A 57,671-nucleotide genomic window follows, 5' to 3' on the forward strand; every position below is an offset into this window, starting at 1 on the left:
AACAGCCGCCTAAAAACGGCTAATATGAGCAAGGAAATTTATCCTTATCCCTCATAACTTTTGGTCCAACTATATGGGACCAGGTTAGTCGAAAACAAGAACTTTTGCCCCTGTTCCTGTTATGCCCTTAAGATGAGCCCATTCTATTGCACCTGAAAATTCACCAGCAGAGGCTTCCTGCCTTGCATGTTGTATAGGTAGAGAGGGTTTTATACCGAATCTTGACAAAAGACCTGGTTTTTTTGACTTTTCTTGCTCACGATATGTTCTATAAAGCCTTTGAATCTTGGCCAAAAGAGTTTGTCTTTCATTAAATAACTGATATCTAGAATCTTTTGATAAAGTCTTATCTTGGAGTGTTGTATTTACCTCAGTCAACTGATCCTGGAGGTTTTTAAACTCCTTTGAATCTTCAACTTTTTTCCTAAAATCATCGTGGAAAATTGAAGCTTTATCCTGATCTGATAAAGAAGCACTTACAGCCACATTATGCGGAAAATAAGAAACAAAACTTAAGAGAAGTAACCCATAAACTAACGTCATAAATCAGCCCTTCCTGTTTTCTTCTCAGTTTACAGGAATACAACCTCCTTTCAAATCAAAATTAATCATCCAAAAACTTTTTCATTTTCTTGAAAAAGTTAAAGGAGTCTGGCTGATTCTTTTCTTCCTTAGACGTTTTGTTAAACTGTTCCAAAATTTCTTTCTGATCCTTAGAAAGATTGCGGGGGATTTCCACCCGAACTTCCACATACATGTCTCCCCGAGAGGAACGCCGATAGATAGTCATTCCTTTATCTTTTAACCGGAATTTATCGCCCGGTTGCGTACCCGCAGGGATCTTCACAGAAACGCGCGTGCCTTCAATAGTGGGCACATCCAACGAGCCACCGGTCGCTGCCATCACCATGGAAATCGGGACTCGGCATAATAAATCTGCGCCGTCTCTTTGAAATAAATCATTGGGTTTAATATGAACAAAGACGTATAAATCCCCCGCGGGAGCACCTTGCGTCCCGGCATTGCCTTCTCCCGTTAATCGAATCTGCACGCCATCTTCTATGCCAGAGGGAATGGTGATTTGCAGTTTCTTAGTTCCCTTTACATGCCCTCGTCCGTGGCATTCTTTACAAGGATCCTTGATGATTTTTCCCGCTCCTCCACAGGTGCTACACGTCCGCTCCATCATGAAAAAGCCTTGCTGTGTCCGCACGCGCCCGCTGCCGCCGCAGGTGGAACACGTTTCAGGTTTTTTCCCTGCCGCAGCGCCTGAGCCATGGCACCCGCCACAAGAGAGCAATTTTGTAATAGAAATATCTCGTTTACTGCCCTCATAAGCCTCGGAAAGGGTAATGTCTAAATCATATCGGAGATCATCCCCCCGGAAAGACCGCTCAGACTGCTGACGACCCCCTGCTGCGAAGTCACCAAAAACACTCTCGAAAATGTCCGAGAATCCTCCCCCACCGAACCCTTGTTGATCGAAGCCAAATCCTCCTGCACCACCGCCAGCTCCCCCGCCGCCGCCTTGTTGGAACGCGGCATGCCCGTACTGATCGTACGCCGCCCGCTTTTGGGTATCACTGAGGACTTCATAGGCTTCATTCGCTTCTTTAAATTTTTCTTCTGCCACCTTATCATTGGGGTTTTTATCCGGGTGATACTGCATCGCTTTCTTCCGATAAGCAGATTTCAACTCTTGAGCGGAAGCGCCTTTAGAAACCCCTAATATGTCATAATAATCTTTACGTGCCATGAATATCCTCTTAAAGACAAGAAGTGCTGCTTTTCAAGAGCAGCACTTTCCTTCATCCCCTGACCCATTCAAGGGTTATTTCTTTCCAGAATCATCGTCCGGTTTATCTTCTTTTACTTCTTCAAAATCAGCATCCACAATGTTTGAGTCTTTCTCTGCTGAATTAGCCTCAGGCGAGTCTTGGGATTGCTTTTCTTGGGCTGCTTTATAAATCGCTTCCCCCATCTTCATGGAGACTTCAACGAGGGTTTGAGTCTTTGCCTGAATGGCTTCCAGATCCTCGCCCCCTAACGCTTCTTTCAAAGCATCCCGCGCCGATTCAATGGCTGTTTTTTCGGCCTCAGAAATTTTCTCTCCATGCTCTTTTAGTTGCTTTTCAGTGTTATCAATCAACCCATCTGCATGGTTTTTAGCCTCTATAAGCTCGCGCTTCTTTTTATCCGATGCAGCGTTTGCTTCTGCCTCTTTGATCATTTTCTCCACGTCAGCATCTGACAAACCTCCGGATGCCTGGATCTGAATTTGCTGTTCTTTGCCCGTTGCTTTGTCTTTCGCTGATACATTCACAATACCATTGGCATCGATATCAAAGGTCACCTCAATCTGGGGCATCCCTCGGGGAGCCGCCGGAAGATTCTCTAGGTTAAATTGACCGAGCATCTTGTTATCATTGGCCATTTCCCGCTCTCCTTGGAACACCCGAATGGTCACCGCGGTTTGATTATCTTCGGCAGTGGAAAAGATCTGGCTTTTTTTCGTTGGAATGGTGGTATTTCGCTCGATCAATCGTGTGAACACACCTCCCAACGTTTCGATCCCTAAAGAGAGAGGTGTCACGTCCAGCAAGAGGACATCCTTTACATCTCCCTGCAACACACCGCCCTGAATGGCAGCACCCATGGCCACTACTTCATCAGGATTTACCCCACGGTGAGGTTCTTTTCCAAAGAAACTTTTCACAGCCTCAATGATTTTAGGCATACGGGTCATTCCCCCCACCATCACCACTTCCTTAATATCAGAAGTTGTCATGTTGGCATCTTTTAATGCCTTGCGGCAAGGCCCAAGAGTCCGCTCAATTAAATCATCCACCAAAGATTCTAACTTGGCCCGTGTAAGGGTCAGATTTAAATGCTTTGGCCCTGTGGCATCCGCCGTAATAAAGGGCAGATTCACCTCTGTTTGAGCCGCACTCGAAAGCTCAATCTTCGCTTTTTCAGCCGCTTCCTTTAACCGCTGCAAGGCCATGCTGTCTTTCTTTAGATCAATTCCATGTTCTTTCTTGAAAGTGTCGGCTAAGAAATCAATAATACGATTGTCAAAGTCTTCCCCTCCGAGGAACGTATCACCATTGGTGGATTTCACTTCAAACACACCATCTCCGATTTCAAGAACAGAAACGTCAAAGGTGCCTCCTCCAAGATCGTACACAACGATATTACCTGTTTTATTTTTATCCAATCCATAGGCCAATGCCGCTGCCGTTGGTTCATTTATAATACGGAGCACTTCTAAGCCTGCAATCTTACCTGCATCTTTTGTAGCTTGGCGTTGGGCATCATTAAAGTAGGCGGGGACCGTAATAACAGCCTTGGAAACAGAGGCTCCTAAGTACTTTTCTGCGGTTTCTTTCATCTTTTGCAAGATGAAGGCACTGATCTGGCTAGGGCTATATTTCTCGCCGTTGGCCTCTACCCAAGCGTCCCCGTTTGGCCCTTCAACAATCTTATAGGGAACTGAATCCATATCTTTTTTTGTGATGGGATCATCAAATCGACGGCCAATCAATCTCTTAATGGCAAAAAAAGTATTCATGTGGTTTGTAACCGCTTGACGCTTTGCAGCCTGTCCCACTAAACGCTCTCCCTCCTTTGTAAAGGCCACCATCGACGGGGTCGTGCGCATGCCCTCAGCGTTTTCGATCACCTTAGCGGTTTGTCCATCCATTACCGCAACACAAGAGTTGGTTGTTCCGAGGTCAATTCCAATAACTTTGCTCATAATGTCTCACTTTCGCTTTTAATAAAAAATCTAATACCCTATATATAATTCATAATTTAGCACTCTTCAAGCCCAAGTGCTAATTTTCTAAAGGAAATTTTCTCTCTTCTCTTCTATGGCTTTTTTAGATGAACGAAGTAAGCAGGCCGCCCTTCTTCTATACCTTTCTGCTGAAATCGTGTCTCTACCCATTCAGGGGGGACCTCAAATCCCTGCCTATTGATTTGGAAATCTGCCGAGCGCTTAAAAACGTCTAAAGCCCACTCTCGGTATTCCTCATGGTCAGTGGCAAATAAAAATTCTGCCCCTTTTTCTAAGGTGCTCGCAAGCAAAGAAAGATTCTCTGAAGTCACAAAACGACGCTTGTGATGCCTCTTCTTGGGCCACGGATCGGGAAATAAAAGAAAAACTTTAGAAAAAGTCTCTGGAGGCAACAAGGTCAATAAAGACTGGGCGGCTTCTGTAAAGAGACGGACGTTGGTCAGTTGCTTTCCTTCAATGGTGGAGAGAAACGTCCCCACCCCGTTCAGGAAAGGCTCACATCCAATCATTAAAACATGAGGGTACTTTTCTGCCAAATAGGCTAGATGATCGCCATTCCCAAACCCAATCTCGAGCCATAGTTCTTTGTATCCCTCTAAAGACGCCGGGCAAACGATTTGGTCATTTTCAATCGTTAACCGAATCCTCGGCAGAAGATTGTCCAACAAAACTTTTTTGCCTGTCTTTAAGGCGCGCCCCTGACGGCGCCCATATAACATCAGTATTTCCTCGAAGAAAAGGGATCAAATCGATCAAACCACGCCATTATCGAAAAGAATAGGCGACAGAGCGGAGGCGTGGGAAGAGCTTTTGGCAAACGAACATCTTCCACAGCGAGAGTCCCTAAGGTTGTTTCCTTTATAATGCGGCCATACGGATCAATAACCCCAGAAATACCTGAATTGGCCACCCTCACCACGGGTATACCTTCCTCAATAGCACGCATCCGAGCGATTTGAAAGTGTTGATAGGGCCCAAAGCTCGTCCCAAACCAAATATCATTGGTCAGGTGCAGCAGCCACTCTGGGCGATCATGCGGAGAGGTGACTTGGCCCGGGAAAATAGCCTCATAACAGATGGCGGGAGCAAAACTGGGGATCCCTGACACATGCAACGTTTGGGGTCCAGCTCCTTCGGAAAAGTCTAACATGCCAGATGTCACTTTTCGTATGGTGTTTTTGGGAAAAAAGACTTCAAGCCCTCTTCGAAAAGGGACGTATTCCCCAAAGGGAACGAGGTGATGTTTATCATAAGTCGCCTCTATTTGTCCTTGATGATTTAAAACATAAAGACTGTTCCAAATTTTTTTGTTTTCTTTGTCTCTTTTTACAACCCCGAAAATAAGGTGGGAACCCTCTGGGACGGCGCGTCCTAATCTCTCCTTTAAGGCATCCCCCTCCAAATAAAACCCAAGAGCCGTTTCTGGCCAAATCACAATATCTGCAAGTCTCGAGCCTACCTGACTAAGTCGCAGCAGAAGATTCAGATTAAGACGCTGTTCTTCAAGTTCCCAAAACGGAGACTGGGAAATACTCGGCTGTACCAAACGAACCACCTTGTTTGTGTACTCCGTTGGGTTTGATAGCCGAACCCCTCCAAAGAGAAGAACACCTATCCCCACTGCCACGCCCGTCTTTACATACAAAGACGTAAACCGCGACGGAACGACAGAACAATATAAATAAGGAATGCCTGCCAAACAAAGGGTCAGAAAACTAAGAGTGTAAACACTCCCAATAGACGCTGTCTGCGCCACGATGAGCACTGGCGACCAAGTATACCCAATCAGAGACCAGGGAAGTCCGGTCAAAAAATATGTCAAAAAATACTCGCCTGACACCCACCAAAAGGCTGCCATAATCAACCGAGACACGGACTTCGAATGAACATATCCAAATTGCAGAAAAAGAAATTGCAAGATTTTAGAGGGAACCGTATAGGCCCATCCCAAAAACCAAAAAGAGATAAAAGCCATAAACAGAGCTAAGAAAGCAGGGAGTCCCATAAAACAAAGAGGGATCATCCACCAAAAGACATTAAACTCTATAAATAAAGCCTGACAAATCCAATAGAGGCTAATACAAAAAAACCCAAACCCAAAGGCCCATACTCTGGTCAAGAAGTGGGTCCAATGAACGGGTACATCTAACAAACAAAGAAGACGAGAAACGGTAAAAAGTAAAACAACTTGGATGCCCGGCAAGGGAAATAAAATGAGGCCCGTTAAGGTACCAAGACATAAAAATTCGACGAGAGGTGGAAAGCGACGAAAAAAATTCAGATAAGCTTCCCGAGAGGATAAACCCAGTCTTATCCAAGAACTCACTGTATCCTCTAAGCTTTCCGCGGTGCTAAAATCATAATCATTAAGTTGCGTTCGCTCTTAGGTTCCGTCTCTGCCATACCGATATCTTCCACTTCATTTTTCAAACGGTCCAAGAGACGAATCCCGACTTCTTTATGAGCCATCTCTCGCCCTCGGAAACGCATGGTGATTTTGACTTTATTTTCTTCTTCAAGGAAGCGCCGAACTTGTTTCATTTTAATGAGATAGTCATGTTCTCCGATCACAGGGCGCAACTTGATTTCTTTGATCTCAACAATTTTCTGATTCTTTTTCGCTTCATTCTTTTTCTTTTGAAGCTCGTACTTGTACTTTCCGTAATCTAAGATTTTACAAACTGGAGGTTCCGCATTCGGGGACACTTCTATAAGGTCTAAGCCCGCCTCTTGAGCTCGCTCGATCCCTTCTCTGACAGAGACAACCCCCACCATGTTACCCTCTTCATCGATGAGTCGAATGCTCTCCACTCGGATTTCTTCATTTATTCTAGGACCATCTGAAGGCCGAGGCGTCGTCATAAATTTACTTATTTTTAGGTCTCCTTAAAAAATTAAACGGGCATCGCCCCTGCTGTTTTAAGCCGCTTGGTTATATCGGGCAGAGACACAATTTCTTGAGTATCCCCCCCGAGAGTCCGAACTGCCACCGCACGATTGTCAGCCTCCTTCTGCCCAACAACCAAAACGTACGGGATCTTTTGCAAACTATGTTCACGAACTTTATAACTAATCTTTTCATTCCGCAAATCAATTTCTGCACGAATACCTTCTTTTCTGAGATGCTCATAGACTTCCTGAGCATAGTCATTAACACCTGTCGTAATACTCGCCACCACCACTTGAACCGGCGCGAGCCAGAGCGGGAACTTGCCTGCATAATGTTCGATTAAAATACCGATGAAGCGTTCAAAAGCTCCCAAAATGGCTCGGTGGAGCATCACGGGACGATGGCTCTGACCATCTTCTCCTATATAGGACGCACCCAGTCTCTCTGGCAGCACAAAATCTAGTTGAAACGTTCCACATTGCCAATCCCGCCCTACAGCATCTTTTAAGACAAACTCTAGTTTGGGACCATAAAACGCTCCCTCCCCTGGGTTCAGCGTATACGGAATACCCACCACATCGAGCGCTTCCTTCAATCTAGATTCTGCTTCATCCCATATAGTGTCTGTACCCGCTCTTTTTGTAGGTCGATCAGAAAATTTGATGTGAAAATTATCAAACCCCAGATCCTTATAAACAGATGACAACAGATAACAAAAAGCCTTCGTCTCTGACACAATCTGATCTGTTGTACAAAATATATGAGCATCATCTTGCACAAAGCTACGCACCCGCATGATACCATGGAGCGCCCCTGACGGTTCATTGCGATGGCAGTGCCCAAATTCGGCAATTCTTAAAGGGAGATCTCGATAGCTTTTTATTCCTTGCTTGAAAATCTCCACATGGCAAGGACAGTTCATGGGCTTTACCGCCAGAATACGATCATCGTCATCTTTAACGATAAACATGTTTTCGCGAAATTTTTCCCAGTGCCCCGATTTTTCCCATAAAGATTTATCCACCAAAAGGGGGGTGTTTACCTCCACATATCCAGCTTTTTCCATACGCTTACGCATATAGTTTTTAAGGAGATTATAAAGCTTCCATCCCTTCGGATGCCAAAACACACTTCCCACAGCTTCTTCTTGTAAATGGAAAAGCTCTAGCTGTTTCCCCAGTTTCCGATGATCACGCTTCTCAGCTTCTTCTATGCGGGTTAAGTAGTCTTGTAACTCTTTTTCCGTGGCCCACGCTGTACCATAAATCCGTTGCAACATGGGATTATTAGAATCCCCTCGCCAGTAAGCTCCCGCCAATTTGGTGAGCTTGAAGGCTTTACCAATTCTTCTCGTGGACGGCGCATGGGGTCCTCGGCACAGATCGATAAATTCTCCTTGACGATAGAGGGTAATGCGCTCTCCTGCGGGGATGCTGCCGATAATTTCTGCCTTATAATTCTCTCCCATATTTTTGAAAAAGGCGATGGCTTCGTCTCGATCCCATTCCTCCCGCACGATGGGCTCATCCCGATCGACGATCTCTTTCATCTTCTGTTCAAGAGTCTCAAGATCCTCTCGGGTAAAGGGTTTGTCACGCGCAAAATCATAATAAAATCCATTTTCAATGGCCGGCCCAATAGTGACTTGGACATCTTTCCCATAAAGTTCTTTCGCGGCCTCGGCTAAGAGGTGAGCCGTATCATGGCGAATAACCTCGAGGGATTCAGGGGCCTCACGGGTTAAAATTTCAACAGAAGCATCCTCAGGGAGAGGATAGGATAAATCTACCAGCTGACCATTGACTTTGGCCACAAAAGCCGCTTTTTGCAAACTCGAACTGATCGCCCCTGCTATAACCGCAGGCGTGGTGTTCAGGGGGAATTTTTTGATTGTTCCGTCTTTAAAAGTAACTCTAATCATTCTTCCTCGGCACTTTAGCTGAATAGTTAAAAATGTCAAGAATTTAAAGCAGCTATTGTTTTTAAAAGCATTCTATATTATGGTTCGCACATAAAAAGGGAGAGGTGGCCGAGTGGTTGAAGGCGCACGCCTGGAAAGTGTGTATACGTTAATCGCGTATCGAGGGTTCGAATCCCTCTCTCTCCGCCATTACCACTAGGACTTTTCTAGATTAAAAAACAGCTAGGAGGAACAGTGCATGAAAATTGTCGGCATTGGAAAAATCGTCTCGAATCAGCGCCCCGAAGAGATCATGTCTTTTTGGGATGACTTTTTTACACAGAATATCAGCGATCAAATCCCGAACCAAATCTCTCCCTCTCTTTTTTGCCTTTACACGGATTATGAAGGGGACTACCGCGATCCGTATAAAATGATTATCGGCCATGAGGTGGCAAGCTTTGATAACCTCTCCGCTGGTATGGAAAAAAGAGAATTTGACTTTGAGGAGTACACCCACTATACGATCACAGGTGAAATGCCAAAGGTCGTGATGAACCAATGGCAGGAAATTTGGAACAACCAACTTCCGCGCGCCTACACTCTCGACTTCCAACGTCACAATCCCGACGGGAGTGTGGATATATTTGTGGAATATACAAAATGAGCCAGCCAAAAACTCACCTCCAAACCCCCTCCATCCACTGCCTCAGTCGTGGCGTTATTATTGAACAAAACCATCTGTTGGTCTCCCGCAACCCTCGCGCTACCCATCCCTATGTCTACTTGCCCGGAGGCCACATTGAAGAGGGGGAATCTGCCGAACAGACCCTTGTGCGCGAGATGATCGAGGAAACATCCCTTCTCTTTAAAGTAGACCGATTTATTGGCGTCTTAGAATACTCTTTTGTTCCCAATAACAGCTTACAGATCTGTCATACACACGAGTATAATTTTTGCTTTCTAGCCTCCTGCCCTGCCCTAAAAAATCTTCAATTGCCTCCTGAACCTGAAAAAGACAAGGTCCGCTTTCAATGGGTTCCTCTGCCTGATCTTTCTCGATCAAATTTATTACCTGCCCCTCTCATCAATCTCTTGCCCATTTGGTTAAAAACAGCCAGCTCTCCCTCTGTTTTTTCCAGCGAGATGATCTAATCTTTCGGTTTTTTTAATTCTGTGGTTTACTTAAAAGTAAGGAAAACTTTGCATGACTATCAAATCGATTGCCGTCTACTGCAGCGCTTCAGATAGGGTCGCCCCCAAATACAAAGAAGCGGCAAAACAAGTGGGACATCTGTTGGCTAAAGAATCCATTCGGCTTGTGTATGGAGGAGGAGATACGGGCCTTATGAAAATTGTCTCTGACGCTTGTATGGAAGCAAAGGGGCAGGTTCTCGGGGTTATGACAGAATACTTGGAAGATTTCGAAGATTTAAATCTCAATATCACAGAACTAAGAATTGAAAAATGTATGCACTCTCGTAAGAAAAAAATGTTTCTGGAGGCCGATGGGTTTCTTGTTTTACCAGGAGGACTAGGTACTTTAGATGAGATTTTTGAGGTGCTCACTTGGAAACAGATTGACCTTCATACAAAACCCATTGTGTTCTTAAATCAAGACGGGTTTTGGGACCCTCTTATCCCTCTTATGGACACCATGATCCAGGAAAAAACCGCTCCCGTCTGGACTAAAGATTTATACTCGATAGTCTCCGACGTGGGAGATATTCTAAAAGGATTTAGAAACTCAATTCAGGCTTCACACAACTCTCACAATAAATGGTAGCCGATTTAAAAAACCATTTTTTTTCTTTTTTTTTCTGTTACACTTAATCTAGTAGTTTAGGGAGGATTACATGTTTCGGTTTTCATTTTATATCGGTCTTATCTGTTTTGCTTTTTCTTTCGAAGGGCTAACTATAAGGATTATAAATCCCTTTAAGCCCGGGAGCTCCCTCGTCAATATTAATGGCAAGGTTAAAACCTTAACACGCAGCACAAGCTGTAATGCCCGTCGTTGGGATAATAACCAAGAGAGTGCGTGCATGTGTTGTATCGTTAAGCAAGGGATTAGACCAAAAGGCCAATTTAAATATAGCGGAAACTTTGTGGAACACTGCTTACAGAAAAAGCATTGCACGGAAGACTCCCTTAACGCGATCGCTGCCTCTTTGGGAACCCGATACAACCCTGACGCCCCAGAACTCATTGTGCCCGTCATTATTGATGCCGCACGGGTTATCTCTACCGCTGGCACACTTGGAAAAGAGGATCATGGCACCTCAAGCCTGAGTCCGGATGGGGTGATTAAGGCTCTTGGCATTTTAGCAGCCCAAAACAAAATTCCAGGTACATCCAAAGAGATTAAAGAGTGCTATACGGCCGTCTCTAAAACAGACAAAGGAAGCCAAACTATTCAGACATATTTGGTCTCTAGAAATACCTATTGCGACGACCCCAAAGACAGAGAGAGAGGATTCAAAATCTTTGATGGCCTTTACTATGTGAAAGAATTGGGCAAAGGGGAAAAGGAAATAAAAAACACGACTCGAGTTAAAGAAAGCGTTTTGGGGCAATACAATCTCGCCAACCCCAATCGCCCGAAGGGATTCCCTGCCATCGCTTTAGATGAAGTCTCGTTCTTTTACAAAGATCATCGCGGAAAAACCCATTATTTGGCCGTTCTCACGCTCTCCCCAGGCCAATCTATCTTTCATATTCTCAAGAATTTTTCCGAGACTTACAAAGCAAATCAAGACGGAACACTGACAGATCCCCAAGCATATGGCAAAGCACTCACCATTGCTCGGCATGCTATGGCTTCTTTAGGGGGACAAGTGGGTCGACTTCATGCCACATATATGACGCGGGATAAAAAAGGACGCCTCACCGGAATGTCTAAGGCCGTCCATGGAGATATGCATTCTAATAATATTTTTGAAAATGAGCAGTTGGATGTTGTCTTCATCGATGCTGAAACGTTTGCCATCGCCCTAAAGGCTCCCCGCAGTGTGGGTAAAGATCTATTGCGCATGTATCTGTTCTCAACTATTAGAACCGCTTCTCACCAAAATGTGCGCAAAGGAAATGTGGGGCAAACCTACTGGCACGAACAGATTATTAAGCCATTCTTAATGGAATACATCTTGTCATATACATTCTTAGATGGCCGCTATAGCGAAGAAAACTTTAAAGATGTTATGCGCATATTGCGTCGTACATTCTCTTTGTCTGGTGCCGGAGGAGATCCTGAGGCTGTCTTCTTCAGAGCCGGGCTCATTAGTTCTGTACACGCTTATAAAAAATATATTTCCCCTCTTCTTAAGGAGATTGAGGAGACAATTAAAAATCATCCCAACCCCATTGAATTAAGTTTACAAGGATCTCATCTTACCCCGAAAAGAATGTCAAGGCCCTGGCAGGATCCTAGAAACAGAATGTTTGGATAGACGCTTTTATACCTTTAAAATCCTCTCATAAAAGCGTATCTTGGGATACTTTGTCTAAGTTACTTTTCGATTAAAACCATATGATTAAACACGCTCTTGTTCTATTTTTTACGTTTCTAATTGCTCTAACATCTGATGCTACAACAGGATGTGGTCAGGTTATATATGGAAACCGAAGAGCTCCCCTAAAAATGACTGAGTATGCCTCCCCTACTTGTGTCATTTGCTCTCAATTTTCAGAAACAATTTTTCCAGAACTCCATCGCGACTATATTAAAACTGGAAAAGCCATGTTGACCGTCATAAACTTACCCTTTAATGCCATTGATCTTAAAGCTTGCGTCCTCGTAAGCCACAGCCCTAACCCACAGAAATTCAATACGTTTGTCTATCAACATCAGAAAGAATGGCTATTCTCAAAAGACCCCCTTAAACAACTGGGAGTCCTCTTAGAAAAACAAGGCATGTCACACAAACAAATAAAAAAAGCGTTAAAAAATAGAGAAATTGAAGATAGAATCATTAAGCAACGTCTTATTGAGGAACAGAAACAAAACATCCAGGCCATTCCCCTCATAATCATTGGACAAAAAAGAATTGTGGGGCTTATGCCTTGGGATAAATTAAAGCTTGTTATAGAAGAGGCTTTGCAGCATATAAAGAGGGGAAACCCTCTTGAAACCTTTGGACAAAACGATGAAAATAAAAAAGATACAAGAACAACATCGGCGCCTAAAAAAAGAGATCGCGCCTAAAACTGAGACCTCTTCCCACTCTCCCTCTTTTAAAAGTATGGCTTGGAAAGCAAGCAGCGATATGGTGGGAGCCATTATTGTAGGTACCGGTGGAGGCTTGTTGTTTGACCGTTTCTTCCACACCCCACATTGGGGATTGATCATTGGATTTTTTTTAGGATCTGCCGCAGGCCTCTTGAATGTCTACCGAGGGCTCTGTAGGGTGGGGTATGGCCTTGGGAAGAAATGAGGAATTTTAAGTGGAAAGTCCGTTACATCAATTTGAAGTAAAAACATTACTTCCTATTCATTTAGGAAATATTGATCTTTCTTTCACCAATTCTGCTTTATTTATGGTGTTAGCGGTTTTTTCTATTTTAACACTCGTCTTTTTAGCTCTGCGTGCCCCAAAGGCCATTCCGGGAAGATTCCAGTCTCTCGTCGAACTTTCCTACGAATTCGTTGCAACCCTTTTAGAAGAAAGTACCGGCACAAGGGGTAAAAAATATCTTCCATTTGTCTTTTCTATTTTTTTATTTGTCTTATTTGGAAACTTGTTGGGGCTAATTCCCTATGGCTTTACGTTCACCAGCCAGCTTATTTTAACCTTTGGATTGGCGTCCCTTGTTTTTCTTGTCATCATTTTTGTGGGAATTGCCACCCACGGGGCTAAGTTTTTAAAACTATTTTTCCCGGAAGGAGCACCCCTGATCATGGCGCCTCTTTTAGTACCTATTGAGCTCATTTCTTTCTTGTCGCGCCCCGTCAGCCTCTCTGTCCGTCTCTTTGCTAATATGATGGCAGGCCATACAATGCTTAAAGTTTTTGCTCTCTTTACCATTAGCTTAGGATTGTTTGGAGTTTCCACCATTATCCTGAATGCCATCCTCATTGGGTTTGAATTTTTAGTCGCGTTTTTGCAGGCCTATGTATTTACCGTCTTAACGTGTCTTTATTTAAATGATGCCATTCATTTGCATTCGTGATAAATTCGTCTTCAAAGGAGAGAAAAATGGAAGTAGAAGCAGCAAAAATGATCGGAGCCGCTATCGCCGTATTGCCTTTATTTGGCGTAGGCTTGGGCATTGGTAAAATTTTCGCAACCCTTATTGAATCTGTTGCTCGGAATCCAGAAGCACGGAAAGATGTTTTTTCTATTGGAATTCTTGGGTTTGCACTCACGGAAGCGGTGGCTCTTTTTGCCCTTTTAGTCGCTTTTCTAATTCTTTTTAAATAGTTTTATTTCTTTTCCGGAATCGAACGTGCCCCAGCTTGACATCAGTGTTTACCCTTCTCAGCTTTTTTGGCTTATTGTTTCCTTTGGCCTGCTCTATGTCTGCATCCATTGGCTTGTTGTCCCTCGGATTAGCAGGATCTATCAAAAAAGACGGGGCCTTCTAGAAGAAAAGCTAGAAGAAATTGAGCAATTTAGAAAAAAAATTGAGCAATTAGAGACGGAGATTGAACTTTTATCTACCAAAAGTCAGAGAGAATCTTCTGAGTTGCTCGCCCAGACTCAAAAGGAGTGTAGCCAAGTATTGGAAGAAGAGGAACTTAAATTAGAAAAAAAAGCTTCAGAATCATTAGAAGATTTTATGAAGAAAATAGAAGCCCACATGCAAGAAGTGGAAAAAGAACTGTCTAAAAAACAAAAAGACTTAACAAATTTGATTGTTCACAAAGTTTTAGAAACACCGATTCTCCCTTCACACGAAGAGGAAAAACACTGATGGCTTTTCTCTTTTTACAAGACCCTTCTTTTTGGATCCTCATTTCCTTTCTTTTGCTGGTGGGAACCTTCTCCACCCGCATTTTAAAAAAGCTTAATCAACAACTGAAAACGCGCCAAGAGGCAATTGCCCGACAAATATCAGAAGTAGGTGCTCTTTACGAAGAAGCCAATATGTTGTTTTTAGAAGAGAAAAACAATCTCGCAAAAAAAGAGCAGGAAGTTTCTCTCCTCACAACAGAAACTTTAAAAGAGATCGACAGAAAAAAACAAATCCTCAGGGGCAATATTAAAAATTTACACCAAAAATGCGAAGACACACTCCATCATAAAATGGAAGCAATCAAAGAAAAGTATATAACGAAAATAGAAAAAAAAATGTTGGAGGATTGTTGTGCTCGCGCAGAAAATGATCTAAAAAAAACGCTGGGTCGCAAGACGGATACCACGTTGATTGAAACCAAAATTGAAAAAATGAGTTTATAGAAATCCCATGAAAATTTGCATTATAGGCCTTGGATATGTGGGACTTCCCCTCGCTATTAAACTTTCTCAACACTATCCGACCACAGGGTTTGATATCGACACGGCAAGAATAAATGAATTAAGAACCGGACATGATCGCACTTTAGAAATATCCTCTGCTGATCTTCAGCATTCCACAATCGACTTTACTTCTAAGGTCTCTTCTATCAACCAACATGATGTTTATATCGTCACCGTACCAACTCCGGTAACTAAAAAAAATACACCTGACCTAGGCTTACTGAAAAAAGCTTCTCAAATGCTGGGCCGTGTTATCTCTAAAAATGCCATCATTGTCTATGAAAGCACAGTATATCCTGGTGTCACGGAAGATTTTTGTGGAAAAATTATTGAAAAAACTTCTGGTTTAGTCTGTGGAAAAGACTTCTTTCTTGGCTATTCTCCTGAACGCATTAACCCAGGAGACAAATTCCATACAATTGATAAAATTACAAAAGTTGTTGCCGGTCAAACGCCTGCCGTGGAAGATGTTTTAAAAGAAATTTACGGAAAAATTACCAAGGTTTTCGTTGCTCGAAATATCAAAACTGCAGAAGCGGCTAAGGTCATTGAAAACACTCAACGGGACATTAACATTGCTTTTATGAATGAACTCACACAGATTTTCCATGCAGACCAGATTTCCATTTATGATGTTTTAAAAGCTGCTCAAACAAAGTGGAATTTTTTGTCTTTTACCCCAGGGCTGGTGGGCGGCCATTGTATCGGTGTTGATCCCTACTATCTCGCTTCCTATGCTAAAAAAAGAAAGGTAAGCCCCCGCATCACCTTGGCAGGACGATATGTTAATGACCAGATGGCTGGCTTTCTAGCCGCCCAGTGCCACGCCTCCTTGCACAAGAAAAAAAGCTCTATTTTAGTATTAGGGCTTACGTTCAAAGAAAATGTTCCGGACCTTCGAAATACAAAAATTGCTCCCTTCATAAAACATCTTGAAGCGTTGGGACACACAATTGATGTTGTTGACCCTCTTGCAGATCCTGCCGAAGCTTTTCAGCTTTATGGACTAACCTTGCGTTCTTTAGAAGATCTACCAAAAAACCACTATGATTGTATTGTGGGAGCTGTTCATCATACCTCGTTCTCTTCTTTATCTTCTGCGGCCTTAGCTTCTCTTGGGAAAAATCCTTGTTGCCTCTTTGATGTAAAGAATATGTGGTCTCAGTTAGAGTTCCCCCCACATTGCCATGTAGCCTCTTTATAAGCCTGATTAAAAAGTATCAAAACATTTTGTAGGATTTTTAATTTTATGGTATTTTTGAGTAGATTTTAAGCAGTTCCTAGGGTTTTTCTGAAAAATGTCGAGCACAAAAAAAAATATACTCTCAGGAGAGAATCTCACCAAGATTTATAAAAAAAGAAAAATCTTACAAGATGTCTCTATCCATGTAAAACAAGGCGAAATTGTGGGACTGTTGGGCCCAAATGGTGCAGGAAAAACGACTTGTTTTTACATTTTATGTGGTCTGATAAAAGCAGATGGTGGTAAGGTCATCTTAAGCAATCAAGACATTACACCCTTTCCTATGTACCGCCGCGCCAGACTGGGGATTGGATATTTACCTCAAGAAGCCTCCATATTTCGCGGACTTAATGTGGAAGATAACATTAATGTTGCCCTTGAAAATACAGATCTTTCTCCTGAAAAAAGAAACAAAGCTCTCGATTCTTTATTAGCGGAATTTTCTATTGCTCATCTCAGGCATGCGCCTGCTTTAGCTTTATCCGGAGGAGAGCGCCGCCGGGTAGAAATCGCACGCGCCTTGGCAACGTCGCCTCAGTTTATTTTATTTGACGAACCGCTGGCAGGAATCGACCCCATTGCCATTCAAGATATCCGTGCTTTAATCTTGCACTTAAAAGAAAGGGGCATTGGTGTTTTGATCACAGACCATAATGTGCGCGAAACCTTAGATCTTGTGGATCGTGCCTATATTCTGAATGAGGGAAAGATTTTAACCGAAGGAACCCCTCAACAATTGAGTGCACACGAGGAAGCCAAGCGTGTTTATCTTGGAAAATCATTTCGTATCAAAAAATAAAAAGGAGGGATAATGCAAATAACAATTACAGGCAAACAGTTCGACCCAGGAAAATCCTTAAAGGAAAGAATAACGCTTGCGTTGACTAAAGTTGTCCATAAATATTTTGACCACGCCGTAGATGCTCATGTGACCATTTCAAAAGAAAACCATTTCATCACTCTGAACCTTGAAGTTCATATTGGACATAATATTATTGTACGGGCTTCTGATTTAGCGGATGAAGCGTACTTAGCTCTTGACCAGGCCATCCGCACATTAGAACAAGGACTAAGACGATACAAAGAGCGCTTAAAAGCCCATCACTCTAATCATGATGTTTCAAAAGAAGAAAAGGCCATGCAATATGTGTTGGGTAATTCTTATCGGAATTTTGAGGAAGAAGAAGAAACCCACAAGCATGATCAACCGGCTGTGATTGCAGAAACGACAACTTATATTCCCCATTTGTCAGTCAGTGAGGCAATCATGCGCTTGGATCTGTCTGATTCTCATGCTTTTCTTTTCAAGAACAAGTCTCATGGACAGCTGAATTTGGTCTATATGAGAAAAGATGGTAACATTGGCTGGGTAGATCCAGAAGGTAATAAAAAACTGCATGAAAACAAGTAAAAACAAGATTTCTAGAATATTGGCACTTGCTTTTTTTGAATCCGAAAGAAAAGAAAAGATCAGACGGCAATACCTTCTTGCCCTTCAAAAAATTGTTTTTATGATTGATCAAGCACCTAAATTCTACTCATTTCTTGTAAGTCCCATGTTTTCCATAGAAGAGAAAGAGGTTTTTTTCTCTATATCTAAAACTCCGAAAAGTGTGCTCTTTTTTCTAAGATTAATCATAGAAAACAAAATGATCTCTCACCTCAAAGAAATTACTAATCATTATGAAGAGCTTTTATATGCTTCTCTGGGTAAAACAAAAGCAACGGTCACTGTTGCCCACTCTTACGATATTTCCAAGTCTATGGAAGAGCTTTTATCTAAAAAACTTGAAAAGCTGATACAGAAAAAAGCTCAATTCATCTTTGAGATAGATCCCACCATTTTGGGGGGATTCCAACTGGAAACAAGCGATTTTTATTTAGACTCCTCTTTAAAAAAGACTTTGGCAGATATGCGAAATAGTCTATAGGAAACATATGACTCTGAATGCATCTGAAATTTCTTATATCTTAAAAGAAAAAATCAAAGGGTTTGATACTAAAACCAATTTGAAAGAAGTGGGCAAAGTACTCTCTGTAGGAGATGGTATTGCCACAATCTATGGACTTACCTCCGTCAAGGCAGGAGAACGATTGAGGTTTGAAAATGATATCGAGGGTATGGCCCTTAACTTAGATGAAGATACGGTGGGAGCTGTCATCTTCGGTGAAACACGCTCGGTCCATGAAGGGACAATGGTAGAAGCTACCCAATCTGTCATGGAAGTCCCCGTGGGAATGGGGCTTTTAGGCCGCGTTGTAGATGCTTTAGGAAATCCAATTGATGGAAAAGGTCCCCTAAAAAACGTAAAGATGACGCCCATCGAAAAAGAAGCCCCCAGTATCATTGATCGCAAGTCCGTTCAAGAACCTCTTCAGACAGGGATCAAATCCATCGATAGCTTAGTTCCCATTGGGCGTGGACAGAGAGAACTTATTATTGGGGATCGCCAAACCGGCAAAACATCCATTGCCATTGACACCATGCTCAATCAGAAAAGATATAATAACTCTAAGAACAAAAGCGATCACATTTACTGTATCTATGTGGCCATTGGTCAGAAAAGATCTTCTGTGGCGCAGTTGGTCAAAATCCTCGAAGATCGCGGAGCGTTAGAGTATTCGATCATCGTGGCTGCCACAGCTTCTGACCCTGCCCCTCTCCAGTTTCTTGCGCCCTACGCTGGATGTGCCATGGGAGAATATTTTCGAGATAACGGTATGCATGCCCTCATTGCCTATGATGACCTCTCTAAGCATGCGGTTGCATATCGTCAAATGTCTCTTCTCTTAAGGCGCCCTCCGGGACGAGAGGCCTTCCCAGGAGATGTTTTTTTCCTGCATGCCCGTCTTCTAGAGCGTGCCGCCAAATTAAATGATGAGAAAGGAGGGGGGTCTTTAACTGCCCTTCCTATTATCGAAACTCAAGAGGGAGATGTTTCTGCCTATATCCCCACGAATGTCATTTCCATTACAGATGGACAGATTTTCTTAGAAACAGATTTATTTTATAAAGGGTTCCGTCCTGCCATTAATGTTGGTCTTTCCGTAAGCCGAGTTGGTTCTGCCGCCCAATCGAAGGCGATCAAGAAAGTATCGGGTACGTTAAAGTTAGACTTAGCGCAATATCGTGAAATGGCAGTCTTTTCACAATTTGCGTCAGATCTTGATGAAAAAACCCGCGCTCTGTTGACACGAGGAGATCTTCTGTCTCAACTTTTGAAGCAACCCCAGTATGCTCCTGTTTCTTTGGGAGAAGAAGTTATTACTCTCTATGCTGGAGTTCATGATTTTTTACATAGCCTATCTCCTGACCGAGTTCAAGATTTTGAGACATATCTCTTTGACGTTGTTCGTCGAAAACATTCTTCTTTTCTCGAGCAGATCGACCGGGAAAAAGATCTTTCTGATGACCTGGTAAAGAGGCTTGAAGAAGTGTTATCTTCTGTTCTTAAAGATTTCAAGAAGATTAAAAAGGCTTAATCTTATGTCCCCCTTTTTCCATAGCTTTTGGTATCGTTTGTTGTTCATTAGCCCACTGATTCTTCTTTTGTGGGTTCTCATTTTGTGGGCAAATCAATGATTCTTCATCCTCATCAGAAAAAAATAGAAATTAGAAATCTTTCGGTCTCTTATGGAAAAAATAAGGCACTCAGCAATGTTTCAGGCACTTTCCAACCCAACACTTTAACAGCCATCATTGGCCCTAATGGAGGCGGCAAAAGTACGCTGGTTAAAGCCATTCAAAATCAGGTTAAAATAGAATCGGGTTCCATTACACACAATTGTGAGCGTATCTGTGAGTCTGGGTATTTGCCCCAACAAAGCGATGTAGATAAAAACTTTCCGCTAACCGTGCGAGAAGTAGTCGGCATGGGCCTATGGCCAAAACTTGGTTCTTTTAGGGGATATAACACAACAGAACACCAGCTGATTACAGAAGCCCTTAAAAGAGTGGGTCTGCTAAAATGTGAAGAGCGAAGGATAGACACATTATCGGGAGGACAATTTCAACGTATGCTTTTTGCCCGCATTTATATACAAGATGCCTCTCTTATCATTCTTGACGAACCCTTTACAGCCATTGATTCTCAGACGTGTGATCACCTCATCAATATTATTTTAGAGTGGTATAAAAAAGGAAAAACGATTTTGGTTGTTCTCCATAATCTAGATTTGGTAAAGAAACATTTTCCTGAGACACTACTATTAGGACGATCATGCATTGGATGGGGACCGACCAAATTTGTTTTAACCCCTAAAAATATTAATCAAGCTTTTCAGAACCTGTTGACTTAACATGATGGATTTTCTTACAGAACCTCTGCAGTATAGTTTTTTGAAGCGCGCCCTTATTAGTTGCATCTGCCTTGCTCTTGGCTCTGCACCTGTGGGTGTGCTTCTTGTACTTCGGCGCATGAGTCTTATGGGAGATGCCCTTTCTCACGCTGTCTTACCAGGAGCGGCGATTGGATACATGATTGCCGGCCTTTCTTTACCCATATTGGGCATTGGAGGATTTATAGCCGGTCTCATTGTGGCCCTGTTATCAGGACTCGTCTCCCGATACACAGACTTAAAGGAAGATGCTAGTTTCGCTGGATTTTTTCTTATTGCGATGGCTTTGGGTGTCTTGTTAATCTCTTTAAAACATAACTCTGTGGATCTTATTCACATCCTCTTTGGATCAGCTTTAGCAGTAGATTCTGTTTCTTTAGTTCTGATGGGCATTATTACAACTCTGACTCTTATCCTCTTAGCCACCATTATGAGGCCCCTTCTTATTGAATGTTTTGACCCCCATTTTTTTAAAGCAAGCGGAGGTAAAGGCGGGGGATATCACTCTCTTCTTCTTGTTCTTGTTGTGCTCAATCTGATTTCAGGATTTCAAGCCTTAGGAACTCTCCTCTCTTTGGGTATTATGATGTTACCCGCTATAACAGCACGATTCTGGGCCCAAAAAATTTGGAATATGTTTGCCGTTTCCATTCTCATCGCGCTTCTTTCCGGAGCCATAGGGTTATTACTTTCCTACTATCAAGACTGGCCATCTGGTCCTTCCATTGTCCTTGTGAGTGGTGTTTTTTATATTCTATCCCTTATCGCTGGTCCACAAGGCAGCATGCGTTATTATTTAACAGTCAACAAATGATCGGATTTTTCTTTTCCCTTCTCTTCTTTTTATTCTGTAGCACTGTTACTTATGCTAGCTCTCCCCCTAAAATAAAAGTCCTCGCGACTTTTAGTGTACTGCAGGATCTTGCCCGTCAAATAGGAAAAGATCGCGTGCAAGTTGACACCCTTGTCCCTTCCAATGGCGATCCCCACGTCTATGAACCTCGGCCATCAGATGTGAGGAAAATTTCAGAAGCATCTTTAATTCTAATGAACGGGTTAGGATTTGAAGGTTGGTTTGAAAGACTAATAAAGTCGGCTCAATACAACGGAAAAGTAGTGGTGTGCACAGAATACATTCATCCGCGCCTGGTGTTTGAGGGGACCATTATTAAAGATCCCCATGCCTGGCATAGCATTCCCAATGCTAAAATTTACGTGCGTAATATTGCCGATGCTCTAAAGAAAATAGATCCCATCCATGCCTCTTATTATGAGAAGAACACAATAAACTATTTAAGAGAACTAACCACCTTGGATGAAAAAGTCCGTCGAACACTTGATCAAATCCCCCCACAAAAACGCAAAGTTATTACAGCACATGATGCATTTGGATATTTGGGTCATACTTATGGGATCCAGTTTTTATCCCCCCAAGGGATTAGTACCGAGTCAGAGGCCAAAATGCAAAGCATCATCAACTTAATCAAGCAAATTAAAGAACAAAAGATTCAAACTATTTTTGTTGAAAATATTTCTGATCCGAAAATGATTCAACAAATTAGTCGGGAAACAAACGCAAAAATTGGGGGTACTTTATATTCAGACGCGCTCTCTGAGGAAGATGGAGATGCCCCCACCTATATCGCTATGATGAACCATAATACGGAGCTTCTCCTCAATGCTATGCGTGAATAATCCTCAAATAAGGGAAACGTGATGAACGAAATAAAAGATTTACCAGCTGTGTGGCTGGATCATTTAGCCCGCAAAGATTTATCCGGTATTTTATCTCTCTATGCGGAAGAAGCTGCCTTGATGCCCACTCTGCGCAACAAACTGCATAAAACACCTGTGGAAAGAAAAGAATATTTTGAATTCTTTTTAAGTTTCCCAGACTTACATGGAGTGGTCATAAATCAGTATTCGCGTTCCTATGGAGATGTTGCCATCAATACCGGCGTCTATAAATTCATTTTTCTACGACAAGAGGAAGAGATTGAAATCTTTGCTCGCTTCAGCTTCACATACAAAAAAGAGAAGGGTAGGTGGCTTATTATAGACCATCATTCTTCAGCCTTTCCTGAAGGGGTTTAAAAAATATACTTATTGTTAAAACATTAGAGGATATACCTCTTTTTTCTAGAAACCCTCACAATTTTTGTTGAGAGGTGTTGTTAAACATGATACGTATTAAAAATTAAATAAATTGGAGATTTAAATCAATGAAACCCGGCTTCGACTTTATGAGCATTTTGCCTCTCGTCTTAATATTTGTCGTCATGTATTTTTTGGTTATTCGCCCCCAAAGCAAAAAAGCGAAGCAACATCAAAACATGATCTCTGGTCTAAAAAAAGGAGATCGAGTCGTCATGAATGGTGGCTTGATAGGAACAGTCTTAAAGGTGTCAGAAGGCGAACTTGAGCTTTCTATTGCCCCTAGCACAAATGTTTCTGTTGCGAAACAAATGGTATCGACCCTACTTTCAGCCGATAATATCACCGAAAGCACCGTGATCGAAAAAAAGAAAAGATAATTCAATCAGGTATTAACCAAAGATGCAACATCTAACGCGTTGGCGTGTCACTCTTGTTTTAGGCATCTGTTTTGTAGGCTTTTGGTTTGGGTTGCAAAATTTCTTGCCGCACTCTGTTTTAGAAAAGATACCTAGTTTTATCCCTCAATCTCAACTGTCTTTGGGTCTTGACCTACAGGGAGGATCTTCTATTCTTTTAGAGGTAGACCTAAAAGATATTGCACGCAATAGTCTGCTGACTCTCATCGATGAGCTCCGTCGTGCTTTCCGCCAAAAACGCTTGGGTTACTTTGACCTCAAATTAGATTCCAAGAATGTCCTTCGTTTTAAACTCAGATCTTTGAAAGATACCGAACTGGCGCAGAGCATCATTCGAGGGCGCTTTCCCGATATTATTGTAGAGGTAGACTCTACGGGATCTGTCAGCGCAACCCCTAAGCCTTCCTTTATTCAAGAGAAAGAAGAAAATGCCATTACCCAATCTATTGAAATCGTGCGTCGTCGCATCGATGAAATGGGTACAAAAGAACCTTCTATTCAAAAGCAAGGCAAAAATAGAATTTTGGTTCAGCTACCTGGGGTTGGAGATCCTTCTGAAGTCAGAAACCTTTTGGGTAAAACAGCTAAGTTAACTTTTCAATTACTTCACCCCACACTAACCCCAGAAACCATTCGTGGACGCTCGATCCCTATTGGATACGAAATCGTTCCTGGATCCAATGACGAAAGCCATATCTCTTATCTGGTCAAAAAAACCGTAGAGGTGGGTGGTGAGATGTTAACGAATGCTGGAGTCGATTCTCAGGGAGAAGCTCAAGTTACCTTTAGCTTTGATGCCATAGGAGCTCGCAAATTCGCAGAAGTAACTCGGGCGAATATTGGGCGACCTTTTGCCATTATTTTGGACAAAAAAGTGATTAGCGCGCCCGTTATTAACTCCGTGATCCCCAATGGCAGAGGCGTCATCACAGGTCGCTTTTCTTTAATTGAAGCCCGGAACTTATCTGTCTTGTTAAGAGCGGGGGCTTTACCGGCCCCCTTAACTATTTTAGAGGAAAAAACTGTTGGCCCAGAATTGGGCTCAGACTCCATTAAGGCCGGGGAGATGGCAACGCTTATTTCCATTGCTGCCGTTTTTTGTTTTATGTTTCTTTTTTATGGATTTATCTTTGGTACAATCGCGAACATTTGCTTGTTTGTGAATTTTGTTCTGCTCTTTGCCGGGCTCTCTCTTTTAGGAGCTACCTTAACACTGCCAGGCATCGCAGGAATTGCTTTAACCTTAGGAATGGCAGTCGACGCTAATATTCTGATTTATGAGCGGGTACGCGAAGAAGTCAGGGAGAATATGCCGCCTCTTTCCGCACTCGGGGCAGGATACAATCGCGCCATGGCGACTATTATCGACTCGAATATCACAACTCTTATTGGCGCGGCTCTTCTGTACCAATTTGGGAATGGTCCCGTCCGCGGGTTTGCCGTTACGTTGGCCCTTGGTATTATTATTTCTATGTTCACTGCGATTTCCTTAAGCCGTCTTTTGATTTTGTCATGGCTGAAGATGCGCGGTCCTCAACAAACACTCCCCATTTAATTAAGGATCATCCCATGTTTGCAGGCATTCGATTTAATTCTTCAAACCTCAAGATCGACTTCATCCGGATGAGATTTATCAACTATATCGTATCTGGGCTTATTACTGTGGCCTGTATCGGTGCCTATTTCATAAACGATCTAAATTATGGTATCGATTTTTCAGGAGGCACATTAATGGAAGTGCGATTTCCTTCTCCCATTAATTTGCCTGAAATACGGCAACAGTTGAATGACCTTGATATTGGTGACGTTTCCCTTCAAGAATTTGGGACCTCTCAAGACCTTCTTATTCGCCTGGATCAAAAAAATAGAAGCGAAAAAGAGCAGCTTGTCGTTATTGAAAAAATAAAAGAAACCCTTGATACCGATGTGGAATATCGTCGTATTGAAAGCGTCGGCCCTAAAATGGGGGAAGAGCTTATTTCAAATTCTTTTCAGGCCGTTGGATGGGCTATTCTCGCCATGATGATTTATATATGGGTTCGATTTGAATGGAATTTTGGTGTTTGTGCTATAATTGCATTGCTTCATGATGCGGTTGCCGTTCTTGGGCTTTATACTGTTTTTGGACTTGAATTTAATGCTTCTACCATTGTCGCGATTCTGATCACCATTAGTTATTCCATTAATGATACGGTTGTTATTTATGATCGAATTCGTGAAAATCTTCGAAAATATAAAATAACAAAATTAGAAGATCTTATTAACAAATCCATCAATGATACGTTAACTAGAACAATCCTGACTTCTACCTCTACCCTATTATCATTATTGTTTTTGTATTTGTTTGGAGGAAAAATAATTTCGGAGTATAGCCTTCCTATTCTCATCGGAATCGCTGTGGGTACGTATTCTTCCATCTGTCTTGCCGCCCCACTTTTGCTCACCTTAGGCATGACGGTACGACAAAAAGAAGATGAATCTCCTTCTGCTTACACACCTTCTTAATCCTTAATAAGGTTAACGCGGTGTGAAAGTTTTCAAGGTAGGATCTTTATTTTACTTTTTGTCGTCTTGGATAAAATGACTTAAATCTTGGAATTCATTATCCGCCTTAATAAGCCCCTTTTTCAATTGGTTAATTTCCTGCTGAAGCTTGTACATAACGGTAAGGGTCCGTTCCACTGTCTCTGAACTACGATCCACAAAAAATCTGAGATTGTTTTTATTCTTAAGAGAACCCTCGGATTGCTCTGATCCCTCCGGAAAGGGTTTTATTATTTTTCTTTTTTCTACCATAAATAGCCTCTCCCGTTTTCTATAAACTATTTACTTTTTAGCATAAGATTCTCTTAATCCCTAAAAAATTATATATCCTTCCAATTCTCAATTGTAATTTAAGTAATTTTAATTAATTGACTTCACAAAAAGCTCCTGGCATAAGGAAACCTAGCGCAGGAATCATGAATTTCTTTAAAAAATATAAGAACATACTCTCAGGTCTTTCTATTAATGCAATGGAAACTTTCGATTCTGTCCTGTATGGATATTATTCCCCTTTCATGGCGCCTCTTTTTTTCCCTGATGTAGATTCAAAATCAAGACAACTCAAAGTTCTGTTAATTTTTGCCGCTCTGTTTGTTATGAAGCCGCTAGGCGGCATAATTTTTGGATACATAGGGGACAAATATGGCAGAAAAACTTCTTTGATATCAAGTGTTTTGCTTATCTCTATCCCCACACTCTCTATTGGTATTTTACCTGGATATACAATATTGGGACTATGGGCCCCTTTTTTACTGGTTTTACTCTTATCCATCCAAGGGATGGGCGCTGCCGCAGCCTTTAGTGGTGCCGCCATTTTCCTAAATGAACACGCAAAACCTCATACTAAGTCTCTCTTCAGCGGATTTTTGTTTTCTGCAGGCTTCCTAGGGGCTGCCCTTTCCAGTCTTCTGGGTATTTTCTTTGTTTCTTATTATCCCACATGGGGATGGCGTTTTGTCTTTATTCTGGGAGCAATCTTAGGTCTCTGTATTTTAAAACTTAGAAATAATCTTGAAGAAACACCTCAATTTATTGCTTCGCACAAAAAGAAAAAACTTTCCTCCTTCCGAATACCAGTGCGAGAAATTTTTAAAAAAAGAAAAAGGAATTTTCTTTGTGGTGTTGGAATCTCAGCTGGGGCCAATATTCCTTTTTACATCCTTCTTATTTACATTAACTCTATTCTCTCCACAGATTTTCTCGTCCATGACCATACGATGCTTACTCATAATGTAGTCATTCTGCTCTTTTGGGCGCTTGTTCTGCCTTTCTTTGGCCATTTGGGGGACAAAATCGGAGAAAAAAATTTAATGGTGGGATCTTCTTTTCTTTTGGTGTTCTTCTCTCTGCCTATTATGCAATGGTTCTTATCAGAAAAAACTTTTTTCTCTCTCATGGTAGGACGTATTACTTTAAGCTTTCTGGCGATGGGAGTCGTGGCTCCTTGTTCAGCTTTTATAGCACGGTTGTTTCCCATCGGCGAACGACAAACAGGAGCTGGATCCAGCTATCTCATAGGAACAGCTTTATTTGGAGGAACCGCTCCTTTTTTGTGCTTATATTGTTCCAGTGTTTTTAAGACAGATCTATTTCCGGCATTTTATCTCAGCATTTCTGGGGTGATCACTATAGTTTCTGTCCTTTTTGCTCAACCAACTGAGGAATAGAGATTTATTGATCAAGCAAAACTTCTCTTTTTCCTACATGGTTGGGTTTGCTGATCGCTCCTTCTCCCTCCATTTTTTCGATAATCCGGGCCGCCCGATTATACCCGATCTGGAGGTGTCTTTGAATAAAACTGGTAGATGCTTTTCTTTCTCTTAAAACGATGGATAGAGCTTGATCATAGAGCTCATCCCCCGAACTATCTTCCCCTAAGAAAGTCCCTGACCCAAACCCCTCTTCTTCAATGGATTCTTCGTATACAGGCTCTCCCTGTGTTCTCAAAAATTGAACCACTCTTTCTACTTCTTTATCCTCTATGAACGGACCATGAACACGCACAATGCGCCCCCCTGGTTTCATATATAACATATCTCCTTGCCCCAACAGTTGCTCTGCACCTTGTTCTCCTAAAATGGTGCGACTATCAATTTTAGACGTCACATGGAAACTAATACGGGTAGGAAAGTTTGCTTTAATCGTTCCCGTAATCACATCCACCGATGGTCTCTGAGTCGCCATAATCAAATGAATTCCCGCCGCACGTGCCATTTGGGCTAATCGTTGAACGGCGGCTTCAATATCTTTCCCGGCTACCAACATAAGATCTGCCATTTCATCCACAACCACCACAATAAAGGGGAGTCTCTTCATCTCTATGGCATGCTCTTCAAACATGGGTTTACCCGTTTCAGCATCAAATCCTGTTTGTATTTTGTGTTTAATTACTTCTCCCTTGGCTTGGGCTTGCTCGATTCTTTCATTGTATCCCTCAATGCTCCGCACCCCTAGTTTTGACATTACTTGATAACGGCTTTCCATTTCTCGTACTATCCACTTTAGCGCCATGACAGCCTTGTGAGGATCCGTCACCACAGGGGTTAAAAGATGAGGAATCCCATCGTACACAGAAAGTTCTAACATTTTGGGATCGATCATAATAAACTTACATTCCTCAGGAGAGAGCCGGTAGAGTAAGGACATAATCATGGTATTAATAGAGACTGATTTTCCAGAGCCTGTCGTTCCCGCAATTAATAAATGAGGCATGCGACTTAGATCCCCGATGACCGGATCCCCGCTAATATTTTTCCCCAAAGCTAGCGGTAATTTGAAAGAAGAATTATTAAAGAGATCTTCTTCTAACAATGACCGCATATAGACTTTCTCTTTGGTTGGGTTGGGGATTTCTATCCCTAAAGCATTCACTCCCGGCATCACAGAAATACGTGTGGAATGGGAACTAGTAGAACGTGCAATGTCATCTGCCAATCCAACGATGCGTGAAGATTTCACCCCTGGGGCTGGCTTGAATTCGTAAAGAGTAACCACAGGGCCTGGATAGGCATTCAGTATTTCTCCTTGAACACCGAAATCCTCTAGAATTCTTTTCAGATGATCCGAGTTTTCTTTTAAAACTTCTTTAGATAGCTCAGTTCCCTTCCGCCCAAAATTTGGATCTTTTTGCAGCAAATCTAAGGATGGAAACTGATATCCCTTTACTGTGCGCGTAGCAGAAAAAGATTTCAGCGGAGCAGTGACCAGTTTTGGTTTCCTTTTTTCAGAAATCATTTCTTCACTTAACTTCTCAAAGTCCACAGAAATAGCCTCGATCTCGGAAGGGGTCGCTTCTGAATGACTTTTAGTGAGAGAGGTAAAAGAAAGAGAGGGTTGGGTTTCTTTTCGTCTAAAAAAGAGAATCATTTTTTTGGTTTGTAAAAACACCCATCCCATCGTTCCCAGAAGCATCTTTCCAAAAGAAATCCACATCTCTTTCGAGACTCCCAAAATCATCACAAACAGAGTTATTCCCAGAGGAATTAAAATCAAACTTAAAATCCATGCTGGAACACCTATTTTTGATAAGAAGAACATGCATCCTTTGTGAATCGCTGTTCCAAGCCCTCCTCCACTTTTGATGAAAAACCCAAAATCCATTCCTGCCAATCCACCAGAGCAACAAAAAAGCATGAGCGGTAATCCTGCCAACCGCCACTTTAAATAAGAAAGTTCGTGGAAAAGTAAAACATGTATCCCCCAGACAAAGCATAAGGAGGCCACTAAATAACTTGATACACCCATGAGTTGTAAGAAAAAATCAGAAAGGTACGAGCCAAAGCTTCCCATAAAATTATGAGGGGTACCGATTTCTCTGACGGTATTCCAAGAAGCATCTTGGTTATCATATGTCCCTAGACTTAACAAAGTACACAACCCAAATAGGATCAGAAGAAAGCCTAGAAATTCGTAAGAACGACATTTAAAGAAATTTACAATTTCCTCTGAAAATAAGTGTCTTTTATTTGAATGTTTATACCCAAGATTCATAATTTATTCTTTCACCCAACCCTTACTATACCGCAACATTATGGAACAAAAAACTTTTATATACTTTAATCCTCTGAATATTTCACCGTTGACGAATGTCTCAAAATCTACGACAGTTCTTCCATGTCATCTCAATTTATCTCTATTCGAGGGGCCCGGGAACATAATCTAAAGAATATCTCGGTGGATTTGCCTCGTAACCAACTGATCGTTATCACAGGTGTGAGTGGATCAGGGAAATCTTCTTTGGCTTTTGACACCATTTATGCCGAAGGACAAAGACGATATGTGGAAAGTCTTTCAGCTTACGCCCGCCAGTTTTTAGAGCTGACTCAAAAACCAGAAGTGGATTCTATTGAGGGGCTATCCCCTGCTATTTCAATTGAACAAAAAACCACCTCTAAAAATCCGCGCTCTACCGTTGGTACCATTACAGAAATTTATGATTACTTGCGATTGCTATTTGCAAGAATTGGGATTCCTTATTCTCCTACCACTGGGAAGCCCATTCAAAGCCAGACGGTTTCAGAAATGGTTGACCGTTTGCTCACCCTCCCAGAAGGCACCCGTCTTTCCCTTATGGCTCCCTTTATTCGAGGCAGAAAGGGGGAGTATAAAAAAGAAATTAACGAGTTGAAGAAAAAAGGCTTCCAGCGTCTAAAAGTCAACGGAGAATTTTGTGAGATAGGTGACATTCCTGCCTTAGATAAAAATGTCAAACATACTATTTCCGTTGTTGTGGATCGGGTGGTCATTAAGTCAGGAATAGAAAAACGCCTGGCCGATGCCTTGGAAACCATCCTAAAGCTCAGTGATGGCCTAGCTGTTGCTGAAAATGTGGACACCCAAGAAGAAACTCTTTTTTCAGAAAAGTTTTGCTGCCCAGAATCTGGTTTTACCCTAGAAGAAATAGAACCCCGTCTCTTTTCTTTCAATAGTCCCTTTGGGGCCTGCCCGTCGTGCGATGGGCTGGGAGTCCGTCTGGTTTTTGATGAAAGCTTGGTGGTACCCAACCCTCACTTAAGTTTAAGAGAGGGCGCCATTGAACCCTGGTTTGGCCCCTTTGAAGAATATTATTTTCGAGTTCTAGAGTCTGTGGCTAAGCATTATCACGTGTCCATTTTAACACCCTTTGAAAAAATTCCTCGGGCTATTCAGGAAATTGTTCTTTATGGATCGGGTAAAGAAAAAATTTCCATTCATCATGATTATGGAAAAGATGTTCAACTACAAAAGCCTTTTGAAGGCGTCATTCCCAATCTTGAACGTCGCTGGAAATCAACAGAGAGTGAACGAACGCGTGAGGAGCTCTCAAAATATCAAAGCAGTGTGTGTTGTGAAATCTGCTCTTCTTATCGCCTAAAGCCAGAAGCGTTGTGTGTGAAGATTCAAAATCATCATATTGGACAGATCACTGATTTTTCCATCGAAGACGCTGTCAAATGGTTCGATGATTTAGGCTCTCTCCTGACAGAAAAAGAAAAAACAATTGCCACCCGTATTCTGAAAGAAATCAGGGATCGGTTGAATTTTTTGAAAAGTGTGGGGTTGGAATACCTCACTCTCTCCCGTACATCTGGCACCTTATCGGGGGGAGAGTCTCAACGCATTCGATTGGCCTCTCAGATTGGATCAGGGCTCACCGGTGTTTTATATGTATTGGATGAGCCCTCCATTGGCCTTCACCAACGCGATAACGATCGTCTTTTAGGAACGCTCAAACATTTACGCGATCTCGGGAATACGGTCATTGTTGTGGAGCATGATGAAGATGCGATTTGGGCAGCTGATTATGTTTTGGATATGGGCCCTCACGCCGGAAAACACGGGGGAGAGATTGTGGCCCAAGGAACTCCTCAAGAAGTCGCCGACAATCCAAAGAGCCTGACCGGTGCCTATCTCAAGGGAAAAAAGAAAATTGATATTCCCCTAAAGCGACGACCAGGGTTTGATGGCAAATTTATTCGCTTAGAAGGCGCGTCAGCCAACAACTTGAAGAATGTGACCGTCGATTTTCCGTTGGGAAAATTAACTTGTGTCACTGGTGTTTCTGGAGGGGGAAAATCTACTCTTGTGAACGAAACTCTCTATAAAGCCCTAAACCGTATTTTAAATAAAACGCGGGAAAAAGGGGGCACTTATACAACCCTTCATGGTGTTGCCCATATTGATAAGGTTATCAACATTGATCAATCTCCCATTGGACGCACGCCTCGCTCTAATCCTGCCACCTATACAGGTATTTTCACCCCCATGAGAGAGTGGTTTGCAAAGCTTCCTGAAGCGAAAGCCAGCGGATACACCGTGGGTCGCTTCTCTTTTAATGTAAGGGGGGGACGTTGCGAAGCCTGCCAAGGCGATGGTGTCATCAAAATCGAGATGCACTTCTTGCCCGATGTCTTTGTCACCTGTGACCAATGCAAAGGGAAACGGTACAATCGGGAAACACTCGAAATCAAATATAAAGATAAATCCATCGCAGATGTGTTGGATATGACCGTGGATGATGGGCTTAAGTTTTTCGAAGCTGTTCCCAGCATCCGGGATAAACTTGAAACTTTGCAGCGCGTGGGTCTTGGGTACATAGAAATTGGTCAGCGAGCCACCACCTTATCCGGAGGAGAAGCCCAGCGCATCAAGCTATCCAAAGAGCTTTCCAAGCGCGCCACCGGGCGCACCCTATACATTTTGGATGAACCTACCACTGGTCTCCATTTCGAGGATATTCGAAAATTACTGGAAGTCCTCCATGAGTTGGTGGATCAAGGCAATTCCATGATTGTTATTGAGCATAATTTAGACGTGATCAAAACCGCTGATTGGATTATTGACCTGGGCCCTGAAGGGGGTGACAAAGGTGGCGAAATTATCGCTGAAGGCACCCCAGAAGACATTGTGAAAACATCCCAAGGGTATACGGCAAAGTTTTTGAAACCTTATTTGGATAAAAGATAGAAAGAAAATACAAAATGGATCAATCCAAAACCATATTGATTGCTGGTGCCACCAGTATGATTGGGCAAGCCTGTGCCAAATCGATGGAAAACCAAAAATTGATTCTTATGGGTCAAACTCCAGAGAAGTTGAAGATTTTAAGCACAAAGCTAAAAGTCACTCCAGATGTTTATGTAGCAGACATATGCTCCGAACAATCTATTAAAACAACTGTAACCAAAATTCTAGATGCACATCAACATATAGATGCGGTCATCTATAATGTTGGAATTTATCCTTGGCACCCAATCGAATCTCTCTCCTTTGAGGAGTGGCAAAAAACCATGGACACCAATCTTACGGGCGCCTTTTTACTTACTAAATATTGCATCCCCTCTATGAAAAAAAGAGGATTTGGAAAGTTCGTTTTCATTTCATCTATTGCGGGAGAGTCAATAGGACTTCCGAACATGTCGGCGTATGCCACCTCTAAATCGGGATTGAATGGGTTTATGCGGACAGCGGCTCTTGAGCTTGCCCCTTTTAACATCAACGTTAACAGCATCAGCCCCGGTAAGATTTATGATCCTTCTGCGCTCAGCCAAGAAGAGATGGAAACGAAAACATCCTCCATCCCCTTTAAGCGCTTTGTGGAACCCACAGATATTGCCCATATGGCCGAGTTTCTTATTTCAGAAAGATCTAAAAATATCACGGGTCAAAATTTTGCTATTGATGGGGGACAGTCAATTCTGGGAGATAAAGTTTCAAGCTAGATTATCTGGACAAGATACAGAGACTTTGTTCACGAAAGAAAGGCACTTTAATTTTCCTCCTTCTCTCTTGAGCCAAGCCCGATGTTTTTTATACGAGGGATCTAACTGCGCCACCAAAGACCAGAAACGTGCACTATGGTTCATTTCTTTTAGGTGAGCCACTTCATGCGCACACACATACTGGGCCACTTCTAAAGGCGCCAAACCCAATCGCCAAGAATAAGACAATGTCCCCGAGGCAGAACAACTCCCCCATCTCGATCGCCCATCTCGAATGGAAACGCGACTAAACGTGGCTCCCAGCTGCTCAGCATACTGCGCTGACCAACTCTTAAATCGTTCTTGCGCCTCCTTTTTAAGAATAGGTTCGATGGCCTTGTTCACATCAGAAACCCCTTGGCCAATGACAAGTTCACGCCCTTGTTTCCAGACTCCTTTTTTGCGCAGAGGATCAAATTTGAGCGTCCATGACTCTCCTAAAAAAGAGAAAGTATCTCCCACCTCCACAACCTGGTCTTCAGGTGTTTTTTTTAAGGTGCTTTGAATCCAGACTTGATGGGTGATCAAGAAAGAGTCGATTTCCCTCTGCTGTATAAAAGGAGGGTGACTTAGAAGAAATATTTTTTGTTCCGTTGACCAGCTGAGACGAAATCGGCTGGTACGAGCGCTTTCCCGCGCATGAATTAAAACTGTCTCTCCAGAATCTAAAACAAAGGACCAAACCTTGGCAGCCGCTTTCGTGCGTATCTTTTCTTTTTTTAAAAAATTAAAAAATGAAATGATAGCCCCCTTTTTAGGTTCTGTGAGGGAAACTAGCGGATCCAAATAGAGATCTTCCAATAAGTTTTTCATTGCAAGGCAATCCGTAGGATTGACGAAATAATCCATCTTTTTTATAAATACCTGAGTTCATACAAACTCTTCCAATCTCCTGCTCCACACCCTTCTCCAATTCTTATACTCTAGCTTCCTTAAAGTCAGCTGTCAGCCCTAAAGTGATAATGGGACCTAAACATTATATCAAGAAAGTTCTTTGCCATTACCTGGGCATCTTCAGAACTTTTTCCAAAATTAGATTGATAATATTGCGCTAACGCTAGTTGAGATTTGAGATATTGTTGTAAAATATCTTCGTATATTTTTTTGTTAAATTTTGATTTACATGCCCACTTTTTCAGTCCTTTATCCACTTGCTCACGAGAATTCACACTCCCTTTGAGAGTCCAAGGCCGCATCGCTAGATTAGCGAGGGTATATTTTATCTCTGGTATCAACCACCTGGTTGTTGGCTGTAAAGTACCTTCTTCACGTCCATTTCCGATGGTTTTGTTAAGAAGCATATCAAGTCGACCCACCTCTTGAGGAAGAAGACTCAGAACCTTTTTATCTTCTGGACGAAAATGAATACGGCAGCATTGCTTTATACTGCCTTCTTCAATAGAAAAAACTTTCCAATCTGCCAGAGAATCATAGATACAGCCCAGATCTATAATCCATAAACATTTTGTGTAATTATTTTCAAAAATTAAAGGGGGACGCCATCCTCCCATAATAAATTGAATGTTTTCAGATTTATATTGAGTACGGTCCACAAGTTTTTCTAAAAACTCTTTAACAGAAACTTTTTCATTAAGGGCAAAAAGATTATATTGAAATCCTCTCCAACCATAACTGTCTTCTTCTAGTACAAGACGCAATCCATGATTTGTTTTGCGTTGCCAATAGATGTGTCCAGATTCATAAACTTTAGGAATTTTTTCAAAAATATCTTTATTTTCCCTAAGAGCATGCCCTCCTGAAATGTCTAGTTCCAAAGTTTCAAGGACTAATTTACTATCAATATCTTTGGGAATAACGGGAGGCTCATAAATATAAAACGAATCTGATTTAAAAACAGAAATTGCTATTTTGAAGGCTTCTATACATTGGCAATTATCAACTTCTTTTGAAAGTTTTGGCCAAACATCCATTGCCATTGAAGTACATGTATATCCATACAAAAACAACTGCATGAATAGGGCAAAAACTAATCTTTTTTTTATTAAATTTAAACCAGACGCCATGGAAGAAACACTCTATCTTCTATTCTGAAAATTCTGCATATTTTACAGAGAAGTTCTTTTCGTGTAAACTCTTCTGACTTCGCCGTCAATCCCAAAATTAAAAAATGAAATGATAGCCCCCTTTTTATTCTTTCTTTTTTGAGACGGTGACCATGGCTGGGCGAAGAAGTCGATCCCCAATTACATATCCAACCTGAAGAACATCAACCACGTGACCAGGCTCATACGCATCGGTCGGGACTTCCACCACCGCTTGATGGAAATTAGGGTCAAATTTTTCCCCTTTTGGATTGAGTTTTTTCACTTCATGCTTTGCAAAAGCTTTAGAGGCTTCATTCTGGGTGAGACCGATTCCCTCACAAAGATTCTTTAAAAGATCGCTTTGTTTTTCTGCCTCTGGGACACTCTCTAACGCTCGGTCCAACGTATCCAAAACGATGAGAAAATCTTTGCAGAAACCAGAAATGGCATATTTCCGAACATCGTCCTTTTCCCGTTCCGCCCGTTTGCGTGTGTTCTCTAACTCCGCCATCGTGCGCAAAAGTTGATCCTTCAGACGGATGACTTCCTCTGCAGTGTCTGTCGATTCTGCCGATATTTCTTCTGTCACTTCTTCTGCTTCTTGGTTCATATTTTTCTCAGAAGATTTGTTCTCATTTTCCATCTAAAATTCTCCTTGACCTTATTTTTTACTTAACAATCGGCTTAAAATTTTCGCCGTATAATTTACCATAGGAATCACGCGACCATAGTTCAGACGTTTTGGTCCAATGACCCCCACCGCCCCCATCACATTTCCCAGTTTGTTCTCATAAGGGGAGAGCACCAAGGAACATCCAACATGCTGAAAAAACTCGTTTTCAGCACCAATAAAAATTTGAATCCCATCCCCTTTCATAGAAGCATCCAACAAATTAATCAAGTTTTCCTTCTTTTCCAATAAAGAGAAAATATGTTTAATAGCGTTCAATTCCTCCAAATGTTCCACATTATTTAAAAGATTGGATTGGCCGTTTACGATTAAAGAAGCACCCTTTCCAGAACCACTCCAAATAGCGAGCCCTGATTTGACAATTTCCTGACTGATCTCATCTAAATCAGCTTGATGAGAAGATAGCTCTTGGACGATACGTGCTTTGGCTTCTTCTAACGTCCGCCCTGCAAGCCGCGCATTTAGGTAGTTAGCTGCCTCTATTAAGAGGGAAATAGAAAATCCTTGTGGGAGTTGAAAAAGCCTATTTTCCACATCCCCGTCGTGGGTCACCATAATAGCAAGCGCTGTCCCATCATCTAAGGGCACAAACTCAATATGTCGCAAAATCTTTTCTTCTTGAGGTACTACCACAAACCCAGCATACGTGGAGAGACCAGAAAGAATGGTGGAAACTTCTCCCAATAATTGGGGAAGAGATAAATTTTTTTCCGAGCACCGCGTTTCAATAAAAGATCGATCGTCAGAAGCAAGCTCGCTGGATTCCAATAACCCATGAACAAAAAAACGCAAGCCTTCATCCGTTGGAAGTCTTCCTGCTGACGTGTGAGGGGAATAGAGAAACCCTAGATCTTCAAGCTTCGCCATGATGTTTCGAATGGTGGCGGAAGAAAGCTGATGACCTAAACGTTCTGCCAAAGTTAAAGACCCTATGGGTTCACCAGTTTCCACATACATATCAACAACATGGCGCAATATTTCTAAAGAACGTGGATTCAAAAGTTTCATTGGGTTATATCTTTACTTTTATGATTAATGCTGTAATGATACCTTAAATCTAACCATACACCCGGCAAACGTCAACTATCACCGAGCTTACAACTTATGAAGCGTCCCTCAGGCAGAGCACCGAATCAACTTAGATCTCTCACACTTGAAACAAACGTGGCAAAATATGCCGAAGGATCTTGCTTAATTAAGTTAGGTGATACGCATGTATTTTGCACCGCCAGCGTGGAAGAAAGAGTACCTTCTTTTTTGAAAAACACCGGCTCTGGATGGATCACCGCAGAATATGGGATGCTGCCTCGCTCGACCCACACACGCAGCGATCGTGAAGCGGCTCGTGGGAAACAAACAGGCCGCACTCAAGAAATTCAACGCTTAATCGGACGCTCTCTGCGAGCCATTGCTGACTTATCCCTTTTGGGTGAACGTCAAGTTCATATAGATTGTGATGTTATTCAGGCCGATGGAGGGACCCGTACCGCTTCTATCACGGGGGCCTACATAGCATTACATGAGGCCTTGCACAAAATATATGAGCAAGGAATTATCTCTCATTTTCCCCTAACCGACTCTCTCGCGGCTGTCTCTTGTGGTCTCTATCATGACGTACCGGTTTTAGATTTAGACTATGTCGAAGACAGTACCGCAGATGCGGACGCAAATTTTGTTTTAACGGGAACTGGGAAAATTGTGGAAATTCAATCAACTGCAGAGAAAACTCCTTTTTCCGAAGAAAAATTTTTAGCTCTTTTAAAATTAGCTCATTTTGGTATAAAAGAACTCACAGAACACCAATTAAAAGCTTTAACGGAGAGTTAATAGGGTGAAATTAAAGCGTGGAGATACTATTGTTATTGCCACAAAAAATGAGGGCAAGATTGTAGAATTGACCAATCTACTCGCTCCTTATGGTCTTCGCATTCTCACGTTACAAGAACTGAATTTACCCGAACCTGAAGAAATTGGCTTAACCTTCAAAGACAATGCTCTTCTAAAAGCTCAAGCGTGTGCAGATGCCTCCAACTTTCCGTCTCTCGCAGATGACTCGGGCTTGTCTATCCGTGCCCTGGGAGGACAGCCTGGTGTTTTCACCTCTCGATGGGCTGGCCCCTCAAAAGACTATCAACATGCCATGAAAAAAATTAATGACGAAATTTTAGCTATTGATAGCCATCCTGACCGTCGTGCTTCTTTTATTTGTTCCATAGCCCTATGCTTTCCTGGCAAACAGGGGGCTTTTTCTTTCGAAGGGAAAATTGATGGTGAATTTGTCTGGCCCGCCCGGGGATCAGATAATATGGGGTTTGATCCTATTTTTATGCCACAAGGCCATAAAAAAACATTTGCTCAGATGTCATTGGAGGAGAAACAATCAGTCAGTCATCGGCGCATAGCCTTTCAGAAGTTCTTAGAGATCTGTGTTGAAAAATAAAACTTTTGGGGTCTATATCCATTGGCCTTTCTGCCTTTCTAAATGTCCCTATTGTGATTTTAACAGTCACGTCCGTGCCTCTATAGATGTTGATCTCTGGGAAAAAAACCTGCTTGCGGATCTTTTATCATTTCATGATAAAACCTCTGATAAAATAGTCACGAGTGTTTTTTTTGGAGGAGGCACCCCCTCTCTCATGCCACCCAAAATTGTTGAGACTCTCATCCATAAAATTACTAACTCATGGACCGTCAGCCCTGACTTGGAAATTACGCTCGAAGCTAATCCGACGTCGGTGGAAGAAAAAAACTTTTCTGCCCTCGCAGAGGTTGGGGTCAATCGAGTTTCTTTGGGCATCCAGAGCTTAAGAGAAAATGGGTTAAAATTCTTAGGACGCACTCATTCCGTGGAGGATGCAAAAAAAGCTATTGAAACAGCCCGTACAAAATTTGATCGGTATAGTTTAGATCTTATTTATACGCGTCCCCACCAAACCTTGGAAGAATGGGAACAGGAACTCGAAGAAGCCATTTCTTTAGCCAATGGACACCTCTCTCTCTATCAGCTGACCATTGAAGAGGGTACACCTTTTTTCCTGTCTTATCACAAAGGCGATTTTCGTCTACCTACAAATGACCAGAGCGCTCTGCTTTATGAACACACAGCAGAAATAACACGATCTCATGGTTATGAGTCGTATGAGATTTCAAACTATGCCAAACCAGGTCAAGAATCCCGACATAATATGACTTATTGGCTTTATCATGATTATATCGGTATTGGCCCTGGGGCCCATAGCCGCCTCACCATCGATGGAGAAAAATATGCCATCCGCCGACATCGATCTCCTGAAAAATGGGTGGAAGATGTTTCTTTAAAAAAAGATGGCACTCATGAGGTTCGAGTCATTTCAGGAAAAACAAAAAGTGAGGAATTCTTGATGATGGGGCTCCGCCTAAAGCAGGGGATAGATCAAAGAGAGTTTACTGAACAGGTGGGATATTCTTTTTCCGAATCAACAAATACAAAAAAAATCCACAAACTCATTACAGAAAACTTGCTCGAACTTTCTGACACAACCCTCAAGGCAACAGAAGAAGGTCGACAACGCCTGGATGGGATTCTGCGCTATCTCTTTGAAGCAGAAAGTCCACCCTCTAACTAACTTGTGTTCAACCTCGGAAAATCATATCATCGACTTCACAAAGGCGCATACCATATGACTCGCAGTAAAACTATAGGAACTTATTTTTTATTTTTCACACTTCCTCTTATTGCTGTTTTGAAAGGCAAGGGAATTGTAGTTTCTTTGTTTTTAGCTTTTTTCTTATTTAATGGCCTCACAGCATTCAAAGATTTTGTGAGGCATAAAGAGTGGAGAAATATTTCCGTTAAAAGTCTTCCTCTCTTTTTTTTCGTATTCTTTTTTCTTTTCTTTATGCTTTCTTTTTTACAAAATGAGGCCTGCTCCATTTGGCGTCCTTTGAAGCTTATTGGTCTGCTTTCCTTAGTTTTCTTCACTCTGAAAGGATCAAAAACCCTAGACTTTTCAGAAAAAGAGAGGATCGTTTCTCTTTTTTTTAAAGCTTATATTTTCTACGCTTTGTTTTTGATTTTCGAGATTTATGGAGGAAGTTGGGTCTCAAAATTTTACACCGGATCAAAAGATTATAATGTTACCCTTTTTATTCGGGGAACTGTTATTTTGACGTTTTTTTTCCTCCCTTTTACCCTCCTTATCAAGAAAAAATATGGGAAGATTTATGGCCTGTTATTCTCTCTTTTTTTGCTTCTTCTTGTGCTTATAAAAGCCCAACCCAGCGCGGCACGCTTGGCTGTTCTGGTGGCAGGAATCTTCTTTGCAGCGGGATATTTTCGTAAAGCTTTTGCTGCCACCCTTCTCGGAATAGTGGGAGTCTATATATTGGTTGCCCCCCTCCTCTCCCTCCATTTTTTAAACCGGAATATTTTGTTTAATCATCTTCATTCTTTGCCGACCAGCTATCAACACCGGGTGGAGATTTGGCATGAGGTCTCTAAAAATGTGATAAAAAAACCTTGGCTGGGTCACGGATTTGATTACTCCTCACACATCAAAGAATCTCCTCACCGATGTTCCCACCATTCCCTCGCCAACTTTAAAAAGATTAGTTTTAATGATAAAATTGTCTCCAAAACTCCTCATCTTTGGGGAGGAGTGGTTTGTTATAAGGAGACGATTTTATCAAGCCATCCCCATAATGGGGCTCTTCAAATTTGGCTAGAGTTTGGGTTTTTAGGGGTCTGTTTTGTATTCTTTTTGTTATATCGGTTTGCCCAATATGCTTCCTCTCTTCCTTCCTTATTGCGAGGATATACCTACGCTCTTTTTGGGCTGTGTCTCGTTTATTGGAGTGTCAGTTTCGGACTATGGCAAAATTGGATGATTGCTCTAGCCACCTTGACATTTATTTTGTTTCAACTCATAAATGGCCTGCCTTCAAAGAATAAAGGAAGATAGAGAATGTACGAATTAGACTTTGAAAAACAAATTCGAGATTTAGAAGAAAAAATCAAAGAATTAAGCAAGATGTCCGAAAGTAAAGATGTGGATATCGTGGAAGAAGTTTTAATTTTGCAAAAAAAACTCGACAAACTTCTCGGGGATACTTACAAAAAACTATCCCCTTGGCAGAAAGTCCAAGTAGCACGCCACCCAAAAAGGCCACACTTTTTAGACTATATCAAGCTTTTGATTGAAAACTTTACAGAGCTAGCAGGAGATCGCTTGTTTGCAGAGGATGCCGCTATCGTGGGGGGGATTGGCACATTTCGTGGGCAGCCTGTGGTTATATTGGGCCAAGAAAAAGGACATGATATCCAAACGCGCATGCATCATAATTTTGGAGCCCCACGACCAGAAGGGTATCGTAAGGCTCAACGCCTCATGAAACTGGCGGATCAGTTTCAGTTGCCAGTCATCACGCTTGTGGACACAGCAGGGGCTTATCCTGGTATAGATGCAGAAGAACGTGGGCAGGCAGAAGCGATTGCCCGCTCCATTGATGTCTGCCTGTCCCTTTCTGTCCCCATTGTTTCCTGTATTATTGGGGAAGGGGGGTCGGGAGGGGCCATTGCTATTGCCGCAGGAAACCGAATTTTAATGTTAGAAAACTCAATTTACTCTGTTGTTTCACCTGAAGGATGCGCGTCTATTCTTTGGCGCAGTGCCGACAAAAAGAAAGAAGCTGCTGAAGCTCAAAAATTAACAGCAGAAGACTTGATCGATTTTAAGCTCATTGATCAAATTGTTCCCGAACCCTTAGGGGGCGCTCATCGCAACCCCAAAGAAACCATCCTATCGATGGGAGATGCAATTGAAAAATCTCTTAAAGACTTGAAAAATTTTACTCCTAAGCAACTTGTGGCCCGTCGCAGACAAAAGTTTTTAGAAATGGGACGTTTTTAAAAAATTATTGATAATCTTGGCATAACTTTTATAGACAGGGCTATTTTGGTCTAGTGTGGCAGGCTGGCCTCCATCGCTTCGACGCACAAGATCTGGATCTAACGGGATGCTGCCCAAATAAGGGATTTCTTCTTGTTGGCAAAATCCTAAAAGCGTTTCTTTTTTAAACACATCAATATCATGACCACAATGAGGGCATTCTAACCCCGCCATATTTTCGATCATTCCCAAAATTGGAACCTTTAACGTTTGAAATGTTTTTAAGCACCTGATGGCATCCACAAGCGATAAATTCTGTGGTGTTGAAACTAAAATTGCCCCCATCAACATAACAGATTGAGCAATGGTTAAATGGGCATCCCCTGTTCCAGGGGGCATATCCACAATTAATAAATCTAGCTCTGGCCACTCCACATCCATAAATAGCTGCTTGATTGCCGTTTGTAACATGGGTCCTCGCCACATAACTGGCGCTTGTTTATCCAGTAGAAACCCCATGGAGATAGTCTGAATTCCATGTGCTTCTATGGGTACAAACTTGCCTTCTTTGATGGTTGGTCTTTGCTGCTTCCCCGCAAGGAGAGGAAGAGAGGGGCCATAGATATCCGCATCGACAATTCCCACCTTAAACCCACGCTCTGCCATCCCAACTGCTAGATTATAGGCAATGGTAGATTTCCCAACTCCTCCTTTTCCAGAGGCGACAGCAACAATATTTTGGATTTGAGGAAGATTAATCTTGTTAAACTGCATCTACTTTTACATTAATTAAGTTGAAATCCCAAGAAGTCTTGTCTTTTTGAAACTAATGACATAAATTTATTTTAAAGCCAATATTTATAGCGTGAAACATGATCGTTAGAGTAGTTTCCCTTTTTGTTTTTTTCTTTGTGACAAACATCTCTTTTGAACCCCAAGCTGATTTAGGAAAGCAAGGATTTTCAAAAGTGGGTGAAAAAACCATGCCTGCCGTCGTTAGTGTTGCTGTCCTGGCACAAGTGAATGATGAAGAAGCCTTAAAAAACCGCATCGCTACGATGGTATTAATGCCTCGTAAAGATATTTTTGGCTATGAAATTTTAAATAATCCCCGTCGTATCGGCACACTGGGGTCTGGATTTGTGGTAGATTCCCGAGGATACATTGTCACTAACTATCATACAGTAGAAAACGCAATCAAAATTAAAATCACTTTTTCAGATGAAACGATCATGGAAGCCAGCTTGGTGGGGTACGATCCCGGTACAGATCTCGCTGTTTTAAAGGTAGACACCTCAAAAAAACTCTTGGCTCTTTCTTGGGCAGACTCAGAGAAAATTAAAATTGGAGATTGGGCTCTTGCCTTTGGGAATGCCTATGGGTTAGGTCCCACATTAACGTCAGGAATCGTGTCCTCTCCTGCTCGAGATTTAAGTGATCCTATGTTTGGTGGTATTGTCCCCTCACACCTTATTAATAATTTTATTCAAACAGATGCGTCTATCAACAAAGGGAACTCTGGTGGACCTCTTGTGGATGTAGAGGGAAAAGTGATTGGGGTTAACTTTGGTATTATTTCTTCCTCGGGGGGCAGTGATGGCGTAGGACTTGCCATTCCGGCAAATATTGCCCGAAAAGTTACCCAGAATATTATTGATTATGGTCGGGTACGACGTGCCTGGATTGGGTTAATGGTGCAAGGTGTCACCAATGAGATCGCAGAAAATCTTGGCCTGCCAAAAGCTAACGGGGCCCTTATTGTAACAGTGACCGATAATGGGCCTGCCAAACAAGCCGGCATTCAATCTCGGGATATTATCCTTAAAATTAATGATAAAAAAATTAAAGACGCGCCTGATGTGAGTCGCATTATTGGTCAACTTGCTGTGGGAGAAAAAGTTTCCATCTCTCTCTGGCGTGAAGGCAAAAACAAAACAATACACGTTACACTTCAAGAATTCCAGAGCCATGAGGATTATCGGAAAACAATTAAAACCAGTAAAACGGAACTAAAAGATCATGTGGAGTCCAAAGAATATGAATTTGGCGTGACTTCCCTCACCTGGCAATTCCGTCAAAGATTCCATGCCGAAAATCCTGCCATCAATGGTGTTTTGGTTTCTGATACTCAAGAAGGTGGGTGGGCTGAAAAAAATGGATTGTTGGTGGGAGACATCATTCTGGAAATCAATAAAACCCCTGTTACTTCCATTGAAGAATTTGAAAAAGAAATAAAAACATCTATTCAACATAAGAAAACAACCTTATTCTTTATTTATCGCTTTGGACAAAAATTATTCATTACTCTGAAGCCAAAACCCGAAGAGAAAAAAGAGCGTTGACAAAAACATTCTAAACTCTATAAATCGGGTTTTATAGCGTGCGAAAAGGAAAAAATGACAAACGGTATAATGACAGGAAAACGCGGCCTCATTATGGGGGTTGCCAACGATAAATCTCTCGCATGGGGCATTGCTCATCATTTACACAAGCAAGGTGCAGAGCTTGCTTTCACCTATCAAGGAGAAATCTTGGAAAAGCGTGTCCGCCCCTTAGCCGAGTCTACCGGGTCAGATTTTTTGATTCCCTGCGATGTGTCAGACGAAGAGAATCTAGACAAAACTTTTTCCACATTGAAAAAAAGATGGGACAAGATTGATTTCCTTGTTCATGCTATTGCTTTTTCGGATAAGGAAGAATTAAAGGGCCCCTACTTTGATACGTCAAAAAAAAATTTTGCCACAGCTCTTGATATTTCTTGTTATTCTTTTACGTCCATTTGTCGACGGGCGCTACCTCTCATGTCAGACGGGGGGAGCCTTTTAACCCTCAGCTACTATGGAGCAGAAAAAGTAATGCCTCACTATAATGTCATGGGGGTGGCCAAAGCAGCTTTGGAGGCAAGCGTGAAATACTTAGCCGTCGACCTCGGTAAATATAACGTGCGCGTCAATGCTCTCTCAGCAGGCCCGGCACGCACCCTTGCATCGTCCGGAATTGGTGATTTTAATTACATTCTTAAATGGAATCAGTATAACTCGCCTTTGCGTCGCAACGTGTTGTTGGACGAGGTGGGAAAAAGCGGTCTTTACCTTCTCAGTGATCTTTCCTCGGCTGTGACGGGCGAGATTCATCATGTGGATTGTGGGTATAACGTAGTCGGCATGAAATCCATAGACGCACCAGATATAAGTATTGTATAAATATAGATATGGAGGTCTCAAAATGGACGTAGTTTTTTATCCCTTATTAAAGATTTTTCTTTTACTGATAGAAATTTACAAATGGGCCCTTATTATCTATGTGGTTGTCCATCTCCTCATGGTGTTTAATCTTCTTACAAAAGGAAACCAGTTTATAGACACCAGCTATAAGTTCCTTCATAAAATTATTGACCCTGTCGCCGACCGTATTCGTAAAATTGTCCCCGTTGTGGGAGGATTAGATCTGTCCATCCTTGTCCTTTTTCTTTTGATTTATTTCCTTCAAGAATTGCTCTCTCGGCTGCTCATGAAATATTTCATGCAAGACATGCTATTCAGAGCTCTGTCTCTGTAATCCACATATCGCATTATGGTTGTTCATAAAAAACCTGTTTTCCATATCCTTCAGCCAGCGGGCAAAGTATCGAATCAATTAACGCGTAGCCTTGTTTCTAGAAAAGATAATTTCTTAGCCTCTCTTCTCTATGACTGGCCCTTTATTATGGGGGAAAAATATGCAACCCATATAACACTCAATAAGATATCCTTCCCCAAAGATAAAAATACGGGAGCCACTCTTCACCTTTCGGTTGCAAGTGGTAGTATGGCTTTGATGACACATCATTTGCAGCCCATGATTCTAGAGAAAGTTAATCAATTTGTGGGATACGCTGCCTTTCAGAAAATCAATGTACAACAAATAAAATGTGAGAAGTCGCCCTCTCGTCAAGCCAAAGAATCCCCTCTTTTGCCCTCCGATGATCAAGCAAAAATTGAAACTCTGCTGAATCAAACCCCTGAAGGAGATTTAAAGGAAGCTCTAAAAAAATTGGGAGAAAGTCTCTATCTTACTAAAAGAACACCTGAATGAGTCAACCAACAGCAGGTATTTTTCATCCTGTTTCGGCGAAATTCTAGTCTAAAGAAAAATCACATATTTATATGGCATGGAAAAACTCCCTTTGTGTGATTATTTTGGGGAGTTATAATAAATTAATTCTTAATTGTCAAGCCTTTATTATTTGTCGATACAGGAACCTTATCTCCCTCTTTAATCTCACCCTCTAAAATTTTCATAGACAGCGGGTTTTGCAAATAGGTTTGAATCGTCCTCTTCAAGGGACGCGCCCCATACACTGGATCATACCCCCGTTCAGCCAACCATTCTTTAGCCTTTTTATCCACCTCAAGGGTGATCTTCTTGTCCTTTAAAATGGTCTCTAGGTGCCGCAGTTGAATGTCCACAATCTTCCCCATGTCAGTGCGCGCAAGACGGCCAAAGAGCAAGATTTCGTCCAATCGATTTAAGAATTCTGGCCGGAAAGCTCTCTTCACCACTTCCATCACTTCTTCCCGAGCCTTCTCAGTACTCTCTCCATCTTCCAGATGGGCCAGCACTTCACTGCCCAAGTTAGAGGTCAGAATGATGAGTGTATTTTTAAAATCTACCACATGTCCTTGCCCGTCCGTCAGGCGACCATCATCCAGCACTTGTAAAAGCACGTTGAACACATCTGGATGTGCCTTTTCCACTTCATCAAATAAAATCACCTGATAGGGCCGACGACGTACCGCTTCGGTTAGAACACCCCCCTCTTCATACCCCACATAGCCGGGAGGGGCGCCCAACAACCGAGAGACGGAGTGTTTCTCCATAAACTCGGACATATCAATACGCAAAATAGCGTGTTCATCCGCAAACAAGAATGAGGCGAGCGCCTTGGCTAATTCAGTTTTTCCCACCCCTGTGGGGCCTAAGAATAAAAATGATCCCATGGGTCGATTCGGATCTTGAAGTCCTGCACGGGCGCGGCGAACTGCATTACTTACCGCCACCACGGCTTCCTTTTGGCCGACAACCCGCTTATGCAGCTCATCTTCCATATGCACTAATTTATCTTTTTCGCTGGCCAACATCTGGTCCATGGGGATCCCCGTCCACCGGGACACCACCGCTGCAATATCCTGGCTGGTTACTTCTTCCCGCACCATGGCATGATTCCCATTGCGCTCTGAGTTTTTAAGTTTGGTTTCCAGATCAGGAATGAGCCCATACTTCAGCTCTCCTGCTTTAGAAAAATCACCTGTGCGTTCGGCAATGGCCAAATCATTACGCGCCTTTTCTAATTTCTCCTTTAGATCCTGCGCTTGGGATAACTTTTGTTTTTCGGCTTGCCATGCACCCGTCATATCCGCCGCTTTGGATTCAAACTCTTTCAGCTCTCCCTCCAAATTTTTCAACCGTTCTTGAGAGCCTGGATCTGTTTCTTTTTTCAAAGCTTCCCGCTCGATCTTCAGCTGCATGATGCGACGGTCCAATTCATCCAAGGCCTCTGGCTTGGAATCCACTTCCATGCGCAATCGGCTCCCCGCCTCATCAATCAGATCAATCGCCTTATCCGGCAAAAATCGGTCGGAAATATATCGGTTTGAGAGCGTTGCAGCCGCTACAATCGCCGCATCCGTAATGCGCACGCCGTGGTGCAATTCGTATTTCTCTTTCAAACCACGCAGAATAGAGATGGTCTCTTCCACCTTAGGCTCCGGCACAAAGACGGGCTGGAAGCGCCGAGCCAAAGCCGCATCTTTTTCGATATATTGGCGATACTCATCCAGCGTCGTTGCCCCCACACAATGAAGCTCTCCGCGCGCGAGCGCAGGCTTTAGCATGTTGGAGGCATCCATGGCCCCATCCGTTTTCCCCGCGCCCACCAGCGTGTGCAATTCATCGATAAACAAAATAATAGAGCCTGCGGCAGATTCTACTTCAGACAAGACGGCTTTCAATCGTTCTTCAAACTCTCCTCGATACTTGGCACCCGCGATCAACGATCCAAGGTCTAAAGACATCAATTGTTTATCCTTTAGGCTTTCAGGCACATCTCCGTTCACAATACGCAGCGCCAAGCCTTCCACGATGGCTGTTTTACCCACCCCTGGCTCTCCAATCAACACAGGATTGTTCTTTGTCCTGCGAGAAAGAACTTGAATGGTACGGCGAATCTCTTCATCTCGGCCGATGACAGGATCAAGCTTGCCCTCTCTTGCGGCTTGGGTCAGATTGCGCGCATACTTTTTTAGGGCGTCATACGTATCTTCTGCGCTGGCGGAATGGGCCTGTCGCCCTTTACGCATTTCTTGAATGGCATGGTTTAGGGACTGTGGCGTCAAACCAGAAGATTTGAGGATTTTCCCCACTTCATCCGAGGTTTGTAAACTCATAGCCAGTAGAATCATTTCGAGGGTCACAAAACTGTCTCCCGCCTTTTCAGCCGTCTTCTCAGCTTCCTGTAATACACGAGAGAGTTCTTGGGACATATAAGGTTGGCCTGCCCCACTTCCCTGCACAGAAGGGATTTTTTTGAGAGCCGCTTCCACATCCACCGATACCAATTTTGGATTACCACCAGCCGCCTGGATCAGGCTTGCCGCCATCCCTTGAGAATCATCATTAAATACTTTTAGAAGATGCTCTGGCAGTAGCTTTTGATGACCCAAATTCTGAGCCAACGTCTGTGCCGACTGCAAAAAACCCTTTACGCGATCTGTATATTTTTCTAGATTCATTTCCCCATATCCTCTATCTCTTTTGTATCAAACCAGACAAGATTTTGGAAGGAGATTCTAAAAACAGAAAACTATTTCCATCCTACCAAATACCGATCCAAGCCCGCTAAAAGTGATCTGTTGCTAAAAAAATAAGATCTGCTAATCTCAGTAGAGATTAAGTTCTACACCCCCCCCAAGGAGTTAAATAAAATACAGAGCATCCTAAAAATAACGATCCTGAGCCTGTTTTTATTCATCCCAGTTTTTGGAGCTTTTAATCCCACAGAGAAAAATGAGTTACCTATGTCAAATCCCATCCGTATTGTTCAAATTACAGATACCCATATCATACCAAGAGGAGAATCTTGGCACGACAACAAACTTACAGATACAGCTGGACGATTAGAAAAAGTTATTGCCAGTATTAATACTTTAAAACCAGACCTGGTGATCCATACGGGCGATATTGTGGATAGGGGAGATATTGAGTCCTATGAATACCACAAAGGCATTACTAAATCATTTAACAGTTCCTTATTATTTGACCTGCGGGAATCATGATGACTTCCCAAATTTGCGCTCTGTTTTCCCTGAGCAACCTTTCATGGATCCCCAATTCTCCCATTATGCTCTTGATCATTTGCCTGTTAGAATTTTAGTTCTCGATTCACATATTCCCAAAAAAGATTATGGGATCTTGTGTGAAGAGCGAAAACAATGGTTAACTGCGCGCTTAGAAGAAGACAGAAAAAAACCAACTATGATCTTCCTTCACCACTTTCCTATAGATGTTCAAGAGCCCATATTCTCCACAATAAACCTGCGTAATGGGAACGACTTAAAACAAATTATTTCAGCGAGCCCTAATGTGCGAGGAATATATTGTGGTCATTATCACCATGCAGGTGCCTCTGTTTTTGGAAGAGCGCTCTGTTGGATCTCACCCAGCACCGCACCAAGCCATATCTTGGAGGGTGATAAGTGTATAGGACTAAACTTGACTTACCCTGCTTATAGCGTTCATGAGTTTATTAACGGAAACTTTATGAGTCAAATCGTGTCTGTCGCTCCAACTCTTTGTCCCTAACGAACCGAGTCTTTCCCAACAAAACACCGATCCAAGCCTGCCAAATCTTGATAGAGGGTAATGTGTTGAAACCCTGCAGCACGCAGCAATTCTTCCACAGGCAAGCGTTGGTTATGCCCAATTTCCAAAACCAAAGCACCTCCAAGGTTCAAGAAATCAGGGGCCCTTGGAATAATAATTTTATAACAATCCAATCCTTCCTCCCCTGCCGTAAGGGCTTTCTTTGGATCAAATTCTTTAACGTTTTTCTCTAGGATTTCGTAATCAGCTTGGGCAATATAAGGAGGGTTACTAATAATAATATCAAACGAGTCCGTGATCCCCTGGAACCAATCTCCTTGATGAAGTCTTAATCGATCCGCCACCCCATGGTTTTGGGAATTTTTTTTGGCCGTTTCTAACACGTTCCGACTTTGATCAACCGCTGTGCCCGTCGCCTTTTTGTATTCTGTCAGAAGAGAAATGATAAGACATCCTGTGCCCGTACCCAAATCCAAAATTTTTAGAGGACGGCCCCGATCAGGAAACTGCTTCAACGTCGCCTCAATCAGCGTTTCACTGTCAGGTCGGGGATCCAAGGTTTCAGAAGACAGCTCAAAATCCATACCCCAAAATTCTCGTTTTCCCAAAAGGCGACTGAGAGGCATTCCCCCTGCCAAGGCCTCCGCTTGGGTCAAAAAAATTTCCTGCACTTTGAGGGAGACATTAGCCTCCGGATGGGCCATTAGAAACTCTGGGGATTGATGCATGAGGTGCGCCAACAAAACTCTCAAATGAGGCTTGAGTACCTGAGGATATTTTTGAAAGGTGGACAAAAGAAGACTATGAACAGAATCCATTGGGTCTAAGAATATTTCTTCATAAAAACTTTGGGATCTTTTTTATATTCTCCTAAAATAGTCTTTCCATCCAATATAACTTGAGGATTTCCCACATACCATTCAAAAAAATCATCAGCATCGTCTGCTGTCATTTCAGCCAATAATTCGGCCAAGAATCGAGGGGTCTGGAAATGATGATAATCCATCAAATCTTGCCAATCCCCTCCCCAATCTCGAAATCCATATTTATGGAAAATATTGACAATCGGTTCCACCATTCCAACACGTTGATGCCGACGATTCATATACTCTAGGCCGGCAATGGGCCAGACTTCCACAGCCCCACATTTTTTTTCCGCATTAATGAAAGAGTTCCCCATGTAAGGATTTTGTACCGGATTAATATCAATGGCCAAACCATAGGAATGGATAGATAAAACGGTCTTACCCACGATAGTACGATAATTAAACGCGGAAGAATTATTGTCTGCCATGGACGCCTCATCATCCCCTTGATACTGATCAATGGGGACCACTTTATGAAGGGGGAACTCCTCTTCCAATAATTCTTGAAAAATGATCATGACAAAGGGGGAAACGGCATCTAAAACAACAATCTCGCCTTGCTTAAGATTGCCTTTGAAATCACGATAAGTCACCTCGACTACCCGCAACCGTTCCAAGGGAACTGGGCACTGGGGTTTCCACAACCCAAGACTTCTTAATTTTTCTTGATAGGCAGAATCTAAAAGTTTGATGGAAAAAGAAAATGGGTCGACCATCGTATTTACTCCAACGCTGAAAGACGCTCTGCTTGATCCTCAGTAGTTAATGCCTGGATCACCTCATCTAGCGCTTCTCCGTTAATAATGTAATCAAGCTTATAAAGGGTCAAGTTAATCCGATGGTCCGTCAATCGTCCTTGGGGAAAGTTATACGTCCGAATCCGCTCGGATCGGTCGCCCGACCCCACCTGAGATTTTCTGTTTTGAGACCTCTCAGCCATGGCCTTGCCGCGCTCAAGATCATACAAACGTGACCGCAAAATTTTTAACGCTTTGGCCTTGTTCTTATGCTGAGATTTCTCATCTTGCTGCTGCACCACCAAGCCTGTCGGCAAGTGGGTAATGCGCACGGCACTGTCTGTCGTATTCACAGACTGGCCCCCAGGCCCACTCGACCGAAATACATCAATTCGAAGGTCTTTTTCTTCGATGTGAATATCGATTTCTTCCGCCTCTGGCAAGACGGCAACTGTTGCTGCAGAAGTGTGAACTCGACCCTGTGTCTCAGTCTCAGGAACCCGCTGCACACGGTGAACACCAGACTCGAACTTCAGTTTCGAGAAAACATTTTTTCCAGTGATGGTGGCAATGCATTCTTTGATACCCCCTAGGTCTGTCTCACTCAGCTCTAAAATTTCCACTTTCCATCCCTGAATTTCTGCATATCTCTGATACATTCTTAAAAGAACGGCACCAAAGAGCGCGGCTTCATCTCCGCCTGTTCCGGCTCGAATTTCCAGAATAGCGTTTTTCTCGTCAGCTTCATCTTTGGGCAACAAAAGAACTTTTATCCGTTTCTCCAATTCAGGCACATGAGTTTCCAACGAGAACAATTCTTCCTGAGCCATCTTCTTCATCTCAGGATCGGTTACATCTTTTGACATCTCTTGGAGATCTGCAATTTCTTTTTGGGTTTTTATGAGCTCTTCAGCCACTTCCGTTATAGGGGTCAATTCGGCTAATTCTTTCGAAGATTTTACAAACTCTTCTGAAGAGAGGGTACCTTGAGACAGTAGATCTTCTAAGGATCGTTTCCGCTCAATCATTTTTTCTAATTTAGATAATAAACTCATTGTCTTTTTGCCTAAAATTTCTTCCTATGAGGGTGGCGATCGTGAGCTAAAAAGTCTTGACAGTTCCCGTTGCCATTATAACGCTTTTAGATAGCTTAAGAGCTGGGACATTTCAATTGTTTTCTGAGTTCCCAAGTCTAGATCCTTAAGAGTTGCTTGATCATTTTGTAGCTCTTCTTCCCCCAAAATAAGGGCATGTGATGCCCCTGCTCGATTTGCTTTTTTCATACGAGATTTTAAACTTCCGTCATAAGCCAACTGGGTGGGAATATTTTCTTTCCTTAATTTTTGGGCAAGAGTCCATACTTTATTTTCAGCGGCTTCCCCGAGCGGAATCAACGCAACGGGCCTTAAGGCCCGTAACTCTTTTGATAATAAAAGTACCAGTCTCTCTATGCCCGCAGACCAGCCCACAGAGGGAAGACGCGGGCCTCCCATTTGTACGGAAAGACCATCGTATCTACCTCCAGCCAGTACTGTATTTTGGGCCCCCAGGGAAGATGTCCTAAATTCAAAAGCGGTATGGCCATAGTAATCCAATCCTCGCACCAATCTAGGATTCACTTGAAAAGGTACCTTCAAAGCTTCCAATCCACGTAGAACGGATTCAAAAAACTTTTCTGCTTCAGGGGTTAAAAATGCCTGGATCTTAGGAGCATCCTGCACAATCCTCTGATCCATCTCATCTTTAGAATCTAAAATTCTGAGAGGGTTTTTCTGAAGACGTTCTTTAGAGTCTGGAGACAAATCTTGTTCATAGAGAGAAAAATAGTTTACCAAAGCGTGGCGATATTTTTGCCGACTCCCCTCATCCCCTAAGGTATTAACCTCGAGCTCAATGGTTCCTGACAAATTCAGCTCTCTCAAAAAATGAGCCCCCATGGCAATACATTCTGCATCGGCCAGGGGATGGGCCTCCCCTATGTGCTCCACCCCGACCTGATGAAACTGACGCATACGTCCCTTTTGAGGGCGCTCATACCGGAACATAGGGCCCGTATAGAAATATTTGAGGGGCACGGATTGCACCAATTGATTGGTTAACACAGCTCGCATCACCCCCGCCGTTCCTTCTGGACGCAAAGCTAAAAGATCCTCATGGCGATCCCTAAACGTAAACATTTCTTTTGTAACCACATCTGACGTTTCCCCCAAGGTGCGTACAAAAACATCAAGATACTCGAAAATGGGGGTGGACACTTCTTCAAATTGATAGAGAGAAAGCACACGACGGGCACAAGACTCTACAGAGGCATGTTGGCGCCGCACACTTGGTAACTGATCATACGTGCCACGAAAGGCTTTCATTGTAAACTCCGCTAAAACTAACTGCCCCTAGAATAAGGGAAAAGAAAAAGAGAGCCAAGGAAATTAAGATTTTTCTTGGTGGTAAGCTCTTAAGACATTTTCCACATCCCCAAACGCTTTTAATTCTCCATGGGACATGAGAATGGCTTTATTACAAAATCGCGTAATGAGATCCTCGCTGTGAGAGGCAAATAAAAACGTATTGCTTTTTTCGATCAACTCTTCAATTTTTTGTTGAGATTTTTTGGCGAAATCTTTGTCTCCAGCCCCAAAAATCTCATCAATCAACAAAATATCCGGTTCAAAATTGGTAGCCACTGCAAATCCCACCCGCACTTTCATGCCATCTGAATAGGTACGAAGAGGGAGATTCAGATAATCTCCCAACTCGGTAAACTCTCTTAACTTATTCATGCTCTCTTTTGCTTTTTTATAGCTTCGCCCAAAGATCAGAGCCCCCAGAAATAGGTTTTCATCGCCCGTCATTTCTTCATTGCTGCCAATGGAAGTGCCGAACAAGGTAGAAATGCTCCCTTTCACTTTCAGGGCGCCAGAAGTTGGTGTATAAATTCCCGCGATGGTACGCATTAGTGTCGACTTTCCCGATCCATTGTGACCGATCAACCCAATGCGATCCCCTACATGCGCTTCGAAGTTGATATTTTTCAAGGCTTCCACAATTTTCAGGGATCCATCTCCTTTTGCAAGTTGACCTCCCAGTTTATTCACAAGAACATTGCGCAAAGAAAATTTATGAGCGTTAAAAATCGGAAACTGCAAAGAAATATTTTTTAAAGAAATAGTGACAGACATGATCACACCCAATACACAAGACGGTGAGAATATCTCTCGTACAAGAAAGACGCCAGCCCAAGTAAAACAGTGATCATCGAAAATACACCTATATAATAAAAAGAGTCTGGTATCGTATTGAGAAGAGGATCTCTTACAATCGCAAGGAAATAAGTAAAAGGATTTCCATATGCCAATAAAACCTTTTTCCCCGTTAAGATTTTAGGATTCCACATAACAGGCGTTAGCATAAAAAGGAAGGTCATAAGAGAGGAAATGGTGTAAGATAAATCTCTGAATCGAGCCCCCAAAATACCTAAAACAACACTTAATAAAAAGGCCGTTATAAGCACTAAAAAGAGCCCAGGAACAAATAAAAGAGTGATAACAGAGACTTTAACTTGAAAGATCATAAAAACAATCACCACAATGATTATATTATGTAACAAAGTGTATAAATTCCTAAGAATCCCAGTAAATATGAAAGTCAATAAAGGAATTTTGATTGTGCGCAACATGGCACCAGGGGTCGTATATATAAGAGCCCCTTCTAGTACACACGAAGAAATAAACCCCCACAAAATAAACCCCGCAGTCATATAAGGAAAAAAATCATTCAAAGGTATATTAAAAACAGAGCCCCAAACAAACCCCATGGCACCTACACCAATCCCTGTGCCCAGAGTAATCCACCAAGGACCCAACGTAGTACGCCGATACCGACTCATGAGATCCTGATAGGCCATATACCACCAAACGGGGGCTATTTTAAAGGTTTCGACAAGATCTCGAAAAAACATTTTCATTTGTCTGAAGATAGAGAAAAAAAAGAAAAAAATCAAATAACATTCTTCTTGATAAAACCTCCTAAAAATCTTGACAAGAGTATGCGTATCTTCTTCTATTGTACGGTTTCAACAAACAGAAAAGAGTTTTTGGGTGTGTGGTATAACAGGTTTCTGGGATTTTAAAAATCCTCTTTCCACGAAAGAACGGCAAACGATCATCAAAAATATGGCCCTAGAAATTAAGTCAAGGGGTCCTGATGGGGAAGGTATTTGGATTGATGAAGAAACCGGTATTACAATAGGCCACAGGCGTCTTTCGATTATTGACCTCTCAACAAAAGCCTCCCAACCCATGCATTCTCACTGTGGTCGTTTTGTGCTGTCCTATAATGGAGAAGTTTACAATTTCCAAGAATTAAGGAAAGAACTTGAGGGTAAAGGAATTGTCTTTAAAACCCATTCTGATACCGAGGTCATCTTAGAAGCTTGCGCGGTTTATGGTGTTAAAAAAGCAACAGAAAAATTTATTGGTATGTTCGCCTTTGCTCTGTGGGACAGAAGAGGCAGGAAGATTTATTTGGTGCGAGATCGCCTGGGCATTAAACCTTTGTATTGGGGGATTCATAACCATACTTTGTTTTTCGGATCTCAACTCAAAAGCTTTCGCCCTCATCCTTCTTGGCATCCCAAACAAAACCCGGCCGCTTTAAATCTATACTTTCAATATAAGTATGTGCCTTCCCCTTTCTCTATTTACGAAGATATTTTCAAGTTAGAGCCTGGTCACATTCTAACAATAGACTCTGCCCGAACAATAAAAAAAGAAAGTTTTTGGGACTTAAAATCTATTGCAACTCATAACATCTCCCAAAGACACTCAAAACAGTCTATCGACACAACTTTAAAAAATTTGGAAATCCTATTAACAGATTCTGTAAAAAGGATCTTGATATCCGATGTCCCCGTCGGTTGTTTTTTATCTGGGGGAATTGATAGCTCCCTCGTAACTGCACTTATGCAGTCTCTGTCTAATCGCCCCATCCAGACTTTTTCCATTGGTTTTGAACGACCCGAGTATAATGAAGCTCCCCAGGCAAAACGAATAGCCAATTTTTTAGGAACCAACCACCATGAAGAAATTTTAACGGAAAAAAAATGCTTAGACACTATCCCCAATTTGTCTGATTTTTTTGATGAACCTTTTTCAGATTCTTCTCAAATCCCCACTTACCTTGTTTCGGCTTTGGCAAAGAAAAAAGTAACGGTTGTGCTTTCGGGAGATGGAGGGGATGAGTTGTTCGGAGGATATACTCGATATAAGATAGCCCATCAATTATGGAATACTCTTTTACATCTTCCGAGAAGTGTCAAATATCTAGGAGCCTCTACCTTATCTGTTCTCCCCACCAATATTTTGAATACCCTTACTTCTATACTTCCTCAAAAATTGTCCCATGCCGGCCTTCCTAATAAAATCGAGAAATTATCTAGAATCTTAAAAGCTCACTCTGAAAAAGACTTCTATCAATGTTTAGTAAGCCAAAATATCGACCTCGAAAAACTTTTTATCTCTAATTTAAAAACATCTCTCTCTTTTCCTCCTCTACAAGGGTTTTCTTTTATAGAATTCATGCAATATTGGGACATGAAAACGTACCTTCCAGACGATATCTTGGTTAAAGTAGACCGCGCTAGCATGGCCGTCGGCCTCGAAGCTCGAGTGCCGCTACTTGACCATAGGCTCGTTGAATTAAGCTGGACTCTTCCTGAACATTTTAAAATACAAAGAGGCGAAACGAAGTGGATTTTAAAACAGCTTCTTGCAAAGAAGATTCCACAACATATGTTCTCTGGTCCCAAAAGAGGCTTTGCCATCCCTATCTCAGAATGGCTTAAAGGTCCTCTTAAAAAATGGGGAGAAGATATAATTTATTCGACAGCCCCCCAAAATATTCACCTCCCCTACATTCAACATTTATGGAAAGAGCACCTCTTTAATAAGAACGACCATCACGAAGTTTTATGGAGCTACCTCATGTACGCCCAATGGAATACCACGTACCATTAATTTCCTTCTTTTCTAAAACCCTTAAAAAGTTTATGATGGAGTTATAAGGGAAGCGTATAAATTTCAACTTGCTTAAAAAAAAATTTATCATCGTATGTTTTATTTTTGTC

At 42.2% G+C, this 57,671-nt stretch carries 59 protein-coding genes and 1 tRNA gene (1 of these 60 running past the window's edge); 39 read left to right on the top strand and 21 right to left on the bottom strand.

Features of this window, described 5'->3' with window-relative positions; translation table 11 throughout:
- Positions 1-84: 84 nt before the first annotated feature.
- The 7 genes from A2621_00005 to A2621_00035 form a co-directional block, all read right to left on the bottom strand.
- Positions 85-543: a hypothetical protein gene (locus A2621_00005; GenBank protein OFW89308.1), complete on the bottom strand. Its 459-nt coding sequence runs from the start codon at positions 541-543 to the stop codon at positions 85-87.
- Positions 544-604: 61 nt separating this feature from the next.
- Positions 605-1,756 carry a molecular chaperone DnaJ gene (locus A2621_00010; GenBank protein ID OFW89309.1) on the bottom strand — a complete coding sequence of 384 codons (1,152 nt, stop codon included), beginning with the start codon at positions 1,754-1,756 and terminating at the stop codon, positions 605-607.
- A gap of 75 nt (positions 1,757-1,831) precedes the next feature.
- Entirely contained in the window at positions 1,832-3,757 is a 1,926-nt protein-coding gene (locus A2621_00015; GenBank protein ID OFW89310.1) for a molecular chaperone DnaK, read from the bottom strand.
- A gap of 113 nt (positions 3,758-3,870) precedes the next feature.
- The gene (locus A2621_00020) at positions 3,871-4,518 is read right to left on the bottom strand and encodes a tRNA (guanosine(46)-N7)-methyltransferase TrmB (protein ID OFW89311.1); all 648 of its coding nucleotides are present in this window, start codon (positions 4,516-4,518) and stop codon (positions 3,871-3,873) included.
- Entirely contained in the window at positions 4,518-6,125 is a 1,608-nt protein-coding gene (locus A2621_00025; protein ID OFW89312.1) for an apolipoprotein N-acyltransferase, read from the bottom strand. The genes A2621_00020 and A2621_00025 overlap by 1 nt, the downstream gene beginning before the upstream one ends.
- An 8-nt stretch (positions 6,126-6,133) precedes the next feature.
- Positions 6,134-6,661: a translation initiation factor IF-3 gene (locus A2621_00030; protein ID OFW89313.1), complete on the bottom strand. Its 528-nt coding sequence runs from the start codon at positions 6,659-6,661 to the stop codon at positions 6,134-6,136.
- A 32-nt stretch (positions 6,662-6,693) separates the two neighbouring features.
- Positions 6,694-8,610, bottom strand: a complete 1,917-nt coding sequence (locus A2621_00035; protein ID OFW89314.1) for a threonine--tRNA ligase — start codon at positions 8,608-8,610, stop codon at positions 6,694-6,696.
- Positions 8,611-8,708: 98 nt separating this feature from the next.
- On the opposite strand from A2621_00035, the gene A2621_00040 reads away from it, so the two are divergent.
- From A2621_00040 to A2621_00150, 23 genes are all read left to right on the top strand, one after another.
- Positions 8,709-8,799: transfer RNA gene (locus A2621_00040), tRNA-Ser, on the top strand.
- Between the two features lie 49 nt (positions 8,800-8,848).
- A complete protein-coding gene (locus A2621_00045; GenBank protein OFW89315.1) occupies positions 8,849-9,256 on the top strand; it encodes a hypothetical protein in 408 nt (135 codons plus the stop codon).
- Between the two features lie 77 nt (positions 9,257-9,333).
- Positions 9,334-9,744, top strand: a complete 411-nt coding sequence (locus A2621_00050; protein ID OFW90090.1) for a hypothetical protein — start codon at positions 9,334-9,336, stop codon at positions 9,742-9,744.
- Between the two features lie 52 nt (positions 9,745-9,796).
- The gene (locus tag A2621_00055) at positions 9,797-10,375 is read left to right on the top strand and encodes a Rossman fold protein, TIGR00730 family (GenBank protein ID OFW89316.1); all 579 of its coding nucleotides are present in this window, start codon (positions 9,797-9,799) and stop codon (positions 10,373-10,375) included.
- A 70-nt stretch (positions 10,376-10,445) separates the two neighbouring features.
- On the top strand, positions 10,446-12,038 hold the full coding sequence (locus A2621_00060; GenBank protein ID OFW89317.1) for a hypothetical protein: 1,593 nt from the start codon (positions 10,446-10,448) through the stop codon (positions 12,036-12,038).
- A gap of 191 nt (positions 12,039-12,229) precedes the next feature.
- Complete coding sequence (locus tag A2621_00065; protein ID OFW89318.1) at positions 12,230-12,793, top strand: hypothetical protein; 564 nt, start codon at positions 12,230-12,232, stop codon at positions 12,791-12,793.
- Positions 12,735-13,022 (top strand): hypothetical protein, encoded by a 288-nt coding sequence (locus A2621_00070; GenBank protein ID OFW89319.1) that lies wholly within the window; start codon positions 12,735-12,737, stop codon positions 13,020-13,022. The genes A2621_00065 and A2621_00070 overlap by 59 nt, the downstream gene beginning before the upstream one ends.
- 10 nt (positions 13,023-13,032) lie before the next feature.
- Complete coding sequence (locus A2621_00075; protein OFW89320.1) at positions 13,033-13,758, top strand: F0F1 ATP synthase subunit A; 726 nt, start codon at positions 13,033-13,035, stop codon at positions 13,756-13,758.
- Positions 13,759-13,784: 26 nt separating this feature from the next.
- Complete coding sequence (locus tag A2621_00080; GenBank protein OFW89321.1) at positions 13,785-14,009, top strand: F0F1 ATP synthase subunit C; 225 nt, start codon at positions 13,785-13,787, stop codon at positions 14,007-14,009.
- Between the two features lie 25 nt (positions 14,010-14,034).
- Positions 14,035-14,502, top strand: coding sequence for a hypothetical protein (locus tag A2621_00085; GenBank protein ID OFW89322.1), 468 nt, complete (start codon positions 14,035-14,037; stop codon positions 14,500-14,502).
- Complete coding sequence (locus A2621_00090; GenBank protein OFW89323.1) at positions 14,502-14,987, top strand: hypothetical protein; 486 nt, start codon at positions 14,502-14,504, stop codon at positions 14,985-14,987. Before A2621_00085 ends, A2621_00090 begins: the two co-directional genes overlap by 1 nt.
- A gap of 7 nt (positions 14,988-14,994) precedes the next feature.
- A complete protein-coding gene (locus tag A2621_00095) occupies positions 14,995-16,251 on the top strand; it encodes a UDP-N-acetyl-D-galactosamine dehydrogenase (protein OFW89324.1) in 1,257 nt (418 codons plus the stop codon).
- A gap of 94 nt (positions 16,252-16,345) precedes the next feature.
- Positions 16,346-17,089: an LPS export ABC transporter ATP-binding protein gene (locus tag A2621_00100; GenBank protein ID OFW89325.1), complete on the top strand. Its 744-nt coding sequence runs from the start codon at positions 16,346-16,348 to the stop codon at positions 17,087-17,089.
- A gap of 12 nt (positions 17,090-17,101) precedes the next feature.
- Entirely contained in the window at positions 17,102-17,701 is a 600-nt protein-coding gene (locus tag A2621_00105; protein OFW89326.1) for a ribosomal subunit interface protein, read from the top strand.
- Positions 17,688-18,221: an ATP synthase F1 subunit delta gene (locus tag A2621_00110; protein ID OFW89327.1), complete on the top strand. Its 534-nt coding sequence runs from the start codon at positions 17,688-17,690 to the stop codon at positions 18,219-18,221. Before A2621_00105 ends, A2621_00110 begins: the two co-directional genes overlap by 14 nt.
- A gap of 7 nt (positions 18,222-18,228) precedes the next feature.
- Positions 18,229-19,773, top strand: a complete 1,545-nt coding sequence (locus A2621_00115; GenBank protein ID OFW89328.1) for a F0F1 ATP synthase subunit alpha — start codon at positions 18,229-18,231, stop codon at positions 19,771-19,773.
- 96 nt (positions 19,774-19,869) lie between these two features.
- Entirely contained in the window at positions 19,870-20,589 is a 720-nt protein-coding gene (locus A2621_00120) for a hypothetical protein (protein OFW89329.1), read from the top strand.
- Between the two features lies 1 nt (position 20,590).
- The gene (locus A2621_00125; GenBank protein OFW89330.1) at positions 20,591-21,442 is read left to right on the top strand and encodes a zinc ABC transporter permease; all 852 of its coding nucleotides are present in this window, start codon (positions 20,591-20,593) and stop codon (positions 21,440-21,442) included.
- Complete coding sequence (locus A2621_00130; GenBank protein OFW89331.1) at positions 21,439-22,323, top strand: hypothetical protein; 885 nt, start codon at positions 21,439-21,441, stop codon at positions 22,321-22,323. Before A2621_00125 ends, A2621_00130 begins: the two co-directional genes overlap by 4 nt.
- A 21-nt stretch (positions 22,324-22,344) precedes the next feature.
- Positions 22,345-22,722 (top strand): hypothetical protein, encoded by a 378-nt coding sequence (locus tag A2621_00135; protein OFW89332.1) that lies wholly within the window; start codon positions 22,345-22,347, stop codon positions 22,720-22,722.
- 128 nt (positions 22,723-22,850) lie between these two features.
- Positions 22,851-23,162 (top strand): preprotein translocase subunit YajC, encoded by a 312-nt coding sequence (locus A2621_00140; protein OFW89333.1) that lies wholly within the window; start codon positions 22,851-22,853, stop codon positions 23,160-23,162.
- A gap of 22 nt (positions 23,163-23,184) precedes the next feature.
- Complete coding sequence (locus A2621_00145; GenBank protein ID OFW89334.1) at positions 23,185-24,756, top strand: protein-export membrane protein SecD; 1,572 nt, start codon at positions 23,185-23,187, stop codon at positions 24,754-24,756.
- A gap of 14 nt (positions 24,757-24,770) precedes the next feature.
- Positions 24,771-25,706, top strand: a complete 936-nt coding sequence (locus A2621_00150) for a protein-export membrane protein SecF (GenBank protein OFW89335.1) — start codon at positions 24,771-24,773, stop codon at positions 25,704-25,706.
- Between the two features lie 51 nt (positions 25,707-25,757).
- On the opposite strand, the gene A2621_00155 is transcribed toward A2621_00150, so the two are convergent.
- Positions 25,758-25,997, bottom strand: coding sequence for a hypothetical protein (locus A2621_00155; protein OFW89336.1), 240 nt, complete (start codon positions 25,995-25,997; stop codon positions 25,758-25,760).
- Positions 25,998-26,161: 164 nt separating this feature from the next.
- Here A2621_00155 and A2621_00160 point away from each other — a divergent pair, with 164 nt between their 5' ends.
- On the top strand, positions 26,162-27,412 hold the full coding sequence (locus A2621_00160) for a hypothetical protein (GenBank protein ID OFW89337.1): 1,251 nt from the start codon (positions 26,162-26,164) through the stop codon (positions 27,410-27,412).
- A gap of 4 nt (positions 27,413-27,416) precedes the next feature.
- On the opposite strand, the gene A2621_00165 is transcribed toward A2621_00160, so the two are convergent.
- Entirely contained in the window at positions 27,417-29,735 is a 2,319-nt protein-coding gene (locus A2621_00165; protein ID OFW89338.1) for a hypothetical protein, read from the bottom strand.
- 123 nt (positions 29,736-29,858) lie between these two features.
- Here A2621_00165 and A2621_00170 point away from each other — a divergent pair, with 123 nt between their 5' ends.
- Positions 29,859-32,690, top strand: a complete 2,832-nt coding sequence (locus A2621_00170; GenBank protein ID OFW89339.1) for an excinuclease ABC subunit A — start codon at positions 29,859-29,861, stop codon at positions 32,688-32,690.
- Between the two features lie 14 nt (positions 32,691-32,704).
- Positions 32,705-33,445, top strand: a complete 741-nt coding sequence (locus tag A2621_00175; protein ID OFW89340.1) for a hypothetical protein — start codon at positions 32,705-32,707, stop codon at positions 33,443-33,445.
- On the opposite strand, the gene A2621_00180 is transcribed toward A2621_00175, so the two are convergent.
- From A2621_00180 to hrcA, 4 genes are all read right to left on the bottom strand, one after another.
- Positions 33,437-34,333, bottom strand: coding sequence for a hypothetical protein (locus A2621_00180; GenBank protein ID OFW89341.1), 897 nt, complete (start codon positions 34,331-34,333; stop codon positions 33,437-33,439). The genes A2621_00175 and A2621_00180 overlap by 9 nt on opposite strands.
- Positions 34,334-34,422: 89 nt before the next feature.
- Positions 34,423-35,508, bottom strand: coding sequence for a hypothetical protein (locus A2621_00185; protein OFW89342.1), 1,086 nt, complete (start codon positions 35,506-35,508; stop codon positions 34,423-34,425).
- Positions 35,509-35,632: 124 nt separating this feature from the next.
- Positions 35,633-36,172: a nucleotide exchange factor GrpE gene (locus A2621_00190; GenBank protein ID OFW89343.1), complete on the bottom strand. Its 540-nt coding sequence runs from the start codon at positions 36,170-36,172 to the stop codon at positions 35,633-35,635.
- 18 nt (positions 36,173-36,190) lie between these two features.
- Positions 36,191-37,228 carry a heat-inducible transcriptional repressor HrcA gene (gene hrcA, locus A2621_00195; GenBank protein OFW89344.1) on the bottom strand — a complete coding sequence of 346 codons (1,038 nt, stop codon included), beginning with the start codon at positions 37,226-37,228 and terminating at the stop codon, positions 36,191-36,193.
- Positions 37,229-37,324: 96 nt separating this feature from the next.
- Between hrcA and A2621_00200 the strand changes: the two genes are divergently transcribed.
- The 5 genes from A2621_00200 to A2621_00220 are packed head-to-tail and all read left to right on the top strand — an operon-like array spanning position 37,325 to position 42,108.
- Positions 37,325-38,047, top strand: coding sequence for a ribonuclease PH (locus A2621_00200; GenBank protein OFW89345.1), 723 nt, complete (start codon positions 37,325-37,327; stop codon positions 38,045-38,047).
- Between the two features lie 4 nt (positions 38,048-38,051).
- Complete coding sequence (locus A2621_00205; GenBank protein OFW89346.1) at positions 38,052-38,660, top strand: non-canonical purine NTP pyrophosphatase, RdgB/HAM1 family; 609 nt, start codon at positions 38,052-38,054, stop codon at positions 38,658-38,660.
- Positions 38,647-39,825 (top strand): hypothetical protein, encoded by a 1,179-nt coding sequence (locus A2621_00210; protein OFW89347.1) that lies wholly within the window; start codon positions 38,647-38,649, stop codon positions 39,823-39,825. Before A2621_00205 ends, A2621_00210 begins: the two co-directional genes overlap by 14 nt.
- A gap of 54 nt (positions 39,826-39,879) precedes the next feature.
- Complete coding sequence (locus A2621_00215) at positions 39,880-41,160, top strand: hypothetical protein (GenBank protein ID OFW89348.1); 1,281 nt, start codon at positions 39,880-39,882, stop codon at positions 41,158-41,160.
- A 3-nt stretch (positions 41,161-41,163) separates the two neighbouring features.
- Positions 41,164-42,108 carry an acetyl-CoA carboxylase carboxyltransferase subunit alpha gene (locus A2621_00220; GenBank protein OFW89349.1) on the top strand — a complete coding sequence of 315 codons (945 nt, stop codon included), beginning with the start codon at positions 41,164-41,166 and terminating at the stop codon, positions 42,106-42,108.
- Here the strand turns inward: A2621_00220 and A2621_00225 are convergent.
- Positions 42,088-42,861 carry a hypothetical protein gene (locus tag A2621_00225; GenBank protein ID OFW89350.1) on the bottom strand — a complete coding sequence of 258 codons (774 nt, stop codon included), beginning with the start codon at positions 42,859-42,861 and terminating at the stop codon, positions 42,088-42,090. The genes A2621_00220 and A2621_00225 overlap by 21 nt on opposite strands.
- Before the next feature lie 98 nt (positions 42,862-42,959).
- Between A2621_00225 and A2621_00230 the strand changes: the two genes are divergently transcribed.
- Genes A2621_00230 through A2621_00245 form a run of 4 tightly spaced genes read left to right on the top strand, consistent with a single transcriptional unit; the run spans position 42,960 to position 46,161 of the window.
- The gene (locus A2621_00230; protein ID OFW89351.1) at positions 42,960-44,429 is read left to right on the top strand and encodes a hypothetical protein; all 1,470 of its coding nucleotides are present in this window, start codon (positions 42,960-42,962) and stop codon (positions 44,427-44,429) included.
- Between the two features lie 54 nt (positions 44,430-44,483).
- Positions 44,484-45,290 carry an enoyl-[acyl-carrier-protein] reductase gene (locus A2621_00235; protein OFW89352.1) on the top strand — a complete coding sequence of 269 codons (807 nt, stop codon included), beginning with the start codon at positions 44,484-44,486 and terminating at the stop codon, positions 45,288-45,290.
- Between the two features lie 22 nt (positions 45,291-45,312).
- The gene (locus A2621_00240) at positions 45,313-45,645 is read left to right on the top strand and encodes a hypothetical protein (protein OFW89353.1); all 333 of its coding nucleotides are present in this window, start codon (positions 45,313-45,315) and stop codon (positions 45,643-45,645) included.
- 15 nt (positions 45,646-45,660) lie between these two features.
- Entirely contained in the window at positions 45,661-46,161 is a 501-nt protein-coding gene (locus tag A2621_00245; protein ID OFW89354.1) for a hypothetical protein, read from the top strand.
- A 122-nt stretch (positions 46,162-46,283) separates the two neighbouring features.
- Here A2621_00245 and A2621_00250 read toward each other — a convergent pair whose 3' ends face one another.
- Positions 46,284-48,857, bottom strand: a complete 2,574-nt coding sequence (locus A2621_00250) for an ATP-dependent chaperone ClpB (GenBank protein OFW89355.1) — start codon at positions 48,855-48,857, stop codon at positions 46,284-46,286.
- 285 nt (positions 48,858-49,142) lie between these two features.
- Between A2621_00250 and A2621_00255 the strand changes: the two genes are divergently transcribed.
- Together A2621_00255 and A2621_00260 are read left to right on the top strand one after the other, a co-directional pair.
- Complete coding sequence (locus tag A2621_00255; protein OFW89356.1) at positions 49,143-49,400, top strand: hypothetical protein; 258 nt, start codon at positions 49,143-49,145, stop codon at positions 49,398-49,400.
- 43 nt (positions 49,401-49,443) lie between these two features.
- Positions 49,444-49,926, top strand: coding sequence for a hypothetical protein (locus tag A2621_00260; protein OFW89357.1), 483 nt, complete (start codon positions 49,444-49,446; stop codon positions 49,924-49,926).
- Here the strand turns inward: A2621_00260 and A2621_00265 are convergent.
- From A2621_00265 to A2621_00290, 6 genes are all read right to left on the bottom strand, one after another.
- Positions 49,923-50,765: a protein-(glutamine-N5) methyltransferase, release factor-specific gene (locus tag A2621_00265; GenBank protein ID OFW89358.1), complete on the bottom strand. Its 843-nt coding sequence runs from the start codon at positions 50,763-50,765 to the stop codon at positions 49,923-49,925. The two genes, A2621_00260 and A2621_00265, sit on opposite strands and share 4 nt — an antisense overlap.
- Before the next feature lie 5 nt (positions 50,766-50,770).
- Positions 50,771-51,529, bottom strand: a complete 759-nt coding sequence (locus A2621_00270) for a hypothetical protein (protein OFW89359.1) — start codon at positions 51,527-51,529, stop codon at positions 50,771-50,773.
- A 5-nt stretch (positions 51,530-51,534) separates the two neighbouring features.
- Positions 51,535-52,605, bottom strand: coding sequence for a peptide chain release factor 1 (locus A2621_00275; protein ID OFW89360.1), 1,071 nt, complete (start codon positions 52,603-52,605; stop codon positions 51,535-51,537).
- Between the two features lie 75 nt (positions 52,606-52,680).
- Positions 52,681-53,913, bottom strand: coding sequence for a histidine--tRNA ligase (locus tag A2621_00280; protein ID OFW89361.1), 1,233 nt, complete (start codon positions 53,911-53,913; stop codon positions 52,681-52,683).
- 63 nt (positions 53,914-53,976) lie between these two features.
- Positions 53,977-54,726 (bottom strand): hypothetical protein, encoded by a 750-nt coding sequence (locus tag A2621_00285; protein ID OFW89362.1) that lies wholly within the window; start codon positions 54,724-54,726, stop codon positions 53,977-53,979.
- Positions 54,727-54,728: 2 nt separating this feature from the next.
- A complete protein-coding gene (locus A2621_00290; protein ID OFW89363.1) occupies positions 54,729-55,547 on the bottom strand; it encodes a hypothetical protein in 819 nt (272 codons plus the stop codon).
- A 97-nt stretch (positions 55,548-55,644) separates the two neighbouring features.
- Between A2621_00290 and A2621_00295 the strand changes: the two genes are divergently transcribed.
- Both A2621_00295 and A2621_00300 read left to right on the top strand, forming a co-directional pair.
- The gene (locus A2621_00295; protein OFW89364.1) at positions 55,645-57,561 is read left to right on the top strand and encodes an asparagine synthase (glutamine-hydrolyzing); all 1,917 of its coding nucleotides are present in this window, start codon (positions 55,645-55,647) and stop codon (positions 57,559-57,561) included.
- 68 nt (positions 57,562-57,629) lie between these two features.
- Positions 57,630-57,671: the beginning of a hypothetical protein gene (locus tag A2621_00300; GenBank protein ID OFW89365.1), read on the top strand. The gene runs 507 nt beyond the window's last position; the window shows 42 of its 549 coding nt (coding positions 1-42); its start codon is at positions 57,630-57,632; the stop codon falls past the right edge of the window.

The sequence above is a fragment of the Alphaproteobacteria bacterium RIFCSPHIGHO2_01_FULL_41_14 genome (assembly GCA_001767855.1).
Taxonomy (GTDB): domain Bacteria; phylum Pseudomonadota; class Alphaproteobacteria; order UBA7879; family UBA5542; genus 2-01-FULL-41-14.

What these genes read in the sequence shown, in the direction of transcription:
- A2621_00005 (OFW89308.1), bottom strand. Translation starts at nt 543, where the DNA reads ATGACGTTAGTTTATGGGTTACTTCTCTTAAGTTTTGTTTCTTATTTT.
- A2621_00010 (OFW89309.1), bottom strand. Translation starts at nt 1,756, where the DNA reads ATGGCACGTAAAGATTATTATGACATATTAGGGGTTTCTAAAGGCGCT.
- A2621_00015 (OFW89310.1), bottom strand. Translation starts at nt 3,757, where the DNA reads ATGAGCAAAGTTATTGGAATTGACCTCGGAACAACCAACTCTTGTGTT.
- A2621_00020 (OFW89311.1), bottom strand. Translation starts at nt 4,518, where the DNA reads ATGTTATATGGGCGCCGTCAGGGGCGCGCCTTAAAGACAGGCAAAAAA.
- A2621_00030 (OFW89313.1), bottom strand. Translation starts at nt 6,661, where the DNA reads ATGACGACGCCTCGGCCTTCAGATGGTCCTAGAATAAATGAAGAAATC.
- A2621_00035 (OFW89314.1), bottom strand. Translation starts at nt 8,610, where the DNA reads ATGATTAGAGTTACTTTTAAAGACGGAACAATCAAAAAATTCCCCCTG.
- A2621_00045 (OFW89315.1), top strand. Translation starts at nt 8,849, where the DNA reads ATGAAAATTGTCGGCATTGGAAAAATCGTCTCGAATCAGCGCCCCGAA.
- A2621_00055 (OFW89316.1), top strand. Translation starts at nt 9,797, where the DNA reads ATGACTATCAAATCGATTGCCGTCTACTGCAGCGCTTCAGATAGGGTC.
- A2621_00060 (OFW89317.1), top strand. Translation starts at nt 10,446, where the DNA reads ATGTTTCGGTTTTCATTTTATATCGGTCTTATCTGTTTTGCTTTTTCT.
- A2621_00065 (OFW89318.1), top strand. Translation starts at nt 12,230, where the DNA reads ATGACTGAGTATGCCTCCCCTACTTGTGTCATTTGCTCTCAATTTTCA.
- A2621_00070 (OFW89319.1), top strand. Translation starts at nt 12,735, where the DNA reads ATGAAAATAAAAAAGATACAAGAACAACATCGGCGCCTAAAAAAAGAG.
- A2621_00080 (OFW89321.1), top strand. Translation starts at nt 13,785, where the DNA reads ATGGAAGTAGAAGCAGCAAAAATGATCGGAGCCGCTATCGCCGTATTG.
- A2621_00090 (OFW89323.1), top strand. Translation starts at nt 14,502, where the DNA reads ATGGCTTTTCTCTTTTTACAAGACCCTTCTTTTTGGATCCTCATTTCC.
- A2621_00095 (OFW89324.1), top strand. Translation starts at nt 14,995, where the DNA reads ATGAAAATTTGCATTATAGGCCTTGGATATGTGGGACTTCCCCTCGCT.
- A2621_00100 (OFW89325.1), top strand. Translation starts at nt 16,346, where the DNA reads ATGTCGAGCACAAAAAAAAATATACTCTCAGGAGAGAATCTCACCAAG.
- A2621_00105 (OFW89326.1), top strand. Translation starts at nt 17,102, where the DNA reads ATGCAAATAACAATTACAGGCAAACAGTTCGACCCAGGAAAATCCTTA.
- A2621_00110 (OFW89327.1), top strand. Translation starts at nt 17,688, where the DNA reads ATGAAAACAAGTAAAAACAAGATTTCTAGAATATTGGCACTTGCTTTT.
- A2621_00115 (OFW89328.1), top strand. Translation starts at nt 18,229, where the DNA reads ATGACTCTGAATGCATCTGAAATTTCTTATATCTTAAAAGAAAAAATC.
- A2621_00120 (OFW89329.1), top strand. Translation starts at nt 19,870, where the DNA reads ATGATTCTTCATCCTCATCAGAAAAAAATAGAAATTAGAAATCTTTCG.
- A2621_00125 (OFW89330.1), top strand. Translation starts at nt 20,591, where the DNA reads ATGATGGATTTTCTTACAGAACCTCTGCAGTATAGTTTTTTGAAGCGC.
- A2621_00130 (OFW89331.1), top strand. Translation starts at nt 21,439, where the DNA reads ATGATCGGATTTTTCTTTTCCCTTCTCTTCTTTTTATTCTGTAGCACT.
- A2621_00135 (OFW89332.1), top strand. Translation starts at nt 22,345, where the DNA reads ATGAACGAAATAAAAGATTTACCAGCTGTGTGGCTGGATCATTTAGCC.
- A2621_00140 (OFW89333.1), top strand. Translation starts at nt 22,851, where the DNA reads ATGAAACCCGGCTTCGACTTTATGAGCATTTTGCCTCTCGTCTTAATA.
- A2621_00145 (OFW89334.1), top strand. Translation starts at nt 23,185, where the DNA reads ATGCAACATCTAACGCGTTGGCGTGTCACTCTTGTTTTAGGCATCTGT.
- A2621_00150 (OFW89335.1), top strand. Translation starts at nt 24,771, where the DNA reads ATGTTTGCAGGCATTCGATTTAATTCTTCAAACCTCAAGATCGACTTC.
- A2621_00155 (OFW89336.1), bottom strand. Translation starts at nt 25,997, where the DNA reads ATGGTAGAAAAAAGAAAAATAATAAAACCCTTTCCGGAGGGATCAGAG.
- A2621_00160 (OFW89337.1), top strand. Translation starts at nt 26,162, where the DNA reads ATGAATTTCTTTAAAAAATATAAGAACATACTCTCAGGTCTTTCTATT.
- A2621_00165 (OFW89338.1), bottom strand. Translation starts at nt 29,735, where the DNA reads ATGAATCTTGGGTATAAACATTCAAATAAAAGACACTTATTTTCAGAG.
- A2621_00170 (OFW89339.1), top strand. Translation starts at nt 29,859, where the DNA reads ATGTCATCTCAATTTATCTCTATTCGAGGGGCCCGGGAACATAATCTA.
- A2621_00175 (OFW89340.1), top strand. Translation starts at nt 32,705, where the DNA reads ATGGATCAATCCAAAACCATATTGATTGCTGGTGCCACCAGTATGATT.
- A2621_00180 (OFW89341.1), bottom strand. Translation starts at nt 34,333, where the DNA reads ATGGATTATTTCGTCAATCCTACGGATTGCCTTGCAATGAAAAACTTA.
- A2621_00185 (OFW89342.1), bottom strand. Translation starts at nt 35,508, where the DNA reads ATGGCGTCTGGTTTAAATTTAATAAAAAAAAGATTAGTTTTTGCCCTA.
- A2621_00190 (OFW89343.1), bottom strand. Translation starts at nt 36,172, where the DNA reads ATGGAAAATGAGAACAAATCTTCTGAGAAAAATATGAACCAAGAAGCA.
- hrcA (OFW89344.1), bottom strand. Translation starts at nt 37,228, where the DNA reads ATGAAACTTTTGAATCCACGTTCTTTAGAAATATTGCGCCATGTTGTT.
- A2621_00200 (OFW89345.1), top strand. Translation starts at nt 37,325, where the DNA reads ATGAAGCGTCCCTCAGGCAGAGCACCGAATCAACTTAGATCTCTCACA.
- A2621_00215 (OFW89348.1), top strand. Translation starts at nt 39,880, where the DNA reads ATGACTCGCAGTAAAACTATAGGAACTTATTTTTTATTTTTCACACTT.
- A2621_00220 (OFW89349.1), top strand. Translation starts at nt 41,164, where the DNA reads ATGTACGAATTAGACTTTGAAAAACAAATTCGAGATTTAGAAGAAAAA.
- A2621_00225 (OFW89350.1), bottom strand. Translation starts at nt 42,861, where the DNA reads ATGCAGTTTAACAAGATTAATCTTCCTCAAATCCAAAATATTGTTGCT.
- A2621_00230 (OFW89351.1), top strand. Translation starts at nt 42,960, where the DNA reads ATGATCGTTAGAGTAGTTTCCCTTTTTGTTTTTTTCTTTGTGACAAAC.
- A2621_00235 (OFW89352.1), top strand. Translation starts at nt 44,484, where the DNA reads ATGACAAACGGTATAATGACAGGAAAACGCGGCCTCATTATGGGGGTT.
- A2621_00240 (OFW89353.1), top strand. Translation starts at nt 45,313, where the DNA reads ATGGACGTAGTTTTTTATCCCTTATTAAAGATTTTTCTTTTACTGATA.
- A2621_00245 (OFW89354.1), top strand. Translation starts at nt 45,661, where the DNA reads ATGGTTGTTCATAAAAAACCTGTTTTCCATATCCTTCAGCCAGCGGGC.
- A2621_00250 (OFW89355.1), bottom strand. Translation starts at nt 48,857, where the DNA reads ATGAATCTAGAAAAATATACAGATCGCGTAAAGGGTTTTTTGCAGTCG.
- A2621_00255 (OFW89356.1), top strand. Translation starts at nt 49,143, where the DNA reads ATGTCAAATCCCATCCGTATTGTTCAAATTACAGATACCCATATCATA.
- A2621_00260 (OFW89357.1), top strand. Translation starts at nt 49,444, where the DNA reads ATGGATCCCCAATTCTCCCATTATGCTCTTGATCATTTGCCTGTTAGA.
- A2621_00265 (OFW89358.1), bottom strand. Translation starts at nt 50,765, where the DNA reads ATGGATTCTGTTCATAGTCTTCTTTTGTCCACCTTTCAAAAATATCCT.
- A2621_00270 (OFW89359.1), bottom strand. Translation starts at nt 51,529, where the DNA reads ATGGTCGACCCATTTTCTTTTTCCATCAAACTTTTAGATTCTGCCTAT.
- A2621_00275 (OFW89360.1), bottom strand. Translation starts at nt 52,605, where the DNA reads ATGAGTTTATTATCTAAATTAGAAAAAATGATTGAGCGGAAACGATCC.
- A2621_00280 (OFW89361.1), bottom strand. Translation starts at nt 53,913, where the DNA reads ATGAAAGCCTTTCGTGGCACGTATGATCAGTTACCAAGTGTGCGGCGC.
- A2621_00285 (OFW89362.1), bottom strand. Translation starts at nt 54,726, where the DNA reads ATGTCTGTCACTATTTCTTTAAAAAATATTTCTTTGCAGTTTCCGATT.